Origin of the sequence: Lewinella sp. (assembly GCF_050633125.1) — a bacterium.
GTDB lineage: Bacteria > Bacteroidota > Bacteroidia > Chitinophagales > Saprospiraceae > Lewinella.
Genome location: NZ_JBOEFX010000018.1, coordinates 119,433 through 171,468, shown reverse-complemented (window position 1 = coordinate 171,468; position 52,036 = coordinate 119,433). Strand labels below are relative to the sequence as shown.

Here is a 52,036-nt window from a genome sequence, read left to right as displayed (position 1 = left end):
TAGGTTTTTTATCACATAGTCATATGGAGTTTATGATTTTAACGTACTGACGCAGGCTGAGTCAATGCCGAACGAGTTATCTTCATTAGCGATGCTGGGTGTAATTGAAGGAGGGTACCGATTGAGCGAGTTGTTGGAGGTTGATGCCCATGGCTTTTACGCGTTGCCAAGCGGCTAGGGCTTCGCTGATTTGAGCAGGTTTACTTGCGCCTAATACGACCGATGATACGGCAGGGGAATTTAAGCAATAAGCCAATGCCAAGCCCGAAAGATTTTGTTTGCTCACCTGTTTAAGCATTTCGGCTTGTACTTTTTCAACTTGTGCTATGCTGTGGCTGAGGTATGATTGAGGGGGCTTGCCTGCGAGTAGCCCTTTGGCCAATGCTCCTCTAACCAAAACGCCATGATTGGCTTGCTGGAGATGACCAAGCACAGCCTCTTCGGGGCGCCGATCCAACAGGCTATACTGCGACATACAGCTTGCTCCCTGAGACAGGGCTGTCCATTTACGAATGGTATTCGGGCGAATGCTGGAGATGCCATAAGCACGGATTTTTCCCTGGTCTTTTAATAACTCAAAAGCTTCGATGACTTCTTCGAGTGGATCATCAATGGTACCGCCGTGCAGTTGATAGAGGTCAATGTAATCGGTACCCAAGCGTTGTAGGCTGGCCTCAACGGCGGTCATGATGTACGCCTTGCGTGGCACCCAATCCCAGCCGCTACCGTCTTCTCTCCATCTGTTGCCGACTTTGGTGGCGATGATGACCTCCTTGCGGGTGGATGCTAAGGCTTTGCCAACGATGCGTTCGTTTTCCCCTTTATCATAAAGATCGGCTGTATCGAAAAAATTGATGCCACCTTCCAGCGCTGTTTGAATAATTTTCGCGCCCTCCGCAGCGGAAGGGAAAGACATGCCGCCAAGTGCAATGCGGGAAACACTCATGGAGGAAGAACCGAGGGTAGAAAAATCCATCATAGGGTTTTAACATTCATCTTATTAAAAATTGCCATAGGAGAAGAAACTGTCCGAAAACAGACCATAATCTGGCATAATCGTCTTTTATCTCAACAACTTAGGCCAACGATTAGTTACTTAAGTTATAATAGCTAAACTAATTCTTTATTATAATGAAAAAGCAAGCCATTTGGAATGGACAAGTTATTGCGGAAAGCAATGATTTGGTACGTCTCGAAGGAAATTATTACTTCCCTGCCAATAGCCTAAAGCAAGAATTCATCAAAGAAAGCACTACCCATACTGTTTGCCCATGGAAAGGTACAGCTTCCTACTATTCTCTGGAAGTAAATGGGCAAACCAATGCCGACGCCGTCTGGTACTACCCTAGCCCCAAGGATGCTGCTAAAGAAATCACGGATCGGGTTGCCTTTTGGAGAGGAGTAGAAATAAAGGATGCTTAATTAAGGTCTTTTATTGCGCAGAAAAAAAATGGTGATTTTTTTTAAGTTTTCCAAATAGCTAACACTCTTGAAATGAACCGTTTTGTTAACTATTTTGAAAACAAAATCTCCATTTATTTTCGTGCTGTTCTTTTATTGCGCAAAAAATAATCACCCAACAATTATGACAACAACCCCTACCCTAGCCAGCGCAAAACGCTATCTCCTCCGTTATCAGGAGATCCGACAGTGGAGTGTACAATTGTGCGCACCGCTTTCTGCGGAAGATTATGTGGTGCAACCTATTGGTGATGTGAGCCCACCGAAGTGGCACCTGGGACACACGACGTGGTTTTTTGAAAACTTTATCCTTCGGGAACATCTTGACGATTACCAGCTATTCGATGAACGCCTAAACTGGTTTTTCAATAGTTATTACGAAAGTCAAGGGCCGCGAATTTTACGTACCAGCCGCGGTAACATGACGCGGCCATCCACAGCAACCATTCTCGCTTATCGCGAATATGTAGATGGAAACCTGACCAACTTACTGGAACAGTATCAAGAAAAACTGCCTGAAAAACTGGCGCAACTTCTGGAAATAGGCTTGCAACACGAACAACAACACCAGGAGTTATTGATGACGGATATCAAATATATCCTAGGCACCAACCCACTCTATCCAGCTTATCAGCAAAGTGAGGAACCTACCAAAAACCAACGTTTTCCTGAAGGTTGGATCAATATTGAGGCGGGGCTTTATCAAATCGGCCACGATGGCGATGGCTTTTGTTGGGACAATGAGCTGAGCCGACACCAGGTTTATCTTGATCGTTTTGCTTTAGCAAAAAGACTGGTGACCAATGGTGATTACTTGGCTTTTATGCAAGACGGAGCTTATGAACGTTTTGAACTGTGGCAAATGGAAGGCATTGAATGGGCCCGGCAGTTGGATATCAAAGCCCCTTTGTACTGGTATGAACAAGATGGGGCATGGTTTCATTATACCCTCAACGGTTTACAACCTATAGATTTGGCAGCTCCGGTTACGCATATCAGTTTTTTTGAAGCCGATGCTTATGCTCGCTGGGCAGGTCATCGTTTGCCTACCGAACAGGAATGGGAAGTGGTTTGCCAACAGCAACATCCTGAAATTCCCACCAACGCCAATTTTGTTGAAGACAAAAACTGGCACCCGATTGCACCAACTAGTGATGAGGACGACCAACTACTAGGCAATGTTTGGGAATGGACCAACAGCGCCTATCTTCCTTATCCGCGGTACCCAAGACCAGAAGGGGCATTGGGCGAATACAATGGCAAATTTATGATCAACCAGATGGTATTACGTGGAGGTTCTTGCGCGACACCACATTCTCACATTCGGGCAACTTACCGCAACTTTTTCCAAACCGATAAGCGTTGGCAGTTTACGGGCATCCGCCTAGCCAAAGACCTTGATTAAACTGGTATCACTCACCGTAGGAAAATCAATCCATTGCTTCTCAATAACTTTATTTCCCGTATGAATACTACTACCTCTAGTCCTGCAATTACCGAAACCAGCACTTTTGCTGTTGATATTGAAGAAGGCCTCAGTAACTACCCGAAGCAGTTATCGAGTAAATATTTTTATGATGCCGCTGGTGATCAACTTTTTCAGGATATCATGGCTATGCCGGAATATTACCTCACCAACGCTGAATATGATATTTTCACTCGGCAAAAGGCAGCCATCCTTGAAGCATTTGGTGACTCGACCTTTGAATTGATTGAGCTAGGTGCTGGTGATGGAACCAAGACCAAGATTTTACTAGAATATTTTCTCCAGCAAGAAGCAGACTTCACTTATCGGCCAATTGATATTTCGGGGAATGTCTTAGAACAACTGGCCGCTGATTGCGCACAACAATTTCCTAAGCTCAAGGTAGATGCCGTAAAGGGGGATTATACGAAAGCTCTTTCTCTGATTAAAGAAGAAGACAATCACCGGCGTAAAGTCGTACTTTTCTTAGGTGGTAATATTGGCAATTTCCCATTACCCAGCGCTAAAACATTTATCAAAGAATTAGCAAGCTGTCTTTCCCCCGGTGACTTGCTGCTTACCGGTTTTGACCTAAAGAAAGACCCTAAGGTTGTACAGTTAGCCTATGATGATCCAGCCGGCATTACCGCCGCCTTCAACCTCAATTTACTCGCCCGGATCAATAGAGAGCTGGGTGGTGAATTTGACCTTGATAAATTCATGCACTGGGAAACCTACAACCCACTAAATGGTGAAGCACGCAGCTACATTGTAAGCAAAGAAGACCAATTGGTACAAATTGAGCAGTTGCAATTAAGTGTACATTTTGCGGCCTGGGAAGCCATAGCCGTAGAAGTATCCGCCAAATACAGTGAACGCGATATTACCGAACTGGCAGAAGAAACCGGCTTTGTGGTCAACCATAATTTTGTGGATCAAAAAGCCTATTTTGTGGATAGCCTTTGGGAATTGAAACAACAAATATGATTGCAGCTCACCATATCGAACAAGTTCATTATCCGCCTGCCAGTGAATTGGTTCCTTATGTGAGTTCCTATTGCCATTATAAATTAGAAAGTCACTTACAAAAAGACACCCTATTTTTCCTACCTGAAGGAATCGTCGAGATTATCTTCCAGCATGGCGCACATACCCACTATACCCATCCCATCAGTAAAGAATGGCTTTCACGTGAGCAGGCATTTGTAGGGGGCTTGCATACCCGGGCCTACCAAATGAAAATTAGTGAACCCGGATTTGCTTTTAGCATTCGATTCCGCGCAGGCGCTTTTGCTCATTTTGTAAAATTGCCCGTTCACGAGCTAAAGAATCAACTCTTGAGCCCCGGCCTCATCTGGGGGAAAGCAGGGCAAGAATGGCAAGATAAACTAGCATTAACCAAGTCTATTGATCAGAAAATTGAGCTTACTGATCAATTTCTGCAAAGCCAGTTTAGCGCATGTTCCCCCTTTCCTACTGCGATTTTGCAAAATTTTATTCACCAAAAAAATGGCCATTGCAAGGTGAGTGATCTGGCCAAGATAGCCTACCTAAGTCCGGCTCAATTTCGGCACCGCTTTAACAGTCATTTTGGGGTTCCACCCAAAACCTATTTGCAGCTCTACCGGCTAGGTCGAGTAAAACACCTTCAGGCAACAACCACTAATTTACGGGATTTAGCTTTTCAATTGGGCTATTATGACCCCTCCCATTTCCACAAAGAGGTGCAACTTATCACCGGGCTTTTGCCAAAAAGTTTTTGCCAGCAGCAGGGGTAATTGTAGAACCAGCGTTTTTTACAATTGCATTGCTTTGAAACTGCCTAAATTGGTCAAAACAATCGATTTATGTGGCAACGAACGTTCATCATGGCCTTCTTTCTCCTTCCCTTACTGCTTGGCGCCCAAGGGAATATTCTATCCACTTATAGCCAGGGTAAATACAGTGATTGTCTGGCGAATTGTAAGGAACAACTTGAGGCAAACCCGAAAGATTCCATGGCTTTATATATTCAGGGGCTCTGCCTCATCCAGGCGAATGATTACAAATCTGCCTTGAAAAGCTTGGAAGCAGCTGTTGAAAACAATTTCCAACCTGCCGCGAATGCAAAAGTACAGCAAGCGCGCTGTCTTGCTCAGTTAGGCAAACAAGAAGAAGCGCTAGATTTGTTGAGCAAGCTCGTCAAAGAAGGATTTAGCAGCTACCAGGCTTTTGAGCAAGAGCAATTCGAAGTTTTTGCCCATCAAGAAAACTTTCAGAACCTAAAAGACAGTGTTCATCGGCGGGCATTTCCCTGCTTTTATGACCCCAACTATACGCATTTCGACTTTTGGTTAGGGGGATGGGACGTTTTTGTCGGAGACATCAAAGTGGGCGAAAACACCATCACCAAGCAGGAAGGAGGCTGCTCCGTTTTGGAACAATACTCTACGGCACGCGATTACATAGGGCAAAGCCTCAATTTCTATGATCCATCAGATGGTTTATGGAAGCAATTTTGGTCAGACAATACCCAAGGGCTGACCAAATATATAGAGACTGAACGCCGACCAGGTTACCTTCAATTTATATCCGAACCCAGTAGTACTCCTACCAGCAACGGCACCCTTCGCATGACTTTTACGCTACAGGAAGATGGATCTGTACGCCAATTTATAGAGCAAAAACAAACCCCGGAAAGCGAATGGCAAAGTGCCTTTGATGGGAGATACGTGAAGCGAGAAAATAAGAATTAGGGAGTATCCCAAATAGTGTGTCTCGCGCAGAGACGCAGANNNNCTGGTTATCAAGTAGATACATTTCGATAGTTTTAGTTAGACACAGTTGACTGGGCACTTTCAAGAATTAGAAAACAGTCTTTGAGACAAAGTCATCACCCGGCTTTATTCGTATTAACACGAGAAGGTTCGCTGCCCTAAATTTAGGCAGTGGACCTTTTTATTTGAGTCGCTGATATCATGAATTTCGTAAGATCACATAGCTATACCCGTTACTAAGTGCCGGGTATACATGATATCCTTGCGAATCAGAAACCTTTATGCTCTCGGAATTTTTATTCCGTACCTTCACAATCAAGAATCGCCCAAATTATCTCCGTATGGATTTTCTGCGTACCCCTGACGAACACTTTCAGCACTTACCTGACTGGCCTTTTCAACCTAACTATATTGAATGGAACGGGATGCGTATGCATTATGTAGACGAGGGCGAAGGGGAAACCATTTTACTCCTTCACGGTGAACCCAGCTGGTCGTACTTGTACCGCAAGATGATCCCCGGTTTAGCGAAAAACCACCGGGTAATTGCTTTTGATTGGTTGGGCTTTGGCCGATCTGACAAGCCCACGCAGATTAGTGATTATACTTTTGATTTCCATTTCCAAAGCTTTCATCACTTGCTAGACCAGCTGCAGCTCAAGGATATTACCTTGGTTGTCCAAGACTGGGGAGGCTTACTGGGTTTACCAATGGTGGGCCAACGACCTGAGTTATTCAAGCGGCTGGTCATCATGAATACCTTTATTCCCGACGGAACAGAACCTGGTAGTAAAGCCTTCAATATTTGGAGGACTTTTGCCCTGAAATCACCTGTTCTTCCCATTGGTAGAATCATTTCGCAAGGGACACATCGCCCGCTAGATCGTGCGGTACGCAAAGCCTATGATGCACCTTTCCCCAATGCGAAATACAAGGCAGGAGCCAGAGCTTTCCCTGCATTGGTGCCAATGACACCTGGCGATCCGGCGGTACCTTACATGAAAAAAGCCAGAGAGGTGTTGGGGGGGTGGCAAAAGCCTTGTTTGGTGGCATTTTCCGACAAGGACCCCATTATTGGTGGTGCGCGTGGCTTTTTTGCAGACCTTGTCCCTACGGCGGAAGGTCTGCCTGAGAAAAGAATTAAAAACGCCGGCCACTTCCTTCAGGAAGATGCCGGCGAAGAGATTGTCGAACATATCCTGGCCTTTCTGGGCAGGCATGTCTTAGCTTGACTTTAGCCTTTAATCATTTTGAATAAGCCATACAAAATAGCTCCATAAAAAACGGTATTACCACCTGAACCAACCGTAAGTAGAAGACCGACAGCAAATATAGCAGCACCAATTGCACGGCCGGTATTACTTCCGCCTTCCTCGGCAGCCATTTCTTCTTTTTGGGCAATTTTCTTTTTGATCCAAACAGCAATGGTTTGTTGATCAGCAAGTGGGCCAGCGCATTCAGTCACAATGTTTTTCAGTGGTACGCCAGTGTCCATCATTCGGTAGACTTCTCTTTGCAAGGTATTGACTGCTGATTGCCGACCTCCAACAATAACTTGCTCCCTGAGACTTTCTTCCAGTTTACCCGTTAATTGTTGCCGAATCTCTTCATCTGATTGCCCTTCATTTACCCACGATTCTACTTGCTCGGTAAATTCTTTACGGACGTCCCTTTTTACCTCACGATAAATACGGTCAACATCCCTTTGATAGGCGCCATTGTTTTTTAAAAAAGTCTTGATTTCTTCGACCGATTGGAGTGCGAGAAAGCGTTCTTTTGCTTGGCCTTGTAGATTGGCCAGCAATTCATTTCGATTTACCATTGAGAGAGCGTTTTAAGGTTTTAGCTTTTAAATAATGGCAAAATTAAAATTAAAACTCGCTTTTTCAAACGGATTATCAAAAGACCAGCACTCCAAACCATTGAAGGTGATGGAGTGCTGTCCTAATTCTAATCAAATCACTATATGATTAACCACCATATTGTACTGTACCGCTTCTGTCAGGTCCTTTAAATTGAAATGCCCATAGGGCGCAGACCCGTAAGATTTCTGCCCTGTTTGTCCTGGCAGTTTACAGGTATTTTTGCCGTAGACGATACACCCGTAGCCTACAATTTGATCTGCGGATGACCAAATGCTGTAGCGGTAAGCCCCCTCGTAAGCGGAAGAGCTGTTGAGGTCGACCAAATAATCGGAAACGCCATAAGGGCCATACCAACCCCACATGTAACCTGGGTAAAATCCATTGACATCATCACAAGTAGGTACACCGCTGGCGTAATAGCAACTCACCAGGCCCTGGTTGGCTCCGGCTATACCTACGAAGGCATCTACACTACTCGTCAGAGAACTACCCACAGAATAGGAACCACCATCGTTGGGATCGTAACCAGCACCGCCTTTTACTGCCTTACGGCCTAAAGTTACGCCCATGGAGTGGCCAATGATATCCACTTTGCTCGCGCCGGTATATGCCAAAACGGCTTCCACAAACTTGCGGATGCGCATCACATTTTCTTTGGAGTGGTAATTATTTGCAGCACTGGATGCATCCGCATCACCCCATGTAATCGCATACAGTTCGGCTTCAGTATAGCCCTGGCCTAGGAAGTAATTTAGTGACTCTGTCCAACCGCTTTGCCCGAATTGGGTGCCCACGGCTTTATCAGAATTGCCGTGAATGAAAATTACGGGTTGCTTCGTTACAGGCGTATTGTTATTCGTTTTACCACCATAGCTATCTCCCACAATATCGGTACGTGAAAAATTGTAACTGCCATAACCATTGGCCGATAGCCAGCTTTGAAAATGAGAGGTAAGCGTAGCACCTGTTGGCACAGACCTGCCTTCTGAGGGAGTAGACAAAGCCCTGGTATCGTAAGTCGAAAGGCTGGTTTCTTCCCAGTAATCTTGTTCTGTGCTTAAATCAGGGCCTGTTCGCTCATTTGTTTCCTCTGGCTTCTCACAAGAGAATAGAAAAAACAGCATAAAAACTAAACCAAGCTGTAGACTATTGGAATAAAACATCGGCAATTAATTTGGTTAAGGAATTATTTTTCGCACAAATCACGATTGCAAAATATTATTCCAAACCCAAACCACCAGTCTCTTTGTCGTTGAAAAACAGCTACTTATACAAAACAGCAAGGGTAGACTTTTTGCGAAGACTGCTCACAAAAAACCACATAACAAACTGATAATCAAACAAATAAACCAGCAAAAAGAACACCGTCGACTTCTTGACAGGGTCAGATGCCTCAAATGAGCGGAATAGAACACAGATTTAACGGATCTGACGGATTTAACACAGTTTTTTTTGTAAAAGTTGCTCTTTCGACTAGCAGTCACCATTAGTTTCCTCAGCTATCGCAAAACTTGCGCCTCAACACCTCCCCAGAGTTGTTCAAATTCCGCGTAGCCATTGGCAAGAAGGAAAAGTTGCTGGTCTTTGCGCAACAAAACGGTAGGATAACCCCGAACACCCCACTGGCGGTTCAGTTGAAATTCGGCCTTTGTGGCGGCTATGATTTCTTCACTGTGAAACAGCTTCAAAAAGGCTTCGTAGTCCAATCCAAGGCTTTTACAAATGGGGGCATAAAAAGTGTCGGTCGCAGGGTCTTGATTTTGCACATAAAAGTGATGCTGCACCAATTCAAAAAAACGATGCTCCAAAGTGGGGTCCATTGTGCGGGCTGCTACTACTGCCCGGCAGCTGGGCTCGGTGTCATAGTTGAACGATTCGCGCTCGAAAAGGGAATAGCCAAAGGGCTGGCCGCTGCGCTCGTTCACTTCCTCCCAGTGATGCTTGAGAAAATTTTGAAACTGCTCATTCCAAGGGTCTCCACCACCGGGCCGCAAACCACCTACTACAATACGAAAAGGGATGCCCTCTTGCGCGGCACGTTGCTCTAGTTTATGCAATGCAGGAGAGATGCCCCAACACCAGGAACACATTGGGTCGCCTACATAAATAATTTCTACGCCATCTTTTTGCTCTACAGCAACCTTATCACTTTCCACTTCGGGAATGATACAGAGGCCCGTTTCCGGATCACAAAAGAAAGGCGTATCAGATTGGGCATTGCTCATGATCAGGCAGGAATTAATCAGCATTATTAGTAAGAAAATCCTCATGCCTTAATAAGATGATGTGAGGTAAAATTGTTTAATGCCAACGCATTTTCTACAAAAAAATAAACCATATAAGGGATTATAAGAACTTCTCTTTTAAAACACTTAAATGACCTTATAATCTCTTATATGGTTCAAAATATATTATTCCCCTTCCTTTATTTCTGGCTTGCGTTTATTTCGCAAAAGTGATACTCCAAATCCCGCGCAGATCTCCTGGTGCATAGCCTATGGCCTCGTCTTTGGGGTAAAGTCCTTTGATCAAATCGTAATCTTCTTCCTTTAGGGTTTCTCCCAGTTTACCGTGGCATTTCAAGCAAGCTTCGCTCAGGAGGATAGGTGCGTAAAAAGCTACGTCTCCTGCACTGTTGGTCTCCACTAAAGGTTTTAAGACTTCTCCGGCAGCAAATTTAGCGTGGTATTGATCCAAGGCCTTTTTTTCTGCTGGCATAGGTGCATCTTGGGGTTGACGAATTTTCAACGATGTCCGTCTAATGTTTACCTGATGTGCTTCAGATAGGCTGTCAATCAAAGGTAGTCCGGCAATGTTACAATATTGTACTGCTTCCGGGACACCGCCCTTTTTCATTGCTGCCATCAAGCGCCCGGATAATGCCTTGAAAGATGCTGCCGCAATTTCGCCCCCTTGTTCCAGGTAATATTCATCGGAATTTACCGCCTGCTCTTCCTCCTGTTGGGAAGCTGATTGGTTGGTACAGGTTGCGAGTACACCGATTATTACGGCGATGCTGAGAAAGTAAAATAGATTTTTCATAGTCCTTTTATTGCGCAGAAAATAAAACGCGATTTTTTTTGAGTTTTTCAAATAGTTAAAACACTTAAAATGAAGCGTTTACTCAACTATTGTGAAAAACAAAATCGGTTTTTATTTTCGTGCTGTTCCCTTGTATTGCGCAGAAAATAAAACGCGATTTTTTTTTGAGTTTTTCAAATAGTTAAAACACTTAAAATGAAGCGTTTATTCAACTATTGTGAAAAACAAAATCGGTTTTTATTTTCGTGCTGTTCCCTTGTATTGCGCAGAAAATAAAACGCGATTTTTTTTTGCGCTGTTTCTGGTTTTCTTCTTAGTCCAATTCCAAAATATACCATTCTATCGCTGCTACTTCCAGATTAGCGCGACGGCCAATTTCTTCTGGTGCATAATTTCTGGCCAGATAACTGATAATTGGCGTTTCATTGGCACCTAAATCCCAGAGTCCTTGGGTTTCCTGCATCCATCGGATCATCTGTGTCCAGCCTTCTTTGGTAGCTTTGTTTTGGGTAACCAGCTTGGCCGAATGACAAGCAGTACATGTTGCTCTAACCAATTCAAACCCTTCATCATAGATCAAGCCCGTGGGTACGTGGATGCCATTGACGATCTCGTCTTCCGGCGAAAGCAACGTACTTGCCCGGGCAGTAGCTTGCCTTTCAATAATTGGAGGCGCCGGAGCAAACATAGATGAAATTTGATCTCCTGCAAGCAAGTAGATGAAGCAAACAATACAAGCTGCTAAAGCGAGATTAAGCATCAATAGCAATGGCCGAAAATCTACTGGCGTATTTTTCATCAGCTCACTACTTTAATCGCAATCCGATGGCAAGCATTATTCAAATAGCCGCGCGGATTCCAGCCGGGTAGCAGCATGGGCTGAGTAGTGCCCGTATTGTCAGTGGCGCGAACCCACACCTCGTAGTAGCCCTCTTCGGGGAAACTGATTTTAGCATTGAAATGCTGCCACGCATAACGATTGGCCGCTGGTTCTATGACGCACGCTTGCCAATTGGCACCAAAATTAATGGAAAAGTCTACCCGTGCGATATGTGTCTCCGCCGTCCACGCGTGGCCGCGAATGGGTAGCTGCTGCCCCAAACGGATGGTAGCTCCCGTTTTCGGGAAAGTCAGCAACGACTTGACGGGCATCTGCTCTATGATGCACATGTCTTCGTCTTCGACCTTACTGCCTGGGGCCACAGGTTTACAGGGTACCCGGTAAGATTGCCCCGTCATTTTCGGGCCATCATGCACTTGGTTACGGATGACGATCTTAGATAGCCATTTCCCAGAACAGGATGCCGGATAGCCACCAAATACCAGCCGCAGCGGGTAGCCATTCAAGCGCGGAATATCCTTGCCGTTCATGGCCCAGGCGATCAGGCTTTCGTCTTCTAAAGCTTTCGTAATAGGGACCCCACGGGAAATCACCACCTTGTTGGGGTCGCCAGACAGGTGGGTGTCTTCGCCGTAATAACCAATGTAAACAGCATCGTTGCCAATGCCCACGTCTTGCAAAACGTCTTTAAGGCGGATGCCCGTCCAGTTGGCACAACCTACTGCGCCAGTCGACCACTGGTTGCCTTTGGCAGGAGGATTGAATTCTTTGCGGCCATTACCACCACATTCCAGCGTAAGCTGGTAGGTGTAGTGCTGGAATTTGCTTTTCAATTCTGCCAACGTGTATGTTTTCTTCTGGTTGGCCGATTCTCCTTCAATGGTTAATGTCCAGTTTTCCAGATTGATATCCGTAGGGGGAATGCCGTTGTTTCTAACAAAGAAAAGCTCATTGGGCGTCACCTTATCATCCAACAAATGCGGGGGCGTTTCCGCATTGATGGGTTTATCGTTCAAAACCACTAATCCTGGATGCTTGCCGGGTAGTTGAAAAGGTTCGTTGGAGTGGGCCAGGCCAGCCGGTATCATGCCCATTGGAAAGTGTTTAGCAAAGACCATCTTACCTCCCAAGGCCAAGGTCATCGCCGTCAGTGCGCTCTTTTGCAGAAACCCACGACGAGAATTTGCTACTCCTTCCCTACCCCACAGTTGGTGCTCTGCCTCGGTGGGGTCTTCGTCATACCATTCGTGTAAACCTTTTCGGAGGTGATCTTTAGCTGACATGACCTTTGTATTGCGCAAAAAATGAATTTATCATTCGTTTCTGTGCTGTCTTTTTATTAATTATTGGGCGGTTCCTGTTCCGTCTTGCTAAAGCCATAGATCGATTGGGTAGCAAAATCGTCAGGAAAAGATTCTATGCCCGGAAAACCTAATCTAATATCCTGTCCAGTGTGTGGAATATAAGCCGTTTTAAAAATATAATCCCAAATCGCTAAAGTAATCCCAAAGTTGACACCGAAGTGGCGCTCTTTGGGTAACTCATAAGCATGGTGCCAGATGTGCATCTCCGGGCTATTGAACAAGTATTTCATTAGTTTCCCTAACAACAGGCTTCCAGCTACAGCTGAACCCAGTACAATTCCCAAGCGTGTAATTAAGGTCGGATCTTGAACGAGACTCACATCTAACAGGCCTTGTGAAACAATAATCCCCAACAGAGCACCTAATATGCCTCCCGTAAGGTAACCACTCACGCTGATGTTGGAATGATTGTAATGCCCCCAAGCCAAAGTAAAGATATGGATGATGAAGAAATCGTAAAGCCCAATACCGAGCAAAGCCAGCGGAATATATTCCAGCGTACGGTAAACAATGTTTTCCATCCAGTGGTAACGCAAATGTGCCGCAAAGCCCATCTCCTCTACCGAATGGTGTACTTTATGAAACTCCCACAAACGATCAGAGCGGTGCAGCAAGCGATGAATCCACCACTGGATAAAATCACGAACGACAAAACCTATCAATAGAATGGCCCATAGCGGAAAATCATTGAGCGGATTTTGTGCCTGAAGATCGAATCCACCCGTAATGCCTTTGATACCATCGTTGAAGAGATTCACCACAACATTGGACGCCGCACTGTAAATAATCAGTGAAAACAGAAAAAAATTGAAAAACATATAAAAAGCATCCAACCAAAAATCTTTGCGCAGGGTAGCCTGTTTTTTTCGCCAGGGAATGGCCACTTCCAGCAGTAAAAAGAAGACAGAAACGGCGATCAACCAATAAAAGTAGTTGTCCCAATCGGGGTGCGTTATTTCGTGCCAAAGGTAATTGCCGTAACCGGTGTAGCCCTGAATGAATAAATCCCAGTATTTTTCCACAGTTTTTCTATCTTAAATTTGATGGAGATGGATAATCAAGAGGAGCTAGATGAAATCGTTTGGTTGGAAAAACGTAGGCTGGACTTCAGTCCGGCCACAATCGCAATATCTTCCCGCTCGGACTGAAGTCCAAGCCACGTCTTAAGCATTCAAGCCCAAACGATTTCATCTAGCACCGATCAAGAAAGATAAAATTAATAGACTTCCCCTGTTTTTCCTGTGATGTGTATCACATTTTAGGGTAAATAAAATAATCAACCTTTACCTATGAATCCACCCCTTACCATAAAACCCGTTTCGGAAACAGCGCTTCCGCTGCTTCGCGATTTGGCAGAAGCAACCTTTGTGGAAGCATTTGGGCCAGTGAACACGCCCGAAAATATGTCCGAATACATCTCCAAAACCTTTACCCTTGAACAGGTTCGAGCCAGTTTTCAACAAGAAGGTGTATCCTATTTTATGGTGTGGCAAGATAGCGAAGCCATTGCCTACCTAAAGCTCAATGAAGGAGCTGCACAAACAGAGCAATCCCTGGAAAACACCCTGGAAATAGAACGAATTTACGTCAAAGCCACCCACCAAGGGCAAAATATCGGGCAACAGCTCTTGGCCTTTGTGGTTGAAAAAGCAAGGCGAGAGAATAAGTCCTCGGTTTGGCTCGGCGTATGGGATCAAAATGAAGCAGCGATCAGGTTTTATAAGCGGCATGGATTTTCTACTTTTGACCAACACGAATTTTACTTGGGGAGCGATTTGCAAAATGACCTCCTTATGAAAATCAAGCTCTAAGCTATGGCAACTGCAATTATCATTGGCGCTGGCCCCGGACTGGGGCTGGCCTTGGCTGAAAAATTTGGGCAAAAAGGGTTTTCTATCGCCCTATTGGCTCGGAACGAAGAAAACCTTAGTGTTTTTACCAAAACACTGGAGAAACAAGAAGTCTTAGTTAGCACTCATGCAGTTGATGTCAGTGATTTTAAGGCCTTGCGGCAAACCTTGCGCGGCATTGCGCAGAAAGACACAGTGGAGGTGGTGATCTACAATGCCGTTAAAAAGCAATTCAATAGCCCACTCCAGTTAGATGTTGAAGAAATGGTGGATGCCTACCGGATGGATGTCGCTGCTGCGCTGCTGAGTGTACAAACCATCCTTCCCTTTATGCAAGAAAATGATCGCGGAACCTTTCTATTTACCGGAGGCGGCGCAGCCCTCCATCCATGGATGCAAGCGCCGACGATTAGCATTGCAAAAGCAGGCATCCGCAGCTTGGCTTTCATGCTAGCGGAGGAACTACAGGAAAGCCCTATCCAAGTGGGGACGGTCACTATTTTTGGCACCATCAAAGAAGGAACGGCCTTCGATCCTCACAAAGTCGCAGATGCCTATTACCAGCATTATCAACAAGGAGTACCAGAGGTGGAGGTGCAGTTTAAAGGGTAGTAGAGACTTAAAGCAAAATGGGAAATGGATTCCGAGCAATCGGGAGGAAGTGGGAAATTGGCCAACGCCGAGGCGTCGCACCGATACGTCTGTAGATGTGATGCCCGCTGGCAGGACCTGTATTTATACTTAGGGCGCAAGGCAGCGCCTGGAGCGCGGGGCCGGGACGGACCAAGGACAAGGGGTGGCAGCGGTACCGCAGGTAATAGCGAACAACCCGGTGCCGTAGTGGCGTTTGCACAGCAACGCCGCTACCGGCATGGCCCCTTATATACCCGTTACTTAGTGCCGGGTATAGATCAGGTTTAGGCAGAAGTCAAGCAGCTTTTCAATAAAAACAAGTCTACCGCTTGCATGTATTAACCAAAGTGTTTAACTTTATGGTTAATATGGCACAAGACAAAGAAACATTGATCCTGGAAGTAGCCCGTAAACACTTTGTACAAAAGGGGTATGCCGCTACACGTACACAAGATATCGCTGATGAAGCAGGTATCAATAAAGCTTTATTACACTACTATTTCCGATCTAAAGAGAAGTTGTACCACGAGATTACGGTAAGGATTTTAGACACCATACTACCGCGATTTGCTAAAGCTCTGGCTACAGAAGGAACGTTTTGGGAGCGCTTGGAAGTCATCGTCACTTCGTACGTCAACCTATTTCAGGAGCAACCCGACATACCGTTTTTCATCATGTCGGAATTATCACAGAAACAAGCCCGGTTTGTCGAAGAGCTAAAGAAAAGAAGTCATCATTTTCCAGCAGTACAGGGTTTTGTTTTAAGTATGCATCAAGAAATGGAGGCCGGTAACATCCGTAAACTACCGCCCGCTCAGTTGATGCTCAATATTATGGGAATGACCGTTTTTCCTTTTATCGCCAAACCCATATTTTGTACTGTTTTTGAATTTTCTGACAATGATTTCTCTAGCCTCATGGAAGAACGTAAAGACATCATTATGAACTTCTTAAAAGCCGCATTAAAGAACGATTGATTTTTTTTGACTTCATGTTAACCAAAAAGTTAAAACACAAAATTAAGGAACAGCACGAAAATAAAAAGCGATTATGTTTTTCATAATAGTTGAATAAGCGCTTCATTTTAAGCGTTTTAACTATTTGAGAAACTTAGAAAAAATCGCAGTTTATTTTCTGCGCAATACTAAGACGATGATCTTACAAAAATATTATTGCTTCTTACTTCTACTGACAACTGGATTGGTTAATGCCCAGGAAGCAACCGTGATGACGCTTTCTCTTACCGAAGCTTACGATATACTGGAAGAGCGCTATCCCTTGCTACGCAACGGAGCCTTGCTTGAGCAAATGGCACAAAACCAAAGTGCACAGATCGACGCTGACAGTAAGCCCGTCATTTCGCTAAAAGCAGATGGTCGATTGCAATCGGAGACGATCAACCTGGAGAGCGACAACCCCATGTTTCCACTGAACATCAGCCGCCCGTTGGTCAGTGTTCAAACCTACCTGGAGGCTTCGTACCTATTACTAGATGGTGGTCTCAAGGAAGCTCGTCAAAATCTAGTTGCCACCCAAGTAAAGACAGAACTTCAACAGCAGGAAGTCGACCGTTTCCAGCTCCGCGAACGCGTCAACCAGTTATTCCTGATCATCAGTGCGCTCCGTGAACAGGAGGTCTTGTTTGATTTGTCGTTGAAAGACCTCACCGCCCGACAAGAGCAAGTTCAGGCCGGTGTAGAATACGGCGTATTGCTACAAACAGAATTGACGCAATTGTTGGTAAAAGAGCAAGAAATCCTGGCGCAGCAAGACAACCTAAACTATCAGACGACAGGCGCTATTCAAAGCCTGGAACAATTATTAGACCTTCAGCTCAGCCCTACCGTTACTTTGACTTATCCGCCAATGGGGTCAACGGACATTCTTCCCGTTATCCAACGCCCCGAGCAGCAACTTTTCCAATTAAAACAGGAAGCTGTCTTGGCACAGGCTCAGCTGGTCGACAGTGAGCGCAAGCCCAAACTACAAGTCTTTGCTCAAGCAGGTGTTGGTTACCCAAATCCACTTAACCTCCTCGACGGAAATGTCGCTCCTTATGGCATCATCGGCGCAGGATTTAGCTGGAAGCTAGTCGACTGGGATAAAACCCGTTTGCAAAAAGAAACGCTTCAGTTACAAGCCACCCAACTCCAAAATGCTCGTGAAACTTTTGAATTCAATCTAAGTCAAGGAGAGGCACGCTACCGGGCAGAGATAGACCGCATCAATGCGCAGATTATCCGCGACGAAAAAATAGCCACTCTCCAAGCAGAAATCCTGGAACAAATGGCCGTTCAGCTGGATGAAGGCGTCATTACCTCCGCCGATTACGTCAATCAGCTTAATGCCGAACTGCGAGCACGCCAAAACAAGGCGGTTCACGAAGTTCAGCTATTGCAAACGCAGTTGAATTTTTGGAGCAGTCGGGGAGGGTTTTGAAATCGGAAGTCGGAAGTCGGAAGTCGGAAATAATGAGATACACGTAGAATAAGAAGGAGAGCACGCCACTCGCTAATACAAATACTTCCGACTTCCCACTTCCGATCTCCCACTTTGAAAAAGTGGTTCTAAACTGAACAACAATCAAACTAACTTAACAAACGTCAGGATAACGTTTTAATAATTAGCTAAAAATGAAAAATACATATCTTCTCTTCTTGATCACCCTCTCCTTCACTGCTTGCAAGCAGGAAGCCGCCCGGTCCGATGCTTACGGAAATTTTGAAGCGACCACCATATTGATTAGCGCAGAAGCTAATGGCCAACTTACGGCATTCCCCATTGAGGAAGGGCAAAAAATCAAGGCGGGGCAATTCCTCGGCCTTGTGGATACTACCCTCCTTCATTTGCAACGCGAGCAGGTGCGTGCCCAGATAGGCACCTTACCGGCTAAATTACGAAACAGTCTGGCCGAGATTGAAGTTCTCGACCGGCAACAAGACAACCTGGAACGCGAGCGGGATCGGGTAGCACGCTTGGTGGAGAAAAAAGCCGCGACCCCCAAACAGTTTGATGACCTAAACGGAGAGCTCACCGTACTCAAACAACGTATCCAAGCCGTACGCAGCAATACCAACACGGCCAACGGAGCTATCCTTGCAGAAAAACAACCCATGCTGGCACAGATGGCATTGCTGGATGAACAAATCCGTCGAGCCTACCTCTACAGCCCGGCCACAGGAACCGTACTCACCAAAATGGCACAAGCCGGTGAAATGGTAGGGATCGGTAGTCCTTTGTTCCGATTAGGGCAATTGGACACCATGCGTCTGCGCGCTTACACCAGCAGCAACCAACTACAAAATGTAAGCCTGGGCCAAAAGGTAGAAGTGCTCGTAGACGAGGGCCAAGAGGCTTACCGCCAACTCAGTGGCACCATCAGCTGGATTGCTGCTCAAGCAGAGTTTACCCCCAAAACCATCCAAACTAAAGAGGATCGCGTCAACCTCGTTTATGCCTTTGAGGTACTCGTGCCTAATCCGGAGGGCAAGCTTAAAATCGGTATGCCTGCTGAAGTAAATTTTGCGTCCAGCAGCAGCCAAGCCACCAACCAATAGCCCATGAACGCAGTAAAAATCGAGCATATTAGTAAAAGCTTCGGGGACCAAGCAGCCCTCAAGGATATCAATCTCGACATTGCGGCGGGCACCCTCTTTGGGCTTATCGGGCCAGATGGTGCGGGCAAATCTACCTTGTTTAAAATCCTCACCAGCTTGCTTATTCCAGACGACGGCAAAGCTACTGTCGCAGGACTGGATACGGTGGCAGACTACAAGCAGATTCGTCGGATCATTGGCTATATGCCAGGCAAATTCTCGCTTTACCAAGACCTTACCGTTGAAGAAAACCTGAATTTCTTTGCGACCATCTTCGGAACGACCATTGAGGAGAACTATCACCTCATCAAAGATATTTACGTACAAATCGAGCCCTTTCGCAAACGCAGAGCGGGGAAGCTCTCTGGCGGAATGAAGCAAAAACTGGCACTTTGCTGCGCCCTGATCCACGAACCGGAAGTCCTCTTTCTGGACGAACCCACCACGGGGGTCGACGCCGTGAGTAGAGCCGAATTTTGGGATATGCTCCAACGACTGAAAGAACACGGCATCACCATCATCGTAAGTACACCTTACATGGATGAAGCCTCTCGCTGCGAGGAGATCGCCCTCATCCAGAATGGCCAGATTCTCCAGGTAGATACCCCCGACAATATCCGGGAAAGCTACGAACAGCCTCTTTACGCTGTCAAAGCAGCATCTTTCTACCAGCTGATAAAAGACCTGAGGGCAGCGCCCTTCACCAAAAGAGTAGAACCTTTCGGCGAATACCTGCACTTGACCACCAGTGGCTATTTCCCAGAAGAAGCTATCTATAACCTACTGAAAGAAAAGCACCACGAACAGATCGAAGTAAAACGCATCAACGCTACTATCGAAGATGTGTTTTTGGAACTGGCGGGGTAAAGGGTGCGGGGTGCGGAGTGCGGGGTGCGCACAAACGTGAGGAACGAGCACAACTACGAATCCTGACCTTTCGTCGGGGACGAGTACAACCGCGAACCCGGCGAAAGCCGGATAAGCACAAAACAAAACCAATGTCCTACGCAATAGAAGCACAAAATTTGACCAAGCGATTTGGAGATTTCACCGCCGTAGATGCGATCTCTTTCAACGTGGCACAAGGCGAAATATTTGGTTTCCTGGGTGCCAACGGCGCGGGCAAGACCACGGCCATTAAAATGCTGATCGGACTGAGCCGCCCCACTGAAGGCGATGCTTCCATTGCAGGCTTTGATGTTTATCGGGAGACGGATGAAATCAAGGAAAACATTGGCTATATGAGTCAAAAATTCAGCTTGTACGAAGATTTGACCATTGCCGAAAATATCCGCTTTTACGGAGGTATCTACGGACTCAGCCGTAAGAGCATAAAGACAAAGACGACCGAGATAACACAAAAACTGGGGCTCGAAGAATACGCCAATCGACTGGTGGGCAGCCTACCCTTGGGGTGGAAACAACGCCTGGCTTTTGCCATCGCAGGGGTACATGAGCCCAAGATTATCTTCCTCGACGAACCCACCGGGGGCGTTGACCCTGCTACCCGTCGGCAGTTTTGGGAGATGATTTACGAGGCGGCAGACCGGGGCGTGACCATTTTTGTCACCACCCACTACATGGACGAAGCCGAATACTGCAACCGTATCAGTATCATGGTCGATGGCAGGATTGAAGCCCTCGGAAGCCCCGCCGAATTGAAGCAGCAGTTTCAGACCGACACAATGGATGAGGTCTTTTTGAAATTGGTTCGCGCCTAATAAAACAGCACAAAAACAAATGGGGCCTTCGTTTTTCAAATAGCTGGCTAAGCGGTTCATTTTAAGCGTGTCAGCTATTTGAAAAACCTCAAAGAAGGCTCAATTTTTTTTTTTGCGCAATACATAAGTAACGATGATCAAAATATTCCTGGCGTTTGTACGCAAAGAGCTGTTCCATATCCTGCGGGACCCCAGAACCCTGGCCATCCTGTTTGGTATGCCAGTGGCCTTGGTGTTGATCTTTGGGTATACCGTCACCAACGAATTCAAGGATGCCTCGGTAGCGATATTCAACGAAGCCAATGATAACCTTAGCTACCAGCTAGTCGATCACCTCACGGCATCTGGCCACTTGAAGCTGGTCACCTCTGTTCGTACTACAGCAGAGTTGGAGCAAGCCTTCCAGTCCAACCAAGTAAAAATGGGCATTGTCATCCCTGCGGGTTTTGAGGACGATTTTTTCCGCCAACGCAAAGCCGATGTTCAGCTCATTGCCGATGCCACCGAACCCAACTACGCCACTACGCTTACCAGCTACGCGCGGCAGATGATTGCCACTTTTCAGCAAAACCAGAACAGCACAAGTGGTGTGCGACCTTACCAGGTCAATACCGAAATCCGCATGTTTTACAACCCTCAACTAGAGGGCGCCTACAACTTTGTTCCTGGCACCGTTGCACTCATTCTCATGCTTATTTGCGCCATGATGACCTCCTTGACTATTGCCAAAGAAAAGGAAACAGGGACTATGGATCTGTTACTCGTTTCTCCGCTACCACCACTTGTGATTATCCTGGGCAAAGTAACCCCCTACGCCGTACTTTCCTTTATCGATGCCATCATTGTCCTCTTCCTTGGCTATTATTTATTTGATGTGCCCGTCCGCGGCAGCTTGGTACTTTTACTGGCTTTGGTTCTGCTTTACCTGCTGGTGGCGCTGGCACTAGGGGTACTTATTTCCACCAAAGCACCTACCCAACAAACGGCCATGATGACCTCTATGTTTGCGCTACTCATGCCTACGATGTTGCTCAGCGGATTCCTCTTCCCTATTGCCAGTATGCCCAATTTGCTACAATATATTTCGAAGATCATCCCCGCAAAGTATTTCATCCAGATCGAGCAGGCCATTATGCTCAAAGCAGCTGGTTGGGACGCCGTTGCTTTTCCCGCCCTCATTTTATTTATTATGCTCATTGTACTCCTCACTGCTGCTTGGCGCAATTTCCAGGTCGTATATAAATAAGCCTTATGCAAAGATTACGCTATATCATCCAGAAAGAATTTATCCAAATCTTCCGCAACAAGGCCATGCTCCCCATGATGACGGTGGTGCCCATTGTGCAGTTGATTATCCTGTCGTATGCCGCCAGCAACGAAGTGAAGAACATCCGTTTGGCGATTGTCAACGAAGATCACTCGGCCAGTGCGCGTCTACTAGTTCAAAAAATCGAAGCCGCAGACCGTTTCCTGCTCGTCGATTTCCCCGCTTCGGTAGCGCAGGGCGACGACATGCTACAAACCGGCGAGGTAGACATTGTCCTCACCATTCCACCCCAATTTGAGCAACATTTCTATCGCGAAAGAAGAGGCAACATCCAGCTCCTGGTTAATGCCATCAATGGGCAGCAAGCCAGTGTGGGAGCCGCCTATTTAAACATCATCACTCAATCTTTCAATCAGGAACTACAAGCCAACCTCAAAATAGTCAACCGAAATGGCCAACCACCGGCAATTATCAATGTCCCCACGGCCAACTGGTACAACCCCGAATTGAATTTCAAATACTTCATGGCCCCTGGTATCTTAGGCGAACTGGTGACCATTCTAGTGATGCTCCTCACCGCCATGAACGTGGTGCGAGAACGCGAGATTGGCACCATCGAACAAATCAATGTGACGCCCATCAAAAAATGGCAATTCATCCTGGGCAAGCTCATCCCTTTCCTGGGCATTGGCATGGTGCTTTTGACGGTGGGCCTCACCGCAGCCAAGCTCCTCTTCAGCATTCCTATGCAAGGTAGCCTGTTTGTCATTTTTGCCTTCTGTGCACTCAATCTTACGGCAGTTTTAGGGCTAGGACTCTTCATTTCCAACCTCTCCGACACCCAACAACAAGCCTTGTTCACCACCTTCTTTTTCGTGATCATCTTCATCCTCATGAGTGGCTTGTTCACCCCTATCGAGAGCATGCCCCAATGGGCGCAGTACCTGACCATCCCCAACCCTATCGCCCATTTCGTGAGTGTCATGCGGTCGGTATTACTCAAAGGAAGTACCTTCTGGGACGTCATTTACCATTTTCGAGTGACGGCGGTATTGGCGGTGGTATTTAACACGCTGGCGGTCTTGAGTTATCGTAAGGTAGAGTGATCAATTTTATAATGGGCCCTGCCGGTAGTAGCGTTGCGTTGCAAACGCTACTACGGCACCAGGCTATCCACTCTCATGCAGTGCTGCGCATTGCATACCGCTACTACCCCTGGTCCTTGCGCCCTCCGGGCACGGCCTCCACCTGTTCGGTTCCGGCACGCTGCCTCAATAGCTTGTCTTTGGCAGACGAAGGGACTCACTGCTTACCTAGCCAATCCACCACGTGATCCCGGAAAGCTTCCCATAATTCAGGAAACTGCGTAACATTGGGGATATGATTAACCTCCAACAAATAAGGTTGCCCTTGTGAATCAACCAGATAGTCATTGGCGATAAGGTCCAACTCCATCCCTTGTCGAATTCGAAGGGTGTCGTCCAGTAAATCTTTATTGATAGGCATAAATTCAGCCTTGGGAGAATGAATGGATTTTAGCCAGTCTTCTCCGTCCATATGTATCTGCCAGGAGCGCTCACCGATAGCAATCACCCTAATAGCTTCACCATCAATAAAAGGCTCAATAATGGAAGGCTGTTGTGTCGTGTAAGACGGTGTAAACCTTTCTTTATTTTCACCACAGTGCCAGTTGCCCCACTTGGCTACCCATTCGCCGGGCGTATTGAGGGAAACGCCCTCACTTGCGTATCCACGCATTAGGATAGGGAAATGAGTATGGCGCAGCGCCCTTACCAAACAAGGGAACTTGAGTCGGGCATTCATCATCGCGAAAGGGTTGGGATAGCAAGGGCCACCCCAAAGCGCAAGTGCAGAGAGGAAGTCAAGGTCATCCTGGTAAATTCCGTGATAAATCACGTGGTCAACAGGTAGAAAGCCACTCCTGTTAGTACGTTCCATCCAGAGCGTTTTACCTTCTACCTTTATCTTTGGCAGCATCTCGTGCCAAATGATAGGACCAAATAAATGAGCTTTTACTTCTTGAAATTCTGCTTGGTGTAAACCAATAATGCCGACTCGAGGAGGCATAATTAAATGTTTTTGATGAAAAATATATTCCGAGCCAATAACCTTAATAAGCAGAGATTTAGTTCCACGATTAGTAGTGGAGCGAAAATTTAGACCACCTTAGTTGACATCTAACAAGGAAAAATGTATACCATTCGAACCTTTAAAAAGGAAGATTTTCTCGTCTACCAAGCGTGGTTTAAAGACCCCGCTATTCACCGGGCACTGGGCCATGTAGATGAAGCGTGGCTAACTTATGTACTTGCTGACGAAACTGGGGTAGAATATGTGATGGAGAGAGAAGGCCAGTTAATGGGAGTCGCTGGTATAAGTTTTGCCAATGAGCAAAACCCTTTTTATGTGATTACCAATTTAGCTGTCAATCCTGGATACGCTGGAAGAGGAATAGGGTCGTTGTTTCTTAAAGAAATAACGACTAGAATTCCCTTAGAGCAGCATCAATATTGGGTCACTTTCGTAGAAACATTTAATGAACCTGCTCAGCGGTTTTTTATAAAAAATGATTGGACGCAAACCCACCGCGAGGATGAGATGATCAGGTATGAAAAACGACTATGACCAAACTGCTGCTGTAAAATCGGAGGTGAACCAATACCTGTAGCAATAAGCTCTTTGGCCTTAAATGAAAATTAATTCTCACTCAAAAAGTGGAACGTGATTTCAGGATGATTGTCTTGCGCCATTTTGAGGCTCCAAGCACTTTCGGCGAGGTAGACTACTTCGCCATCTTTATCTGTGCCTAGGTCGCGCTTGCGGCGTTGGAGAAATTCTTTCATCGCTTCCTCGTTGTCGCTGGTTACCCAACAAGCTTTGTGTAAGTTGAGCGGTTCATAGCGGCACATCGCGCCGTATTCGTGTTCGAGACGGTACTGGATAACATCGAACTGGAGGGCTCCGACGGTGCCAATAATTTTAGCTTGGTCAAAATCACGGATGAACAACTGCGCGACGCCCTCGTCCATCAACTGGTCCAGGCCTTTGTTGAGTTGCTTGGTCTTAAGCGGATCAGCATTGAGAACTACCCGGAATTGCTCGGGGCTGAAGCGTGGAATCCCTTTGAATCGCAATTCTTCGCCTTCGGTGAGGGTGTCACCAATTTTGAAGTTGCCTGAATCGTAGAGGCCCACCACATCACCGGGGTAAGCTTCGTCTACCACCGTCTTTTTGGAGGCCATGAAGCTGGTCGGGTTACTGAACTTCATCTTTTTGCCCTGGCGAACGTGGAGGTAGTTGGTGTTGCGTTCAAAAGTGCCCGAGCAGATGCGCATAAAGGCGATCCGGTCGCGGTGGCGGGGGTCCATGTTGGCGTGGATCTTGAAAACAAAACCGGAAAACTCTTTTTCAGTGGGCATGACAATCCGCTCTTCGGTAACCCTGGAGCGTGGAGTAGGAGCAATATCGACGAAACAATCAAGCAGTTCTTTGACCCCGAAATTATTGACTGCTGAACCGAAGAAAACGGGGCTAAGGTCACCGCTGAGGTATTCTTCTTGTTCGAAGGGTGGGTACACTTCGTTGATCATGTTTACCTCGGAGCGGAGTTCTTCGGCGGCGGCTTCGCCTACCATTTCTACCAGTTCCGGATCATCCAGGTTATCAAATTTGATGGTTTCTTCCGGGCGGCCCTGCTTGTTGTCGGGGCGGAAAAGGACGAGTTGTTGCTCGAAAAGATTGTAAACCCCCTTGAAGCGATCTCCCATGCCGATGGGCCAGCTTAGTGGGCGAGCATTGAGGTGTAGTTTCTGTTCGATTTCATCAATAAGGTCGAAGGCTTCCTTGCCGGGGCGGTCCATCTTATTGACAAACACGATGACGGGTGTTTTGCGCATACGGCAAACCTCCACCAGTTTTTCTGTTTGTTCCTCAACCCCTTTGGCAACGTCGATGACTACAATCACGGAATCGACGGCAGTGAGGGTGCGGTAAGTGTCTTCTGCAAAGTCTTTGTGACCAGGTGTATCCAGGATGTTGATTTGCAAGTCGCGGTATTCGAAGGCCATGACCGAGGTCGCAACGGAGATACCCCGCTGGCGTTCGATCTCCATAAAGTCGGACGTCGTACTTTTTTTGATCTTATTGCTCTTCACGGCACCTGCCGATTGGATAGCGCCCCCAAAGAGGAGTAGCTTCTCCGTGAGGGTGGTTTTTCCGGCATCCGGGTGGGCAACAATACCAAAAGTGCGGCGCTTGGCCAGTTCTTCGAGAAACTTACTCATCGTGTAATCCTTGAATTGAGGGCGCAAAGGTACGGAAGGTTTGGGGGAAATTTAGGAGAAATCCGTATTCAATGAAGGCTTTCTCTTGGACGTTGATTTGAACCATATAAGGCATGTAAGGTCATTTAAGTAACTGGAAATAGGTGTGTTGATATGTTTTTGTTTTTCTTGCAGAGCTTTAGGACCCACCCAAACCCTCCCTGAATGGCGGGCTTTTTGTATGAGGTGTAGGAGCGTAAAGCCTTTGCAGCTAGGGCTGCCCTTCCTCGATCCTGTGGATCGTTCCCGCCAGCGGGGTACATTTTGCTGCTAGTCGGTTAAGTGCGCAAGCCGGAGGCTGAAGCGCGAGGCCCGGAGGGACTAAGGACGAGGTAGTGAAGTGGTAGTGCGCTGCGCAGCACGCACTAAGAACGGAAAGACCGGTAGCCAGCGCAGCGCGGCTACGGCCCCAACTAAAAAACCAATAGATTGGTTAACTGGTCTATATGTTGACGAACCTGGCCACCGAAAACCAACTACAGGTCAAATTCATGAATTTGCCCTGTAGCTGGTTTTTTGCGCGTCCAACTACGACAAATCCCGCAGAAGGCGTATTTTACCCTTTGAAGAAAAAAACTTTCCATGGCCCGACCAGATTTTACCAACCAAGCTTTAGTCTACGATTTGCCCAACCTGCGGAATGCTACTGACGGAGGAGCTACGCCCATCACTACGCCTGAACAGATTACGCTGAAGAACAGCTTCTCGGCAGAGGATACTGCGGCGTATGATCATTTGGGTTTTGTGGCTGGTTTGCCGCCTTATTTGCGTGGCCCTTACAGTAGTATGTACGCGGTACGGCCTTGGACGATCCGGCAATATGCAGGGTTTTCGACGGCGGAGGAGAGTAATGCTTTTTATCGTCGCAACCTGGCGCAGGGCCAAAAAGGGCTGAGTGTTGCTTTTGATTTGGCGACCCACCGGGGCTATGATAGCGATCATGAACGGGTGCGTGGTGATGTGGGCAAAGCGGGTGTGGCGATAGATACGGTGGAGGACATGAAGATGCTTTTTGACCAGATTCCGCTGGATAAAATGTCGGTGTCGATGACGATGAATGGGGCGGTTATTCCCATCATGGCCTTTTATATTGTAGCGGCCGAAGAGCAAGGCGTGAAGCCGGAACAGCTGAGTGGCACCATCCAGAATGACATCCTCAAGGAGTTTATGGTGCGCAATACGTACATCTACCCGCCGCTGCCGAGTATGCGTATTATTGGCGATATTTTTGCCTATACAGCGGCTAATATGCCTCGATTCAATAGTATCAGTATCAGTGGTTATCATATGCATGAAGCAGGGGCACCGGCCGATTTGGAGCTGGCTTACACCTTGGCAGATGGCCTGGAATACATTCGTACTGGTCTGGCTGCGGGCTTGAAGATTGATGATTTTGCTCCACGGCTATCCTTCTTTTGGGGGATTGGGATGAACCACTTTATGGAGATTGCTAAGCTGCGGGCGGGTCGCCTGTTGTGGGCCAAGATTGTGAAGGAGTTTGATCCACAGAATGTGAAGAGCATGGCGCTGCGTACGCATTGCCAGACATCGGGGTACAGCCTTACGGAACAAGACCCTTACAACAATGTGGCGCGTACGGCAATTGAAGCGCTGGCCGCCACCTTGGGCGGTACGCAATCATTGCACACCAATGCCCTAGATGAAGCCATTGCTTTGCCCACCGATTTCTCGGCCAAGATAGCGCGGGATACTCAACTTTATCTACAGAAAGAAACCGACATTACCCGTGCGGTCGACCCTTGGGGCGGTAGTCATTATGTAGAATACCTGACCGGAGAACTGGTCAATCGCGCCTGGGAACTGATGCAGGAAGTGGAAGCGCTGGGCGGAATGGCCAAGGCCATAGAGAAAGGCCTGCCCAAGCTACGCATTGAAGAAGCTGCTGCTCGTAAACAAGCCCGTATAGATAGTGGCCGCGAGAAGATTGTGGGTGTCAATGTTTTTCAAACGACGGAAGCTTCGCAGATTGATATTCTGGAAGTAGACAATACTGCTGTGCGGGAATCGCAGGTGCAGCGACTGAATACATTGAAAGCCAACCGTGATCAGGCTGCTGTAGATGCTGCCTTGGAAGCCTTGTACGAGGCCGCCAAAAATGAAACAGGAAACCTATTGGACCTGGCGGTAGCCGCCGCGCGCGTGCGTGCTACCCTGGGCGAAATCAGCGCTGCGCTGGAACGGCAATACGGTCGCTATCAGGCGACTCACCGGACCATCAGTGGCGTATATGCCGGAGAAGTGACCAACCAAGACGTAGACTTCCGTGCCGCCCGCGAGCTGGCCGATGAATTTGCAAAGCAAGAAGGTCGCCGCCCTCGGATCATGATCGCCAAATTGGGGCAAGATGGCCACGACCGAGGCGCTAAGGTTATTGCTACCAGCTTTGCTGATCTGGGATTCGATGTAGACATTGGTCCACTATTCCAAACACCAGCGGAGGCTGCGCGGCAGGCTACCGAAAACGATGTCCACATTCTGGGAATCTCCTCGCTGGCCGCGGGGCACAAAACACTCGTACCGGAAACCATCGCCGAGCTGGCCAAGCTGGGCCGCGATGACATTTACGTGGTCGTTGGTGGCGTTATTCCTCACCAGGATTACGACTTCCTTTATGAGCAAGGTGTAGCTGGGATTTTTGGGCCTGGCACCAAGATTGCGAAGGCTGCTTCGGATATTTTGCGGGTGCTGGGGTAGGATTTGGGTGCGGAGATGCTTTGTGCGAGGTGCGGAGTGCGGTTTTGTGCGGGGTGCGATGAATACTTCCGGTTTTGATGCTGAACGTATGATCGCACTGGTACGATTGGGGGGCGAGTTTTAGTGCGGAGTGCGTGGTGGGAGTGCTTCGTGCTATGTACGTGTTAGGGTACGGAAAATGCTCCGATTTTAGATTTTTAGTGCTTTGTGCGGAGTGCGGTGCGCGGGGTGCGCGAGATATACTATTGTTAGAGCTTACCTGAAATTTAGTTAAATCCAAAGCTATGCGCATTTTTCTCTCTCTTTTAGGATTAATCATCGTGTTACCAATGCTGGGAGCGCAAACATCTCACCATTTTAGTGCCGTTATTGGGGTAGATTATTTGTCTCGTTCCGATAATTCAAGCCCTGGCTTTTATACGGAGTCACCCAATATTCATATGAGGGTAGGAGGGGATTACTCGCGAGAATTGACCACTTTTCTTCAATTGAGAACGGGCACGCGTTTGACTGGATTAGGGTACGATTCAGGGATTCAGCAATTAGTTGGTGGAATTGATCGTCCCAATCAAATTGATGGTGATATTAGTGCTTTTTTGGACCCTACGACATCAGCGGGATGGTATTTTCAAACGACAGATTTCTACCTTGAAATACCCTTGGTCTTTCGCTATCAGCCCAAATCTTCCGGCCATTTTTATGTAGAAGGAGGTTTAGCCGCCTACTTTTATTTGAAATCCTATTTTCGTAGTAAAACGAACTATGGAGAAAGAACAAACTGGGATGTTTCCAGGTCTGCCGATAAGCTGATTTCCGTATTACAAGCGAGCGTCGGTTGGGAATGGCCGATCAGCAAAGAAGGGCAGTTTTATGTACAGCCTGTATTTCGCTACTTCTTGATGGATAATACTTCGTTTAAAATGCTTAGTGGCGGGTTGGAAACAGGGGTGAGGTGGTAGTATCAAAACGTAACCCCCAACCGCAGCCCCAAATCAAGCAACCTCACATTATTGGTAAGGTCACTAATTATGCCTGCTTGTTCGTAGACAGGTAAGGTAGAGTAAGCGGCCTCCGGTTCTAGGGTGAGGACCGACTTGCTACTACTAGCTATCTCCCAACCGAGGCCCATATTGATTTTTGTGCCGTAATTTTTTGCTTCATCACCGATTTCACTGGATACGGAGATTTCGTTGTTGCCACATTCGACCAGAAAAGTATTGCGCGATTCCCCTGTTTTGAAAAAGTACTCGTAACCCAATTTTACATAAAGTCGATTGCCTTGCCGTTTGAAGTAGTACCGGCCTTCTAGTGGAACCCCGATGTATTGGATTGTAAACTCATTGGTAAACCAGGAGTTGTAAACATCAAAGCCATTGCCGTTGAAATCACAGCCGAGTGTGGGCGAATAGTCAATGGTAGAGAACCGGTCGATGGTGTATTTTATACCGGTGCTTATCGCAAATTTGTGACTCCATTGGTAGTGGACGATAAATTGGGCGTTCAGGCCAATGTTTTGGCTGTATTCGCCCAGGTCATTGTCTTCAAAAAAGACGAAAGCTGTTTTTGGGGTCAGGTATAACCCATAAGAAAAGCGATCTTCTTGTTGGGCAAACAAGCCGTTGATGGCGAGTAGAAAGAGCGTCAAAGAGAGGGTAGAACGTATCATTTTAGTGTGTTAGGTTTAAACTATCTGCGAAAGGTACTTATGTTTATATATAGTTCAAACCTTGTCTTGTGTAATGACGATCTTCGGCTTTTCCTTTTTTACGTCCTAGGCGATAAACGGAAGCGCATCTACGGGTTTATTCGTTTTGTAGACAGAATAACCTTTCTAAAAGATAGCTTTCTCCAAATTATTTGCTTTTTTTGTGCAACCCTCCCCAAGGAAGCCAAAGTTTTTGGAAATCCAATTATTGAGCATATAGAAACAAGGTGATCCAATTTGGGTTTAGTGAAAAAAAGATAAGCAACTGACTAAAAGAAAGCTGTATTCTTTTTCTTACTAAACCTTGAAACAAATTGGATCATCTTGTTTTAGCTCGAATATCTATAGCTGTATGATCCTTAATCGTCTGTCGTTGCTGGCTGTTCTGAGCCTGCTATTCGTTGCTTGCCAATCAGAGAAAAATAATATTGCTGAACGCCCACATGCACCCTGGGTTTTTCGGTCGGTGCTAGATGCTCAACCTCGGATGCTGACTGTAGCACTCCACGATAATTTGTGGCTGGCTTATTCAGCCCAAACAGGAGCACTGTCCAAAGCTTGGAGCGGTGGTGTCAATTTTGACGGAGCAGTTTATACCACCGTACACGGTCCTCAGCCTAGTTCTCTAGGTGATATTTGGCTCCAAAATCCTTATGAGCAACCTTGGAGAGTATTGCGAGGCGATAAAGAAGAGCGCCCGGTAATTCAGTATGGTGGTCATCACTTTGAAGAGGGGCAGGTTTGGATAAAATACCAGCTACGCCTCGCCGATGGCACTGCCATTGATATCAAAGAGCAACCCGAGTATTATACCAATGATTATGGACAAACCGGCTTTCAGCGGACTTTCGTCACAGAAGGGGTGCCCGCTGACGCACAGGTTTTGTTTATGCTGCATTATGAAAGTTTACCTACGGCCGACAATCTCCAGACTGATGGCGAATGGGTATCTCAGGAAGAATTGCTCAAAGGTAATAGTCGCCTAAGCAGCGTAGCCCTTGACGGTGTACTAAAGCTCAGTGCCAATTCAGCGACTACGATAAAGGCCCTTTTTACTCGCAGGCCAACCATCGAAAATGAAAATAAAGTAGTAGGCGCTGAGGAAGAAGAACGCCGCCCACTGGGCTACCGTCTTATTTCGCGAAGCGACTGCCGCTCTTGTCACAATACTTACCTTCAAACCATTGGCCCTTCTTATACAGATGTAGCTCGCCGTTATCGCAATACCGAAGAAAACGTAAGTATGCTCGTCAGCAAAGTCATGCAAGGGGGCGCTGGAAATTGGGGCGAAGCCGCGATGACCCCGCACCCCGACCTGCCGCCTCATCAAGCACAGGCTATGGTGGCATACATTATGTCATTGGATGAAGAGGAGGAAAACGCCTTGGCTGCAATTGAAACAGACGAAGGAGTTGATCTAGCCGCTGCGCAGCCAGCTGCCGAAGTAGCTGGAGAAGATTTTTTACCAGGAGGCATTGTAAAAGCATTTAAAATAAATAGTGGTGTACGGTCGGTGTTGGATGTCAACTACAAGAAGGAGCCTCTTTTTGCAGGCATTTTACCTAAAGTAGAGTTCTATGCCGCAGATTTTGGTGAACTCGAAGAAGACTTTGCCCTGGAAGTGACGGGATACCTTCGGATTCCGAAAACCAATAATTACACTTTTCGGCTGATTAGTGATGATGGCTCTCAGATGTATATCGACGATCAGTTGATGATCAATAACGATGGCCCTCACGGCGATCAGGCCGTCGACGGAGAAGTCGTTCTGGCAGAAGGCTACCATCCGGTACGGATACTGTATATGCAAGGCAAAGGTGGTCGCACTTTCCGGCTGACTTGGCGCTCCTTCGAGACCAATCGTTTCGAGCCGGTGCCTTCTTCCGTTTTGATGCACACGCGCGAGGCACAGCCCGCAGTGGTAAGTTCTGCGCTGAATACAAGTACCATTATTCCTGGCGATGGAGCCTCTCTCACGGAGGTACATCCGGCCTACACCCTCACCCAGGCCCGCCCCGACGGCTTTTCTCCAAAAGTAGGAGGGATGGATTTTCTACCTGATGGCCGTTTGGTCATCAGCACTTGGGATGCTGAAGGTAGTGTTTACATCGTGGAGGGCGTCAGCACTGGCGATCCCAGTCAAATGTCTTACAAGAGAATAGCTACCGGCCTTGCCGAACCATTAGGTTTAAAGGTGGTAGATGGCTCCATTTTTGTCTTACAAAAACAGGAGCTTACGGAGCTCGTTGATCACGATGGCGATGAACTAACAGACGAATACCGTACGGTGTCTAACGATTGGTTGGTGTCGGCCAATTTCCACGAATTCGCTTTCGGATTGGCGTACAAAGCTCCTTATTTCTATGGCGCGCTGGCGATTGGCATCCTTCCGGGTGGAGCGAGTGCTCCTAACCAGCCAAAAACGCGTGGCAAGGCAGTACGTATTCACGAGACTACGGGAAAATTGGAGATTGTAGCTGAAGGTTTACGTACTCCCAACGGTGTAGGTATTGGCGTTGATGACGAAATATTTATTGCAGACAACCAGGGGGACTGGCTACCGTCCTCCAAGATTTTACACGTTTCCGAGGGAGCTTTCTTTGGCTCACGTGCAGTAGATAGTAGCAGAGTGGCCCAACTTCGGATGAAACCTCCCGTTGTATGGTTACCACAAGACGAAATTGGCAACTCTCCGAGTACGCCCCTTTACCTCAATGATGGGCCTTACAAAGGGCAGATGATTCATGGCGAGGTCACTCACGGTGGCGTCAAGCGAGTTTTTGTAGAGAAAGTGGCTGGTGAATACCAAGGCTGTGTCTTCCGCTTTGTGCAAGGGCTAGAGGCAGGGGTGAACCGTATGGTTTGGGGCCCCGATGGTGCGCTTTATGTTGGAGGGATTGGTTCTACTGGTAACTGGCAGCATAGCGGAGGATTATGGTACGGCCTACAGCGCCTGAAGTACAACGAAAAACCAGTTTTTGAAATGTTGGCAGTACGTGCCAAAAGTAATGGTGTTGAAATTGAATTGACTGAACCACTAGACCCTGCTTTTGGTGCTGATCTTAACGATTATAAAGTACGCCAATGGTACTATTTGCCTACCAATGAGTATGGTGGCCCCAAGCTCGATGATCGCCGTCTGCCGGTGCAGTCGATTCATATCAGCAATGACAGAAAACGCATCTTCTTGGAATTGAATGGTATGGAAACAGAGCATGTCATTCACCTGCAACTCCCTAATTACTGGACCAGCACCGATGGCAAGAGCTTATGGACTACTGAAGCTTGGTATACCCTGAATAATATTCCGAGCGATGAACCAGGCTTTACTAATCCAGCAACCTTGCCTCCTGCACCTAATCAGCTTACTGCTAATGAGCGCGAAGCAGGCTGGAAGCTCCTTTTTGATGGCCAAACGACCAGTGGATGGCGCAATTTTGGCAAAGAAAGTATTGGCACCAGCTGGAAAGTACAGGATGGTACCCTAATGCTGGATGTGATCGCACGGGAAGATGGTGGCTGGCAAGCCGCAGATGGTGGTGATATCGTAAGTGCAGGAGAATTCGAGAACTTTGAGTTCCAAATCGAGTGGAAGATTGCCCCCTGCGGCAACAGCGGCATTATGTTTAATGTAGTGGATTCAAAAGACTACGATTACCCCTGGCAAACGGGCCCGGAAATGCAGGTGCTCGACAATACCTGTCATCCTGATGCGATGATTATCAAGCACCGGGCAGGAGATCTATACGATATGATTTCTGCTGTCCCTGAAACAGTCCGCCCGGCCGGAGAATGGAACCGAGCACGCATTCGCATCAAAGATGGTCAACTGGAACATTGGCTCAATGGTCGAAAAGTAGTCAGTACGGAGTTGTTTACCAATGGCTGGCAACAAATGATCGCCAGCAGCAAATTCAAGGAAATGGAAGGCTTTGGTCAGGCACGTAAAGGCCATATTTCACTACAGGATCATGGCGATCGCGTATGGTTTAGAAATATAAAAATCCGGGAGCTGTAAGCTCTTTTATCAAAGCATAAAACAAAACGAACAATCATGGAGCAAATTAGTAAAAATCGCTTATTCCTCGCCTGTTGCGTCGCGCTGGTCGTAACCGCAATGACCTTCGCAATACGAGCAGGTATTCTTACCGAATTGTCGCAACAATTTACCCTTAGTGATCAACAGCTGGGTTGGGTAAACTCGATGGCCTTTTTGGGCTTTCCTGTAGCAATGATTATTGGCGGATTACTTTACAATGAAGTAGGCCCAAAGCGAATGATGTACGCTGCTTTTTTTAGCCACTTATTAGGGTTAGTGCTTACCATTATGGCAGGAGGTTTTTGGGGCTTATTAATTTCAACCTTCTTTATTGGTTTTGCCAACGGTTGTGTGGAAGCAGCGTGTAACCCTATGATTGCAGATATGTACCACGATAATAAGACGACGATGCTGAATAAGTTTCACGTCTGGTTCCCCGGAGGGATTGTGATAGGTAGCTTGGTCGCACAGTTGATGAGCGGAATGGGCTGGCAGGCACAAATCGGTATTATGCTGTTGCCTACGTTGGTTTATGCTTACCTGATTTTTGGGCAAACCTTTCCTCAGTCGGAACACATCGAATCTTCTACCAAGGAGAACATCAAAGGGTTGGCTAATCCACTCTTTATCTTTATCGCCATTTGTATGACGCTTACGGCTTCCACCGAATTTGGGACCACGCAGTGGGTAGAGCGTATCCTTGGCAACGCTGGTGCACAGCCGATGTTGATTCTAGCCTTGGTGACGGGGCTCATGGCTATCGGTCGTTATTTTGCTGGTGGCTTGGTACACCGTCTCAATCCTACGGGGGTGCTATGGGCGTCAGCGGTCATTGCTGCCTTGGGGATTTATATGATGAGTGTAGTGACAGGGCCTATGATTTACGTAGCAGCTGTACTGTTTGCGATTGGCATTTGTTACTTTTGGCCGACAATGCTCGGGTTTACCAGTGAGTATATTCCTAAAACGGGGGCACTAGGTTTATCTTTAGTAGGTGGTGCAGGTATGTTTGCCATGTCAATTTGGAACCCGATTATTGGTGGCTGGTTAGATACCAATCGCGCTAAAGCACTTGCTGACGGCCTGGTGGGAGACGCTGCCGAATTGGCTGCAGGGCAGATGACACTGGGCTCGCTGGTCTTATTTCCGGCGGTCTTGATTGTGCTTTTTGGCGGCTTATACTTCTATATGCAGCGGCAACGAACCGCTATCGCCTAAAATTTTGAGGAACCAAAGCCCTGCAATGTGTAGGAGTATGCCTATCTTTGCCCCGCTTTTGAAAGAAAAATAAATAGAAACGATGGCAAATACCTCGGATATTCGCAACGGGATGTGCTTAGAGTTGAACAACGACAAATACACAGTCGTTGAGTTTCAGCACGTAAAGCCGGGCAAAGGCGCCGCCTTCGTGCGCACCAAAATCAAGAGTTTGACCAGTGGTCGGTTACTTGATCACACTTTCTCTGCCGGGCACAAGGTCGAAGAGATTCGTGTAGAGCGCCGTAAATTCCAGTACCTCTACGAGGATGATATGGGCGTACACTTCATGAATACAGAAACCTTTGAGCAGTTGGCTTTACCCGAAGCACTGATCGATCGTAAAGATTTAATGAATGAAGGCATGGAGGTAGACGTACTATACGATACCAACAACGAAGTTCCTTTAACGATGGAAATGCCTCAATACGTTGAAATGGAAATCACCTACACCGAGCCTGGTGTGAAAGGTGATACGGCCACCAACACCCTCAAGCCAGCAACGGTAGAGAGTGGTGCTGAAGTAAGAGTACCTCTGTTTGTAAATCAGGGGGATAAAATTAAAATTGATACTCGTTCTGGTTCTTACGTGGAACGGGTTAAATCATAAGTTATTAGATGGCACCTAATAGGTGCCATCTGCTTTTGATTATTTCTGTAATTGCCATTGCACGCCGGGATTGAACTTTTTCATTATCTTAGGCTGCAAACCAACCAATTCCTGACGCTATGTCAACCAAAGAAATACAAGACCTTCTAAAGCTGGTCAGTAAGCTGGAGCTATCGGAATTCAAAATGAAAGAGGGTGAATTTTCTCTTTCCATCCGTACCAAGCATTTTGTAGCAGGAGACAACGGTCAAGCTTCCACTGGAGCCACAGCTCCTTTGATGCCTATGCCAGCGGCTGCACCTGCCTACGCTCCGCCAGCTCCTGTAGCTGCCGCTGCTCCGCCAGCGCCTGCCCCTAGTAAAAAGGAAGACGCCCCAGTGGATGATGAATCCAATTACTTGGCTGTAAAGTCTCCTATGGTAGGAACCTTCTACCGGTCTCCTTCACCAGACAAGCCCGTTTATGTTAAAATAGGCGACATGATCGGTAGCGGTGATACGGTATGTATCATAGAGGCGATGAAGCTTTTCAACGAAGTAGAGTCTGAAGTGAGTGGTAAGATTGTAAAAGTATTGGTAGAAGATGCGCAGCCGGTCGAGTATGACCAAGTGCTCTTCTTGGTAGACCCTAAAGGGTAGACTGGCCAAGACTTTACTGCCTTTTTCCTAAGTTAAGCTTATGCGACTATGTTTAAGAAAATCCTCATAGCTAATCGGGGAGAGATCGCGCTGCGTATCATTCGTACCTGCCGGGAAATGAATATCAAGACGGTTGCCGTCTATTCTACCGCAGATCGCGAAAGCCTGCACGTGCGTTTTGCCGATGAAGCCGTTTGTATAGGGCCTCCCGCTTCAGCGGAATCCTACCTCAGTATTCCTAAAATTATGGCAGCGGTAGAAATTACCAATGCTGATGCCATCCATCCGGGGTACGGATTTTTGGCCGAGAATGCCGATTTTGCAGAAGTGTGTAAAGAATACGGGATCAAATTTATTGGCCCCGAACCTGAGCACATGCGTAAGATGGGCGATAAGGTGACCGCAAAAGAAACCATGATCAAAGCCGGCGTTCCTGTTGTGCCTGGATCTGATGGGCTGGTTAAAGATTTGGCCGAAGGCCAGAAAGTAGCTGCCGAAATCGGTTTTCCCGTTATGATCAAAGCTACGGCTGGTGGCGGTGGCAAAGGAATGCGTATTGTACCCAAAGCCGAAGATTTTGAGAAGAATTGGAATTCTGCTCGCCAAGAAGCCAAGGCTTCGTTCGGTAATGACGGTATCTATATCGAAAAATTTGTTGAAGAACCTCGCCATATTGAATTCCAGATTGTAGGAGATCAATTTGGTAAAGTTGTCCATCTTTCGGAACGCGATTGCTCTATTCAGCGTCGTCACCAAAAGCTGGTCGAAGAATGTCCTTCTCCATTTATGACCGATGAGTTGCGCGAAAAAATGGGCGCAGCGGCCGTACGTGCAGGAGAATGCATTAAATACGAAGGTGTAGGTACCGTAGAGTTTCTGGTAGATAAATACCGCAATTTCTACTTCATGGAGATGAATACCCGTATCCAGGTAGAACACCCCGTAACGGAAGAAGTTATTGATCATGATTTGATCAAAGAACAGATCAAAATCGCTGCGGGCCATCCTATCGTAGGAGGCAATTACCTCCCTACAGGCCACGCTATGGAATGCCGTATCAATGCGGAAGACCCGTTCAATGGTTTTCGCCCTAGCCCAGGCTTGATTAAGTCTTTTCACAGCTCAAAAGGCCATGGTGTGCGGGTTGATACTGCCGTTTACGCAGGATATACCATCCCTCCGCATTATGACTCCATGATCGCTAAACTCATCTGTCGGGCTCGTACCCGTGAGGAGTGTATCACCAAAATGGAACGAGCACTCGATGAATTTATCATAGAAGGGATCAAGACCACCGTACCTTTCCACCAGCGCCTTATGAAAGATCCGAAATTCCGGTCTGGTGATTTCAATACTGGTTTCCTCAATGATTTCGATCTGGAGGATCGGTAGTTGTAGCGTTTTTTAATAAAACGTAGAATGGGAATTTGGAACAGCTGTTTCAAATTCCCATTTGTTTTTTTAACAACAATATCGTAATTTTGTACCCACAAAGTAATTACAATGAATGTACCTATCGTAAAAATCGGCAATTCTCGCGGTATCCGTATTCCTAAGAAGGTGTTGGATCGCTATCATCTTGGTGAAAACGTGGAGATGGAGTTCAAGGACGATTGTATTGTCCTGAAACCCAGCCCCGATGTACGTGTAGGTTGGGGCCAGGCTTTTATGGAAATGGCTGCTCAGGAAGATGACCTGCTCGCTATGCCAGACCTCTTTCCCGAAGATGAAGCACTCCTTGATGAATTGATTGGAGACGAATTGATAGAAATATAATTTTTATTTCTCTTCCACCCTTCCAAGGATTTTAGATGTAAAATTTCAACTCTTACACTGGTCAACAAACAAACCATCTAACCCTTTATAAAGTCGGAATGCGGAATTGAGAAGTCGGAAATAAAATTGGCTTGTCTCTCTTTTCAAGATGACCAGAACCCTCTAACCCTCCCCCTCCTCCTTTCCCATGTCTAAAACTCCGACTTACCGCCAATACCAAGTTGTTGTTGTCAATCTTGAACCGACACTAGGTAGCGAAACCCGTAAAGTACGTCCCTGTGTGATTATCTCTCCTGATGAGATGAATGAGCATTTGCGGACGGTCATCATAGCTCCGCTCACTAGTCAAAATAAGGGTTATCCCACGCGCGTGCCAGTTAATGTAAACAAGCAACGTGGCTATGTGATGCTAGAACAAATTCGCACCATCGATAAACGCCGGATTTCTAAAACAGGTGACCGCTTGCGCCGAACGGAAATCAATGACCTTCGCAGGGTGATCAAGGAAATGTTGTATGACTAGCGTTGATACTGTGGCCTAGCGATGCGTAGTAGTGCCGCTGTGGCGGCAGACCCAGGTCTCCTGGGGCCGAGTGAATAACGAGCTGCGAAGCGTAGCGCCCGAAGGGAGGCCCCTAATATTTTCAACCACTAAGTGCCGGGTATATCAATAAAAGCAGTGTAACGCCGTACTAAAGCTGTGCTCGCTAAAAATAGCTGGGCACAACTTATCAGGGGGGCAATGGGTTCTTTTTTTCGACGCGGCATATTGCGTCTTTTACTGTTACCTTTGCAACATGAAAAGTTTCTGGCGTTTACTTCGTTATTTGAGTCGCTACCAATCGCTGGTAGTTGCGGCCATTGGGTGCAATATCCTTACTGCTGTTTTTACGGTGATCAGTATTCCGATGCTGATTCCCTTTTTTCAGATATTATTTGACCGGACAGAGATGGCCGAAGCACCACCATCCGAGCCTATGGGCTTGACCAATATTCCGGAGTATATCAACTACCAGTTTACGGAATTGATTACCACTCAGGGGCAGGAAACGGCGCTGGCTTACGTGTGTATCGCGATTGTGTTGGTCTATTTTTTGCGTAATATCTTCAGGTATTTGGCTTTGTATTTCATGGCTCCTGTACGCAATGGTGTGATTCGTGACCTCCGCGACGAAATGTTCGAGCAAGTGCTTACATTGCCACTGTCTTATTTTGGTGAAGAACGTAAGGGCGACTTGTTGTCTCGCCTTACCAGCGATGTGCAGGAAGTAGAATCTTCTATTCTGAATATGTTGGAAGTTGTCTTTCGTGAGCCGCTCATCATTACTGGTGCCTTGGCGTTTATGATCTACGTAAGCCCTGGCCTGACGGTTTTTGTATTTCTTTTGATCATCTTTACGGGGGTGGTGATTGGTGGTTTGGGTAAACGGCTGAAGCGTACGTCTACCCAAGTGCAGGATCGTCTGGGGCACCTGTTGAGTTTGGTGGAAGAAGGCTTGGGTGGCCTACGGATTATCAAAGGGTTTGCTGCGGAAGATTATCAGCGGAACAAATTCTCGGGTGCTAATAATGATTACCGCAACCTGCTGACAAAGCTCCTTCGCCGGCGAGATCTGGCCTCGCCTTTATCTGAGTTTTTGGGCATCGCTACGGTAGCAGCCCTGTTGTGGTATGGTTCCCGGCAGGTATTTAGTGGGGTATTGGATGCTGAAACTTTTATCACCTTCATTTTTGCCTTTTATAATGTCATTGATCCGGCTAAAAACATTGCCAAAGCGACCTCTAATATCCAGCGAGGTATTGGCGCGTTCGAGCGTATCGAGCAGCTGCTGGATGCCGTAAACAATCTGCCGGAAGCGACTGATGCAAAGGCAATCAGTACTTTCAATCAGGGAATAAGCTACCGCCAGGTAGGTTTTCGTTATCGGGATGTAGAAGGGCCGGTTCTTCAAAATATTGACCTGGAAATACCCAAAGGCAAAGTCGTAGCGCTGGTGGGTGCATCGGGAGCTGGTAAAAGTACTCTGGTAGATTTGCTTCCTCGCTTTTATGATGTCACCGAAGGCGGCATTTTTATTGATGGGGTAGACGTTCGTCAGCTACGTCGGCGTGACTTGAGGAGACTGCTGGGTATTGTTAGCCAGGAGGCGATTTTGTTTAATGACACCATTTACAATAACATCGTTTTTGGCTTGGAGGGCGTGACGCAGCAAGCGGTAGAGGAAGCCGCTCGGATTGCCAATGCCCACGATTTTATTAGTGCAACCGAGCATGGCTACGCTACGAATATTGGTGACCGTGGCAATAAGCTTTCTGGTGGCCAGCGGCAACGGCTCACTATTGCGCGAGCGATCTTACGTAATCCACCTATCCTTATCCTGGATGAAGCGACTTCTGCCCTTGATTCGGAGAGTGAACGTCTGGTACAAGATGCCCTTACGAAACTGATGCAGGGCCGTACCGCCATAGTGATTGCTCACCGCCTGAGCACTATCCAACACGCCGATGAGATTATCGTGATGCGCGAAGGCCGTATCGTCGAGCGAGGTACTCACCTGGGGCTGTTGGAGCAGGGGGGAGAATATCGGAAATTGGTGGCCTTGCAGGGGTTGGAGTAGGGCGCTCACTGCGTTCGCGGAGGTGCTCTTCCAATAACTCGGAATCGCGAGGTGTTCGTTCCGATAACTCGGAAATCACGGTAGTGTTCACCCGTTGCACGAGATTCACGAGGGTACTCGCTGCGCTCGTGGTTTTTTGCACCTATAGATAATGTATCTGTCCTTTCAGGCGATTCTTTTGCCACGCCTACCCGCGAACGCAGTGAGCACTTCCACGATTCCGATTTATCAGAAGAGCACTCCCATGAGCGAAGCGAATAAAAAAAACACTCCCAAAACCCAGACACAAATTGTACCTTTGCCCCTCATGAATTTACCCCTCAAAATAGCCCGTCGCTATCTATTTGCCCGGCGTTCCACCAATGCCATCAATATCATTACTGGTATTGCAGTTTTTGGCGTAGCTATTGGCACAGCGGCTCTTATTTTGATTCTTTCTGTTTTTAATGGCTTTGAAGACCTCTTTCTGACGCTTTATAACAGTTTCAATCCTGATGTGACGGTGACCCCGGCGCAGGGTAAAACCTTTGCAGCCGATTCTGTTATGCTAGAGGATCTTTACCTCCTCGAAGGGGTGGATGTGATTTCACAAACCTTGGAAGAAAAAGCACTCTTTGAATATAAAGACAACCGAGACTTTGGCCTTCTCAAAGGCGTAGACGAATACTATAAGCAAGTTACGGGTATTGATTCCACCGTTCGGGAAGGTTTCTATAGTCTGGAAGAAGAAGGAGTGAGCATGGCCGTAATAGGGCAGGGCATTCGCAATAAATTGGGCATTGATGTTGACGATCCCTTCAATCCCCTTACCGTTTACTGGCCTAAAAGAAAACGCGGAGGTCCTTTTGATACCCGCCCTTTCAAGTCGGTTCAGGTACAGCCTGTGGGTACTTTTTTGGTGCAGCAGGATTTTGAGAACCAATATGTACTTACCTCGCTAAAGCTGGCGCGCGAGTTGCTGGATCGGCCCGATGCCTGTACTTCGTTGGAAATCGACCTTAAGGATGGTTTCGAAAATACGGGGATATATGATGAAATTAGTACCATCGTCGGCCCGGACATGGAGGTCAAAAACCGTTACGAACAAGAAGCTTCTTTCCTGCGCTTGATGCGGGTAGAAAAATGGTTGAGCTTTGCCATCGTTGGCCTGATGATGCTCTTGGTGAGCTTCAATCTTATAGGGGCACTGTGGATGATCGTACTGGAAAAACAACCCGATATCGCCATCCTGAAATCTATGGGGATGACAGAGAAAGGGGTCTACCGCCTTTTTCTTTATGAAGGCCTGCTCATGTGTGGTGCCGGTATTTTACTGGGTTTTATCCTTGCTACAATAGTTTATGTCCTTCAAGTTACAGTCGGCATCATCACCCTTCCGGGCGGTATGCTCATCGATGCTTACCCCGTGAGTTTGCGGTGGTTTGATTTCCCACTAGTCGCGCTTACTGTTGGTACCATTGGCGCATTGGCTTCGGTTTTACCCGCCCTCAGAGCACGTCGGGTTTCTGCCATCATTCAGTCAGAATAGATTAGAATTCGGAGATCGGAAGTGGGAAATCAGAATTAAACGGGACACACGTAGGGTACTATGTAGCGTTTTGTATATCTATTTCTAAATAGTATTCGTCTGAATACCTCCCACTTCCCACTTCCGAATTCCCACTTTAATCAAAATGAGGGGCCCTGCCGTCGTTCCTCGGCACCAGGCTGTTCGCTCTCATGCAGTGCTGCGCATTGCATACCGCTGCCATCCTTGGTCCTTGTGCCGTCCCGGCACCGAGCTTCAGGCTTCCGCCTTGCGCACTAGTACAATCCTTACGCATCTATTGAGTCGGGTAGGTACTAACATTTTTTACCTGACACAATAGGGGGAGTTCTCTGTGAGTTACATCTATCCATTGTAAGAAGCTGGTAAAGCAACCACAAAAAACCAAAAAAATATGAGATACCTACTGTTTGTCTTTTTGCTTGCAACCCAAATAACCTATGCTCAGGCCCAGGAAACCCGCCAAATTGGACCTTTCACTGGATTGGTGGTTAGCGGAAAACTAGAGGTTTACCTCGAGCATGGAGAAACCGACCAGATAATTATCGAAAGTACCGATTACCCGGAAGGCGAACTTAACATCAGCCTAAAAGGAAGTACCCTCAAGCTGAGCTTAGTGGATGGCTGGATCAAGGGTGATCGCCGCCTGCGCCTGCGTGTACAATATCGGAACCTTGACGAAATCCGTGTGCTCGCTGGCGCTGCCCTCAGCAGCCGGGAAATCCTGACTGCCGATCGATTGGAACTCAAAGCTGGCAGTGGCGCTGAGGTAGACCTCCAACTCGAAGTCCATACCCTCGAAGCTGCCGCCACAGAAGGCGCCAATGTAGAATTATCCGGGACCGTGAAAAACCAGTATGCAACCGCGAATACCGGCGGAGAATATGACGCTTCTCGCCTTTCGTCAGATCGTACAGATGTGAAGTCCAATACTGGTGGACTGGCCCGCGTTGTCGCTAACGAACACCTTGATGCTGTCGCCAATACGGGTGGGCGCATCCAATATTCTGGCGATCCACAGGAAAAGTATACCCGCAGTAATCTGGCCGGAGAGATCAGAGGGTTTTAGTCCTAAAGACGCTACGTGTGGAATGCTATTTAGGTGCGGGGTGCTAGGTGCGATGTGCGACCATTCGCACCCCGCACCCCGCACAAAGTCGCACTCCACACAAAACCGCACCCCGCACCAAGCACGTTTCCACACCCCACACAAAAAAACGCACGCAAAGCTCCGCACTCTATTACCGTAAAGACCTTATCAGTCCCATAACCTGTTTGCGTAAAACGTCTACATCTCCATGCAGTTGCAGAAGGTATGATTGCTCCAGATAGCCCAAGTCTTCAAAGACATATAGCATGCTTTTACATTCCATAATTGAGCGCTGACTGATCTCCAAAAAGCGAATAAATTCCTTCCGGGAAAAACAACCAAAGCCCTCCGCTATGTTGTTCATTCCCGAGAGAGCAGCTCGCCTAAACTGTCGTCGAGCGTCATAGTCTTTATCTAAGGGCCCTTTGATTTCGTATGCTTGTTTAACAAATAGCCTGGCATTTTGCCAACACTTCAATTCTTCAAAACGACTTACTTTTCCCATTACTATTGTTTAAGGTTCTATATATATAAGGAGTCATAACCCCTGAAAAATCCACGATATACGTAAATGTTTTTTATGCCATAAATGTAAGTTGTTGATATTTAGGTGGTTGTAGTTAGGGGGCAGTGATCCCCCGCACCCCGCACTCCGCACAAAACCGCACGCCGCACCAAGCACGTTTCCACACCCCGCACAAAAACGCACCCCGCACCAAGCACGTTTCCGCACCCCACAAAACCGCACCCCCGAACGCAAAGCCCCACCTACCTCAGCGTTTCTTCAAATATTAACCGCTCGTTAGAAAATTCTCCTCGTAAGCACTTACCTTTGCGTCTCCTCAAAAACTGATGAAGCATGTACGCAGCACTAGCTAGCAAAGAGAAAAGTATTTCTGTGATTGGCCTTGGTTACGTAGGTCTTCCTTTGGCACTGGAGTTGGCCAAGAAATTCAAAGTAATTGGCTTTGACATCAGCGAAGAGCGGGTCAGTATGATGAAAAATGGTGTAGACCCTTCGGAAGAGCTAACTGCGGATGCTTTTCTGGATAAAGACATTCAGTTTTCCTGTGATCCTGTCGACTTGCAAAAAGCTCATTTCCATATTGTAGCAGTACCTACACCGGTGGATGAGCATCGAGTACCCGACCTGACGGCGCTGATCAAGTCTTCTACTACCGTTGGGCGCGCCCTCAAGAAAGGCGATTACGTGATTTACGAATCCACCGTCTATCCTGGCGCTACGGAAGAGGATTGCCTACCTATCCTGGAAAAAGAAAGCGGCCTGAGTTTTACTGCCGATGATTTCAAACTAGGCTATTCTCCTGAACGGATCAATCCAGGAGACAAGGAGCATACCGTAGACAAAATTCTCAAGATTGTTAGTGGCTCAGATGCCGAAGCCTTGGAAGAAATTGCCCAGGTTTATGGCGCCGTGATCACTGCGGGTATCTACCGTGCAGCTTCTATCAAGGTAGCAGAAGCCGCAAAAGTTATTGAAAATACCCAACGGGATATTAATATCAGCTTCATGAACGAACTGTCCATGATTTTTGATAAAATGGATATTGATACCACAGAAGTATTAGCGGCGGCTGGTACTAAATGGAATTTTCTACGCTTTACACCTGGTTTGGTAGGAGGACATTGTATCAGTGTCGATCCTTACTATCTTTTGCATAAAAGCAAAGAATTGGGCTATGACCCTCAAGTCATTCTTAGTGGCCGCCGGGTAAACGATGCGATGCCTGCATTTATCGCTAAAAAGATGGTTCAATTGTTAATTCAGAAAGGTAAAAACCCCAAGAATACCAAGGTGCTGATTATGGGAGCTACCTTTAAAGAGAATGTAGCAGATATTCGCAATTCAAAAGTAATAGAGGTGGCGCGGGAGTTGATGGAGTATTCGGTACATGTGCACCTTACAGACCCTCACGCATCGCCCAACGAGTTGGCACATGAATATAAAATGACCTTGGTCGACCAAGTCTCTGATGACTACGATGCTATTATTGTAGCCGTGTCTCATCAGGAATACAGGGAACTGGACGAGGCGCATTTTATCGAAATGATGAAAGAGGAACCTATTCTATTTGATCTAAAATCGCTTTATACTTATCCAGCCGCCGACTCGACTCTTACCTATTGGCGACTCTAAACCTGGTGATTTGTTGTTGGTCATCAATATAAATTGACTGTTAAGAGATGTGGTGAATACTAGATTAGTGAGCCTAAAGTAGGTCAAAAACCAAATAAACAATACCTTTGGGCAGTTAATCGGAACAATCCCATTAACCCCATGACTAAGAGCTTGAAAACTAAAAATCTACCTGCCGAACAGGATTTTGAAAATCATCTGCACCTCACCGAGGCGCGTTGGTTTGCTGTGTATACGGGGTATAAGCGTGAGAAAAAGGTAGTAGAGCTACTTGCCCAAAAAGGTATTACAGCCTACGTCCCTCTTCAGCGACTGACCCGCCATTACACACGAAAAACCCGTCAGGTAGAGCTCCCACTCATCAGTTGTTACGTGTTTGTAAAAATCACACAAGCACAGTACGTCCCCGTTTTAGAAACTCAATTTGTACAACGTTTTTTGAAGATTCGCCGTAACCTCCTCGCTATTCCGGAGGCAGAAATTGATCTGCTCAGGCGCATAGTAGGAGAACTTACAGAAATCGAAATCGAAACCATTGGCGAGCTGCGCCAAGGTGATGAAGTAGAAGTAATCGCTGGTCAACTGACAGGACTAAAAGGGGTATTGGTAGAAAAACGTGGCCGCCAAAAATTGGTTGTCGAACTGAAAACCCTGGGGTACGACTTGTTGATGGAGGTCAATCCTGGCCATTTGAGCAAATTACAGCCAGGTAGTCTGAGCTAGAAATTTCGCTGTTTAGCGACTAGATAACAGGGTTGGTGTTCCCTGTGACTTACCCACAAGGTACCGTCAAAAGCACCGTAGATAATATGCAGCGCGATTACGCTCATAGCTCCTTCAGACCACAAGCCCTTGCGACTTATGGAGGGCGAAGCCGTTTTTTAAAGTCGGAGTTGGGAGGTCGGAATTCGGAATTAATGGGGCACGCGTAGGTCCTTAGGGTATAGGAATGAGTGAACCGAATTTAGTAGAAGATCAAGAAGCACGGTATGGACTCACTGAGTGCTTTAAGGAATTCGTGTTGAATGTATGGGCATTTTGTGAGAAAGTATCCTAATACCTCTACTGGAAGGAATGTTGTATTTCAGCTGACGAAATCAGCTTCGTCTACTGGCGCAAACTTTAGGGCAGCTTTTCGCGCTCGTTCTGATAAAGAATACTTGGCAAAATTAGGAATAGCCGAAGAAGAAGGGGACGAAACCTGTTATTGGTTGGATTTGGCGCGTTCTTACAAAAAATGGGAGCCTATCCATAAGGAGGTAAATCAACTTTATCAAGAAGCTGATCAGTTGACTGCGATTATTGTTTCTATGATGAAACGCAAAAAGGAATCCTTAAAATAATACTTTTCTCAAAGTGGGAAATCGGAATTGGGAAGTCGGAAGTAAGTGTGGTGCGCGTATATTGTTTTGGCTACAGGGCAGGTAAATGCCACTAGCGGATAAAGAATACTTCCGATTTCCGCTTTTCCACTTCCGACCTTGAAATTTCCGACTTCCGACCTTCGACTTCCGACTTTGAAATATCGACCGCTTGCTCAACCTATTTCGTAAACATCCCCAAGTCCCCTCTTACGGCACCCTCGCCCTGGACCTCCACTCTCACCTCCTTCCTGGGATTGATGACGGAGCAAAAGATGTGGGCCATAGCTTGGCACTGATTCGGCGCTTGCAAGGGATGGGGTTTACGCGATTGTTTACAACGCCACATATCATGGCGGATATGTACCCGAATACGCCGGAGATTATTGGCGAAAAACTGGCGGAGGTACGGGCGGCGATGAAGGATGTGGGACTCAATATTCCCATTGATGCAGCAGCCGAATACTTGATGGATGAAGCATTTGGGGAAAAAATAAAAGCAGGTTCCTTGCTTACTTTACCGGGAAACCGGGTGCTGGTAGAAATGTCATTCGTTTCCGCACCACCGAACCTGGGGCAGCACATTTTTCAGCTACAAACCAAGGGCTACAAAGTGCTTTTGGCACATCCTGAACGTTATCTGTTTTTTCGGGATAATTTTAAGAAATACAAAGAGTTGAAAGACCGTGGCGTCGAATTTCAACTCAATTTATTGTCTTTGGTGGGCTACTACGGAAAACCAACCCAGGATAATGCCAAGGCACTGCTAAAAGCAGGAATGATCGATTACCTTGGCTCCGACCTACATCATGAGCGCCACGCTGATAACCTCGAACGCCTGCTCGCTGATCGCAAACTGAATCGCCTGCTGGGGAAATACCTGGCTGGGATGAAGAATGCGGTGATTTAGGTTTTGAACCACATAAGGCACTGGAGGACACCTAAGGTTTTTTTGTTTTTTCACCACATAGGCACATAGTTTTTTTGAACCATATTAGGACATATAAGAGATTATAAGGACCTGAGATTTTAAATTACACCCTTACACCATCCTCCAACAATCTAACCAACTATAAATGAGATCATTCGCCCTCATCGGCGCCGCCGGATACATTGCACCGCGGCACATGAAAGCTATAAAAGACACGAACAATAATCTACTGGCCGCAGTGGATGCCAATGACTCGGTAGGCGTTATTGACAGCTACTTTCCGCAAGCAGATTTTTTCGTTGAATTTGAACGATTTGACCGCCACGTGGAAAAATTAAAGCGAAGCGGTCAGCCACTAGACTACGTGAGCATCTGTTCTCCGAACTACCTCCATGACGCCCACATTCGCTTTGGCCTCCGCCACGGAGCCGATGTGATCTGTGAAAAGCCGCTGGTACTAAATCCCTGGAATGTGGATGCATTGCAGGAAATCTGTGAAGAAACGGGCAAAGAAGTGTACAATATCTTACAACTTCGCCTCCACCCCAGTGTGATTGCCCTGAAAGAGCGCATTGCGAAGGCGCCCAAGGATAAGAAATTTGATATTGACTTGACCTACCTCACCTCCCGTGGCCACTGGTATTATACGAGTTGGAAAGGGAATTTGGAAAAATCAGGCGGTATTGCCACCAATATTGGCGTGCATTTTTACGATATGCTACAGTCGATATTTGTCCCTATTCAGGAAAACGTAGTACACCTGCATACGCACGATCGTGCGGCTGGATATTTGGAGCTGGAGCAAGCTCGGGTACGCTGGTTTTTGAGCATCAACTATGATTGTATACCGGAGCATGTTCGTGCTACTGGCGCAAGGACATACCGTTCGCTTACCATTGAAGACGAAGAATTTGAGTTTAGCGGTGGTTTCACCGAACTGCATACCCGGAGCTACGAAGCCATTCTGAACGGAGAAGGATTTCCGCTAACTACCGCGCGGACCGCCATTGAAACCGTTCACCAAATTCGGCACCAAAAGCCGGTGGGACTGAAGGGGGATTACCACCCTCTGGCGAAATTGCCGTTGACCAAACATCCATTTGTGCGATCTTAAGATACGTTCGTTGCCTGTTTCAACACAACTACAATCAATACCAAGTACCTCGTACCAAGTACTAATATACAGATATGAAAATTCTTGTTACCGGCACCGCCGGATTTATTGGGTTTCACCTGGCTAATCGTCTCATCGCAGATGGGCACGAGGTAGTGGGACTGGATATCATTAACGCCTACTATGATATCAATGTTAAGTACGGGCGTTTAGCCGAAGCAGGTATCAGTAAAGAATCTATTGAGCCGGGTAAACAGATCACCAGTACGACCTACCCCAACTACCGTTTCATAAAATTGGACCTCACGGACCAAAAAGGCCTAGATCAGCTCTTTGCTGCGGAGCAGTTCGATACGGTAGTGAATCTGGCAGCCCAGGCCGGAGTACGTTACAGCCTCGTAAACCCACGGGCGTATGTTGACAGCAACATCATCGGCTTTACGAACATTTTGGAGTGTTGTCGTCATCATGGTGTAAAGCATTTGGCCTACGCTTCCAGTTCCAGTGTGTACGGCCTCAACGAAAAGATGCCCTTGTCTACAAGTGATAATGTGGATCACCCCATCTCCCTTTACGCGGCTAGTAAAAAAAGTAATGAATTGATGGCGCACACGTACAGCCACCTTTTTGGGTTGGCTACTACAGGGCTACGGTTTTTTACGGTCTACGGTCCTTGGGGCCGGCCGGATATGGCTTTGTTCCTTTTCACTGAAGCAATGCTGAAAGGGGAACCCATAAAGGTCTTCAATCACGGTAATATGGTGCGTGATTTTACGTACATTGATGATATTGTGGAAGGTGTGGTACGGGTGATCCAAAATCCGCCACAGGATAATCCAGACTGGACGGGCATAGAGCCAGATCCTTCCACGTCTAAAGGACCCTACAAAGTCTATAATATTGGCAATAATGATCCGGTGAAATTGATGGAATTCATTGAGGCTATTGAGGAAGAATTAGGTATAGTAGCTCAAAAGAATTTGATGGATATCCAACCTGGTGACGTGCCGGCTACTTATGCGGATGTGCAAGATTTAGTGGATCGGGTGGGATATAAACCTAGCACATCAATCAAGGAGGGAATAAAGCAATTCCTGGATTGGTATACTCGCTTCTATGACATTAAAAAGCCTAGACAAACTATTCGTAATTCATGAGTTTTACTAGAAAATTTATTTACGTACTGACTATCATGTCGATATTTAGTTCTTGTGTTTCTCATCAGGAGTTGATTAATTTTAATTCTGGGGAAGAGTTTGAGGGGTTAGAAGAGAAGATAGACAACATTCCGACTCTTAAAATTCAAACGGATGATCTCCTTTCCATTCGAGTTTTGGCTTTAGAAGAAGAAGCCGCTTTGCCGTTTAATATAGATCCCCCGACGCTTAATATGGCCAATTTGGGGAGCGGAAGTGCTAGGCCGATTATTGGATATTTAGTAAATCAAGCAGGAACTATTGATTTTCCAGTACTCGGAGTAATCAAGGTTATTGGATTAACAACGGCTGAACTACAGGATACATTGGGATCATTACTTGCCCCTTATCTTCAAGAACCAGTAATAGTGGCACGTTTTCTGAATTTTCGCGTGACAGTATTAGGTGAGGTTACTCGACCAGGGACGTTTTTTATGTCCAATGAGCGTGTCACAATTCTAGATGCTCTAGGGCAAGCTGGAGATCTGACTCCATATGGGAATAGAACAAACATGTTAGTAATTCGCGAAAAGAATGGAGAAAGAGAATTCGGTCATTTAAATTTACAGGATAGAAGCGTTTTCAGATCACCATTTTTCTATCTTCAGCAGAATGATGTGCTTTATATTGAGCCGTTAGAAGAAAGAACAGGGACTTTAAGAGATCAGTCTCAGCGTATCTTGCCTTGGTTGTCGATAATTACCGCTCTAACCACGCTTGTGCTTACTTTGAGAACCATATAACTAGTAGTTGCATCATAATTTAATGGAATCAACTCAACAACAGACTGCAATCGGCCGCTCTGAAACAGATAGCTTAGAGAGCTCTATCGATCTAAGAGAGATTTTGCTGAGTATTCTTCGTAACTGGTATTGGGTTGCGTTGTGCTTGGTATTGGCGTTCATTGGTGCCAGGTTGTACTTGCGCTATGCCGTTCCCATATATCGAGCTTCGGGGAAAATCCTTATCAAGGATGCTGAAGGCCGAGGCGCAGGTTCTTCACTGACAGAAGAGGCTGTTCTTCAGGAAATTGGATTATTCTCACCAACTAATAATATCAACAACGAGATTCAGATCG

At 46.9% G+C, this 52,036-nt stretch carries 48 protein-coding genes; 36 read left to right on the top strand and 12 right to left on the bottom strand.

The genetic code is table 11. The annotated features are described in order from the left end of the window. Nucleotides 1-85: 85 nt before the first annotated feature. Entirely contained in the window at nucleotides 86-979 is an 894-nt protein-coding gene (locus tag ACRBG0_RS04680) for an aldo/keto reductase (protein ID WP_431485749.1), read from the bottom strand. A gap of 152 nt (nucleotides 980-1,131) precedes the next feature. Between ACRBG0_RS04680 and ACRBG0_RS04675 the strand changes: the two genes are divergently transcribed. From ACRBG0_RS04675 to ACRBG0_RS04650, 6 genes are all read left to right on the top strand, one after another. Continuing rightward, nucleotides 1,132-1,422 (top strand): DUF427 domain-containing protein, encoded by a 291-nt coding sequence (locus ACRBG0_RS04675; protein ID WP_431485748.1) that lies wholly within the window; start codon nucleotides 1,132-1,134, stop codon nucleotides 1,420-1,422. 163 nt (nucleotides 1,423-1,585) lie between these two features. Continuing rightward, on the top strand, nucleotides 1,586-2,866 hold the full coding sequence (gene egtB / locus ACRBG0_RS04670) for an ergothioneine biosynthesis protein EgtB (protein ID WP_431485747.1): 1,281 nt from the start codon (nucleotides 1,586-1,588) through the stop codon (nucleotides 2,864-2,866). 60 nt (nucleotides 2,867-2,926) lie between these two features. Then, nucleotides 2,927-3,913 carry an L-histidine N(alpha)-methyltransferase gene (egtD, locus tag ACRBG0_RS04665; RefSeq protein ID WP_431485746.1) on the top strand — a complete coding sequence of 329 codons (987 nt, stop codon included), beginning with the start codon at nucleotides 2,927-2,929 and terminating at the stop codon, nucleotides 3,911-3,913. Further along, on the top strand, nucleotides 3,910-4,704 hold the full coding sequence (locus tag ACRBG0_RS04660) for an AraC family transcriptional regulator (protein ID WP_431485745.1): 795 nt from the start codon (nucleotides 3,910-3,912) through the stop codon (nucleotides 4,702-4,704). Before egtD ends, ACRBG0_RS04660 begins: the two co-directional genes overlap by 4 nt. Before the next feature lie 69 nt (nucleotides 4,705-4,773). Next, nucleotides 4,774-5,661 carry a tetratricopeptide repeat protein gene (locus ACRBG0_RS04655; RefSeq protein ID WP_431485744.1) on the top strand — a complete coding sequence of 296 codons (888 nt, stop codon included), beginning with the start codon at nucleotides 4,774-4,776 and terminating at the stop codon, nucleotides 5,659-5,661. A 362-nt stretch (nucleotides 5,662-6,023) separates the two neighbouring features. Next, on the top strand, nucleotides 6,024-6,914 hold the full coding sequence (locus tag ACRBG0_RS04650) for a haloalkane dehalogenase (RefSeq protein ID WP_431485743.1): 891 nt from the start codon (nucleotides 6,024-6,026) through the stop codon (nucleotides 6,912-6,914). 2 nt (nucleotides 6,915-6,916) lie between these two features. Here ACRBG0_RS04650 and ACRBG0_RS04645 read toward each other — a convergent pair whose 3' ends face one another. The 7 genes from ACRBG0_RS04645 to ACRBG0_RS04615 form a co-directional block, all read right to left on the bottom strand. Further along, complete coding sequence (locus tag ACRBG0_RS04645; protein ID WP_431485742.1) at nucleotides 6,917-7,504, bottom strand: hypothetical protein; 588 nt, start codon at nucleotides 7,502-7,504, stop codon at nucleotides 6,917-6,919. 132 nt (nucleotides 7,505-7,636) lie between these two features. Further along, nucleotides 7,637-8,710 (bottom strand): lipase family protein, encoded by a 1,074-nt coding sequence (locus tag ACRBG0_RS04640; RefSeq protein WP_431485741.1) that lies wholly within the window; start codon nucleotides 8,708-8,710, stop codon nucleotides 7,637-7,639. A gap of 336 nt (nucleotides 8,711-9,046) precedes the next feature. After that, nucleotides 9,047-9,796: a DsbA family protein gene (locus tag ACRBG0_RS04635; protein WP_431485740.1), complete on the bottom strand. Its 750-nt coding sequence runs from the start codon at nucleotides 9,794-9,796 to the stop codon at nucleotides 9,047-9,049. Nucleotides 9,797-9,989: 193 nt separating this feature from the next. Further along, the gene (locus tag ACRBG0_RS04630; protein WP_431485739.1) at nucleotides 9,990-10,589 is read right to left on the bottom strand and encodes a Tll0287-like domain-containing protein; all 600 of its coding nucleotides are present in this window, start codon (nucleotides 10,587-10,589) and stop codon (nucleotides 9,990-9,992) included. 313 nt (nucleotides 10,590-10,902) lie between these two features. After that, the gene (locus ACRBG0_RS04625) at nucleotides 10,903-11,388 is read right to left on the bottom strand and encodes a hypothetical protein (RefSeq protein WP_431485738.1); all 486 of its coding nucleotides are present in this window, start codon (nucleotides 11,386-11,388) and stop codon (nucleotides 10,903-10,905) included. Further along, nucleotides 11,388-12,713, bottom strand: coding sequence for a sulfite oxidase (locus ACRBG0_RS04620; RefSeq protein WP_431485737.1), 1,326 nt, complete (start codon nucleotides 12,711-12,713; stop codon nucleotides 11,388-11,390). Before ACRBG0_RS04620 ends, ACRBG0_RS04625 begins: the two co-directional genes overlap by 1 nt. Nucleotides 12,714-12,769: 56 nt before the next feature. Further along, entirely contained in the window at nucleotides 12,770-13,816 is a 1,047-nt protein-coding gene (locus ACRBG0_RS04615) for a sterol desaturase family protein (protein ID WP_431485736.1), read from the bottom strand. Between the two features lie 267 nt (nucleotides 13,817-14,083). On the opposite strand from ACRBG0_RS04615, the gene ACRBG0_RS04610 reads away from it, so the two are divergent. The 9 genes from ACRBG0_RS04610 (at nucleotide 14,084) to ACRBG0_RS04570 (ending at nucleotide 22,967) form a co-directional block, all read left to right on the top strand. After that, complete coding sequence (locus tag ACRBG0_RS04610) at nucleotides 14,084-14,605, top strand: GNAT family N-acetyltransferase (protein WP_431485735.1); 522 nt, start codon at nucleotides 14,084-14,086, stop codon at nucleotides 14,603-14,605. Nucleotides 14,606-14,608: 3 nt separating this feature from the next. Further along, nucleotides 14,609-15,256 (top strand): SDR family NAD(P)-dependent oxidoreductase, encoded by a 648-nt coding sequence (locus tag ACRBG0_RS04605; RefSeq protein ID WP_431485734.1) that lies wholly within the window; start codon nucleotides 14,609-14,611, stop codon nucleotides 15,254-15,256. 389 nt (nucleotides 15,257-15,645) lie between these two features. Continuing rightward, complete coding sequence (locus ACRBG0_RS04600) at nucleotides 15,646-16,254, top strand: TetR/AcrR family transcriptional regulator (protein WP_431485733.1); 609 nt, start codon at nucleotides 15,646-15,648, stop codon at nucleotides 16,252-16,254. 175 nt (nucleotides 16,255-16,429) lie between these two features. Beyond that, entirely contained in the window at nucleotides 16,430-17,716 is a 1,287-nt protein-coding gene (locus ACRBG0_RS04595; RefSeq protein WP_431485732.1) for a TolC family protein, read from the top strand. 194 nt (nucleotides 17,717-17,910) lie between these two features. Then, entirely contained in the window at nucleotides 17,911-18,834 is a 924-nt protein-coding gene (locus ACRBG0_RS04590; protein ID WP_431485731.1) for an HlyD family secretion protein, read from the top strand. 3 nt (nucleotides 18,835-18,837) lie between these two features. Continuing rightward, nucleotides 18,838-19,740, top strand: a complete 903-nt coding sequence (locus tag ACRBG0_RS04585) for an ABC transporter ATP-binding protein (RefSeq protein WP_431485730.1) — start codon at nucleotides 18,838-18,840, stop codon at nucleotides 19,738-19,740. A 131-nt stretch (nucleotides 19,741-19,871) separates the two neighbouring features. After that, on the top strand, nucleotides 19,872-20,594 hold the full coding sequence (locus tag ACRBG0_RS04580) for an ABC transporter ATP-binding protein (protein ID WP_431485729.1): 723 nt from the start codon (nucleotides 19,872-19,874) through the stop codon (nucleotides 20,592-20,594). A gap of 133 nt (nucleotides 20,595-20,727) precedes the next feature. Continuing rightward, the gene (locus ACRBG0_RS04575) at nucleotides 20,728-21,840 is read left to right on the top strand and encodes an ABC transporter permease (RefSeq protein ID WP_431485728.1); all 1,113 of its coding nucleotides are present in this window, start codon (nucleotides 20,728-20,730) and stop codon (nucleotides 21,838-21,840) included. A gap of 5 nt (nucleotides 21,841-21,845) precedes the next feature. Then, nucleotides 21,846-22,967 carry an ABC transporter permease gene (locus tag ACRBG0_RS04570; protein WP_431485727.1) on the top strand — a complete coding sequence of 374 codons (1,122 nt, stop codon included), beginning with the start codon at nucleotides 21,846-21,848 and terminating at the stop codon, nucleotides 22,965-22,967. A 196-nt stretch (nucleotides 22,968-23,163) separates the two neighbouring features. Here ACRBG0_RS04570 and ACRBG0_RS04565 read toward each other — a convergent pair whose 3' ends face one another. Continuing rightward, nucleotides 23,164-23,949, bottom strand: a complete 786-nt coding sequence (locus ACRBG0_RS04565; RefSeq protein WP_431485726.1) for a hypothetical protein — start codon at nucleotides 23,947-23,949, stop codon at nucleotides 23,164-23,166. A 123-nt stretch (nucleotides 23,950-24,072) separates the two neighbouring features. Here ACRBG0_RS04565 and ACRBG0_RS04560 point away from each other — a divergent pair, with 123 nt between their 5' ends. After that, entirely contained in the window at nucleotides 24,073-24,507 is a 435-nt protein-coding gene (locus ACRBG0_RS04560; protein WP_431485725.1) for a GNAT family N-acetyltransferase, read from the top strand. Between the two features lie 71 nt (nucleotides 24,508-24,578). Here the strand turns inward: ACRBG0_RS04560 and ACRBG0_RS04555 are convergent, their stop codons facing one another. Further along, nucleotides 24,579-26,165 carry a peptide chain release factor 3 gene (locus ACRBG0_RS04555; protein WP_431485724.1) on the bottom strand — a complete coding sequence of 529 codons (1,587 nt, stop codon included), beginning with the start codon at nucleotides 26,163-26,165 and terminating at the stop codon, nucleotides 24,579-24,581. A 621-nt stretch (nucleotides 26,166-26,786) separates the two neighbouring features. On the opposite strand from ACRBG0_RS04555, the gene scpA reads away from it, so the two are divergent. After that, nucleotides 26,787-28,919, top strand: a complete 2,133-nt coding sequence (gene scpA / locus ACRBG0_RS04550) for a methylmalonyl-CoA mutase (protein WP_431485723.1) — start codon at nucleotides 26,787-26,789, stop codon at nucleotides 28,917-28,919. A 284-nt stretch (nucleotides 28,920-29,203) separates the two neighbouring features. Beyond that, the gene (locus ACRBG0_RS04545) at nucleotides 29,204-29,878 is read left to right on the top strand and encodes a hypothetical protein (RefSeq protein WP_431485722.1); all 675 of its coding nucleotides are present in this window, start codon (nucleotides 29,204-29,206) and stop codon (nucleotides 29,876-29,878) included. A gap of 2 nt (nucleotides 29,879-29,880) precedes the next feature. On the opposite strand, the gene ACRBG0_RS04540 is transcribed toward ACRBG0_RS04545, so the two are convergent. After that, nucleotides 29,881-30,585 carry a porin family protein gene (locus ACRBG0_RS04540; RefSeq protein ID WP_431485721.1) on the bottom strand — a complete coding sequence of 235 codons (705 nt, stop codon included), beginning with the start codon at nucleotides 30,583-30,585 and terminating at the stop codon, nucleotides 29,881-29,883. A gap of 391 nt (nucleotides 30,586-30,976) precedes the next feature. Between ACRBG0_RS04540 and ACRBG0_RS04535 the strand changes: the two genes are divergently transcribed. The 10 genes from ACRBG0_RS04535 to ACRBG0_RS04490 all read left to right on the top strand — a co-directional run bounded on the left by ACRBG0_RS04535 (nucleotide 30,977) and on the right by ACRBG0_RS04490 (nucleotide 44,177). Beyond that, the gene (locus tag ACRBG0_RS04535; RefSeq protein WP_431485720.1) at nucleotides 30,977-34,642 is read left to right on the top strand and encodes a family 16 glycoside hydrolase; all 3,666 of its coding nucleotides are present in this window, start codon (nucleotides 30,977-30,979) and stop codon (nucleotides 34,640-34,642) included. Nucleotides 34,643-34,678: 36 nt separating this feature from the next. Next, entirely contained in the window at nucleotides 34,679-35,881 is a 1,203-nt protein-coding gene (locus ACRBG0_RS04530) for an MFS transporter (RefSeq protein ID WP_431485719.1), read from the top strand. A gap of 82 nt (nucleotides 35,882-35,963) precedes the next feature. Continuing rightward, nucleotides 35,964-36,530 carry an elongation factor P gene (efp, locus tag ACRBG0_RS04525; RefSeq protein WP_431485718.1) on the top strand — a complete coding sequence of 189 codons (567 nt, stop codon included), beginning with the start codon at nucleotides 35,964-35,966 and terminating at the stop codon, nucleotides 36,528-36,530. A gap of 119 nt (nucleotides 36,531-36,649) precedes the next feature. Next, entirely contained in the window at nucleotides 36,650-37,168 is a 519-nt protein-coding gene (gene accB, locus ACRBG0_RS04520; protein ID WP_431485717.1) for an acetyl-CoA carboxylase biotin carboxyl carrier protein, read from the top strand. Between the two features lie 48 nt (nucleotides 37,169-37,216). After that, on the top strand, nucleotides 37,217-38,560 hold the full coding sequence (accC, locus tag ACRBG0_RS04515; protein WP_431485716.1) for an acetyl-CoA carboxylase biotin carboxylase subunit: 1,344 nt from the start codon (nucleotides 37,217-37,219) through the stop codon (nucleotides 38,558-38,560). Nucleotides 38,561-38,671: 111 nt separating this feature from the next. Then, nucleotides 38,672-38,944, top strand: coding sequence for an AbrB/MazE/SpoVT family DNA-binding domain-containing protein (locus tag ACRBG0_RS04510; RefSeq protein ID WP_431485715.1), 273 nt, complete (start codon nucleotides 38,672-38,674; stop codon nucleotides 38,942-38,944). A 187-nt stretch (nucleotides 38,945-39,131) separates the two neighbouring features. Next, nucleotides 39,132-39,467, top strand: a complete 336-nt coding sequence (locus ACRBG0_RS04505; protein WP_431485714.1) for a type II toxin-antitoxin system PemK/MazF family toxin — start codon at nucleotides 39,132-39,134, stop codon at nucleotides 39,465-39,467. 274 nt (nucleotides 39,468-39,741) lie between these two features. Continuing rightward, the gene (locus tag ACRBG0_RS04500) at nucleotides 39,742-41,562 is read left to right on the top strand and encodes an ABC transporter ATP-binding protein (RefSeq protein ID WP_431485713.1); all 1,821 of its coding nucleotides are present in this window, start codon (nucleotides 39,742-39,744) and stop codon (nucleotides 41,560-41,562) included. Between the two features lie 307 nt (nucleotides 41,563-41,869). Beyond that, nucleotides 41,870-43,090: an FtsX-like permease family protein gene (locus tag ACRBG0_RS04495; RefSeq protein ID WP_431485712.1), complete on the top strand. Its 1,221-nt coding sequence runs from the start codon at nucleotides 41,870-41,872 to the stop codon at nucleotides 43,088-43,090. Between the two features lie 412 nt (nucleotides 43,091-43,502). Next, on the top strand, nucleotides 43,503-44,177 hold the full coding sequence (locus ACRBG0_RS04490) for a head GIN domain-containing protein (RefSeq protein WP_431485711.1): 675 nt from the start codon (nucleotides 43,503-43,505) through the stop codon (nucleotides 44,175-44,177). A gap of 172 nt (nucleotides 44,178-44,349) precedes the next feature. Here the strand turns inward: ACRBG0_RS04490 and ACRBG0_RS04485 are convergent, their stop codons facing one another. Beyond that, nucleotides 44,350-44,703, bottom strand: a complete 354-nt coding sequence (locus ACRBG0_RS04485; protein ID WP_431485710.1) for a four helix bundle protein — start codon at nucleotides 44,701-44,703, stop codon at nucleotides 44,350-44,352. A 354-nt stretch (nucleotides 44,704-45,057) separates the two neighbouring features. On the opposite strand from ACRBG0_RS04485, the gene ACRBG0_RS04480 reads away from it, so the two are divergent. From ACRBG0_RS04480 to ACRBG0_RS04445, 8 genes are all read left to right on the top strand, one after another. Next, nucleotides 45,058-46,356, top strand: a complete 1,299-nt coding sequence (locus ACRBG0_RS04480) for a nucleotide sugar dehydrogenase (protein ID WP_431485709.1) — start codon at nucleotides 45,058-45,060, stop codon at nucleotides 46,354-46,356. 141 nt (nucleotides 46,357-46,497) lie between these two features. Continuing rightward, nucleotides 46,498-47,079: a UpxY family transcription antiterminator gene (locus tag ACRBG0_RS04475; RefSeq protein WP_431485708.1), complete on the top strand. Its 582-nt coding sequence runs from the start codon at nucleotides 46,498-46,500 to the stop codon at nucleotides 47,077-47,079. 317 nt (nucleotides 47,080-47,396) lie between these two features. After that, complete coding sequence (locus ACRBG0_RS04470) at nucleotides 47,397-47,699, top strand: four helix bundle protein (protein ID WP_431485707.1); 303 nt, start codon at nucleotides 47,397-47,399, stop codon at nucleotides 47,697-47,699. A 190-nt stretch (nucleotides 47,700-47,889) separates the two neighbouring features. Further along, nucleotides 47,890-48,627 carry a tyrosine-protein phosphatase gene (locus ACRBG0_RS04465; protein ID WP_431485706.1) on the top strand — a complete coding sequence of 246 codons (738 nt, stop codon included), beginning with the start codon at nucleotides 47,890-47,892 and terminating at the stop codon, nucleotides 48,625-48,627. Nucleotides 48,628-48,793: 166 nt separating this feature from the next. Continuing rightward, nucleotides 48,794-49,762, top strand: coding sequence for a Gfo/Idh/MocA family oxidoreductase (locus ACRBG0_RS04460; protein ID WP_431485705.1), 969 nt, complete (start codon nucleotides 48,794-48,796; stop codon nucleotides 49,760-49,762). A 74-nt stretch (nucleotides 49,763-49,836) separates the two neighbouring features. After that, nucleotides 49,837-50,919 carry an NAD-dependent epimerase gene (locus ACRBG0_RS04455; RefSeq protein ID WP_431485704.1) on the top strand — a complete coding sequence of 361 codons (1,083 nt, stop codon included), beginning with the start codon at nucleotides 49,837-49,839 and terminating at the stop codon, nucleotides 50,917-50,919. Beyond that, the gene (locus ACRBG0_RS04450; protein WP_431485703.1) at nucleotides 50,916-51,701 is read left to right on the top strand and encodes a polysaccharide biosynthesis/export family protein; all 786 of its coding nucleotides are present in this window, start codon (nucleotides 50,916-50,918) and stop codon (nucleotides 51,699-51,701) included. The genes ACRBG0_RS04455 and ACRBG0_RS04450 overlap by 4 nt, the downstream gene beginning before the upstream one ends. Nucleotides 51,702-51,723: 22 nt before the next feature. After that, on the top strand, nucleotides 51,724-52,036 hold a 313-nt coding region (locus ACRBG0_RS04445; RefSeq protein WP_431485702.1), incomplete at its 3' end, for a Wzz/FepE/Etk N-terminal domain-containing protein.

Excerpts from the sequence above, each read along its gene's own strand:
- ACRBG0_RS04680 (WP_431485749.1), bottom strand. The coding sequence starts at position 979 with ATGATGGATTTTTCTACCCTCGGTTCTTCCTCCATGAGTGTTTCCCGC.
- ACRBG0_RS04675 (WP_431485748.1), top strand. The coding sequence starts at position 1,132 with ATGAAAAAGCAAGCCATTTGGAATGGACAAGTTATTGCGGAAAGCAAT.
- egtB (WP_431485747.1), top strand. The coding sequence starts at position 1,586 with ATGACAACAACCCCTACCCTAGCCAGCGCAAAACGCTATCTCCTCCGT.
- egtD (WP_431485746.1), top strand. The coding sequence starts at position 2,927 with ATGAATACTACTACCTCTAGTCCTGCAATTACCGAAACCAGCACTTTT.
- ACRBG0_RS04660 (WP_431485745.1), top strand. The coding sequence starts at position 3,910 with ATGATTGCAGCTCACCATATCGAACAAGTTCATTATCCGCCTGCCAGT.
- ACRBG0_RS04655 (WP_431485744.1), top strand. The coding sequence starts at position 4,774 with ATGTGGCAACGAACGTTCATCATGGCCTTCTTTCTCCTTCCCTTACTG.
- ACRBG0_RS04650 (WP_431485743.1), top strand. The coding sequence starts at position 6,024 with ATGGATTTTCTGCGTACCCCTGACGAACACTTTCAGCACTTACCTGAC.
- ACRBG0_RS04645 (WP_431485742.1), bottom strand. The coding sequence starts at position 7,504 with ATGGTAAATCGAAATGAATTGCTGGCCAATCTACAAGGCCAAGCAAAA.
- ACRBG0_RS04640 (WP_431485741.1), bottom strand. The coding sequence starts at position 8,710 with ATGTTTTATTCCAATAGTCTACAGCTTGGTTTAGTTTTTATGCTGTTT.
- ACRBG0_RS04635 (WP_431485740.1), bottom strand. The coding sequence starts at position 9,796 with ATGCTGATTAATTCCTGCCTGATCATGAGCAATGCCCAATCTGATACG.
- ACRBG0_RS04630 (WP_431485739.1), bottom strand. The coding sequence starts at position 10,589 with ATGAAAAATCTATTTTACTTTCTCAGCATCGCCGTAATAATCGGTGTA.
- ACRBG0_RS04625 (WP_431485738.1), bottom strand. The coding sequence starts at position 11,388 with ATGAAAAATACGCCAGTAGATTTTCGGCCATTGCTATTGATGCTTAAT.
- ACRBG0_RS04620 (WP_431485737.1), bottom strand. The coding sequence starts at position 12,713 with ATGTCAGCTAAAGATCACCTCCGAAAAGGTTTACACGAATGGTATGAC.
- ACRBG0_RS04610 (WP_431485735.1), top strand. The coding sequence starts at position 14,084 with ATGAATCCACCCCTTACCATAAAACCCGTTTCGGAAACAGCGCTTCCG.
- ACRBG0_RS04605 (WP_431485734.1), top strand. The coding sequence starts at position 14,609 with ATGGCAACTGCAATTATCATTGGCGCTGGCCCCGGACTGGGGCTGGCC.
- ACRBG0_RS04600 (WP_431485733.1), top strand. The coding sequence starts at position 15,646 with ATGGCACAAGACAAAGAAACATTGATCCTGGAAGTAGCCCGTAAACAC.
- ACRBG0_RS04595 (WP_431485732.1), top strand. The coding sequence starts at position 16,430 with ATGATCTTACAAAAATATTATTGCTTCTTACTTCTACTGACAACTGGA.
- ACRBG0_RS04590 (WP_431485731.1), top strand. The coding sequence starts at position 17,911 with ATGAAAAATACATATCTTCTCTTCTTGATCACCCTCTCCTTCACTGCT.
- ACRBG0_RS04585 (WP_431485730.1), top strand. The coding sequence starts at position 18,838 with ATGAACGCAGTAAAAATCGAGCATATTAGTAAAAGCTTCGGGGACCAA.
- ACRBG0_RS04580 (WP_431485729.1), top strand. The coding sequence starts at position 19,872 with ATGTCCTACGCAATAGAAGCACAAAATTTGACCAAGCGATTTGGAGAT.
- ACRBG0_RS04575 (WP_431485728.1), top strand. The coding sequence starts at position 20,728 with ATGATCAAAATATTCCTGGCGTTTGTACGCAAAGAGCTGTTCCATATC.
- ACRBG0_RS04570 (WP_431485727.1), top strand. The coding sequence starts at position 21,846 with ATGCAAAGATTACGCTATATCATCCAGAAAGAATTTATCCAAATCTTC.
- ACRBG0_RS04565 (WP_431485726.1), bottom strand. The coding sequence starts at position 23,949 with ATGCCTCCTCGAGTCGGCATTATTGGTTTACACCAAGCAGAATTTCAA.
- ACRBG0_RS04560 (WP_431485725.1), top strand. The coding sequence starts at position 24,073 with ATGTATACCATTCGAACCTTTAAAAAGGAAGATTTTCTCGTCTACCAA.
- ACRBG0_RS04555 (WP_431485724.1), bottom strand. The coding sequence starts at position 26,165 with ATGAGTAAGTTTCTCGAAGAACTGGCCAAGCGCCGCACTTTTGGTATT.
- scpA (WP_431485723.1), top strand. The coding sequence starts at position 26,787 with ATGGCCCGACCAGATTTTACCAACCAAGCTTTAGTCTACGATTTGCCC.
- ACRBG0_RS04545 (WP_431485722.1), top strand. The coding sequence starts at position 29,204 with ATGCGCATTTTTCTCTCTCTTTTAGGATTAATCATCGTGTTACCAATG.
- ACRBG0_RS04540 (WP_431485721.1), bottom strand. The coding sequence starts at position 30,585 with ATGATACGTTCTACCCTCTCTTTGACGCTCTTTCTACTCGCCATCAAC.
- ACRBG0_RS04535 (WP_431485720.1), top strand. The coding sequence starts at position 30,977 with ATGATCCTTAATCGTCTGTCGTTGCTGGCTGTTCTGAGCCTGCTATTC.
- ACRBG0_RS04530 (WP_431485719.1), top strand. The coding sequence starts at position 34,679 with ATGGAGCAAATTAGTAAAAATCGCTTATTCCTCGCCTGTTGCGTCGCG.
- efp (WP_431485718.1), top strand. The coding sequence starts at position 35,964 with ATGGCAAATACCTCGGATATTCGCAACGGGATGTGCTTAGAGTTGAAC.
- accB (WP_431485717.1), top strand. The coding sequence starts at position 36,650 with ATGTCAACCAAAGAAATACAAGACCTTCTAAAGCTGGTCAGTAAGCTG.
- accC (WP_431485716.1), top strand. The coding sequence starts at position 37,217 with ATGTTTAAGAAAATCCTCATAGCTAATCGGGGAGAGATCGCGCTGCGT.
- ACRBG0_RS04510 (WP_431485715.1), top strand. The coding sequence starts at position 38,672 with ATGAATGTACCTATCGTAAAAATCGGCAATTCTCGCGGTATCCGTATT.
- ACRBG0_RS04505 (WP_431485714.1), top strand. The coding sequence starts at position 39,132 with ATGTCTAAAACTCCGACTTACCGCCAATACCAAGTTGTTGTTGTCAAT.
- ACRBG0_RS04500 (WP_431485713.1), top strand. The coding sequence starts at position 39,742 with ATGAAAAGTTTCTGGCGTTTACTTCGTTATTTGAGTCGCTACCAATCG.
- ACRBG0_RS04495 (WP_431485712.1), top strand. The coding sequence starts at position 41,870 with ATGAATTTACCCCTCAAAATAGCCCGTCGCTATCTATTTGCCCGGCGT.
- ACRBG0_RS04490 (WP_431485711.1), top strand. The coding sequence starts at position 43,503 with ATGAGATACCTACTGTTTGTCTTTTTGCTTGCAACCCAAATAACCTAT.
- ACRBG0_RS04485 (WP_431485710.1), bottom strand. The coding sequence starts at position 44,703 with ATGGGAAAAGTAAGTCGTTTTGAAGAATTGAAGTGTTGGCAAAATGCC.
- ACRBG0_RS04480 (WP_431485709.1), top strand. The coding sequence starts at position 45,058 with ATGTACGCAGCACTAGCTAGCAAAGAGAAAAGTATTTCTGTGATTGGC.
- ACRBG0_RS04475 (WP_431485708.1), top strand. The coding sequence starts at position 46,498 with ATGACTAAGAGCTTGAAAACTAAAAATCTACCTGCCGAACAGGATTTT.
- ACRBG0_RS04460 (WP_431485705.1), top strand. The coding sequence starts at position 48,794 with ATGAGATCATTCGCCCTCATCGGCGCCGCCGGATACATTGCACCGCGG.
- ACRBG0_RS04455 (WP_431485704.1), top strand. The coding sequence starts at position 49,837 with ATGAAAATTCTTGTTACCGGCACCGCCGGATTTATTGGGTTTCACCTG.
- ACRBG0_RS04450 (WP_431485703.1), top strand. The coding sequence starts at position 50,916 with ATGAGTTTTACTAGAAAATTTATTTACGTACTGACTATCATGTCGATA.